The sequence below is a fragment of the Arsenicicoccus sp. UBA6765 genome, from assembly GCF_002453335.1.
GTDB classification, from domain to species: Bacteria; Actinomycetota; Actinomycetes; order Actinomycetales; family Dermatophilaceae; genus Arsenicicoccus; species Arsenicicoccus bolidensis.
On record NZ_DKGR01000056.1, the window covers coordinates 1 to 50,181 of the forward strand.

The window sequence follows — 50,181 nt, forward strand, 5'->3', positions numbered from 1 at the left end:
TCCAGCCTCCCTGAAGAGGTCAAGACCCTCCACCAAACCCGGGGCGGTTCAAGGAGCTGGGCGCGGCGCACCAGCGTCGCTCGACGCTCGGGCGTGGTCAGGGTGGTCCAGGTGCTCACCAGGTGACCTCCTTGCAGCCGGTGTGGGTGTCGGGTTCGACCTGCAAGGTGGCGTGCTCGACCCCGAACTGGGTGCGCATGACCGTGCGGGCGCTGTCCAGGACCGAGTGCGCGTCCGCGCCCTCACCAGTCATCAGGTGGGCGGTGGCCACGTTCATGCCGGAGGTCAGGGTCCACACGTGCAGGTCGTGCACGTTGCTGACACCAGGGACCGCCGACAGGGCGGCCTCGACGTCATCGGGTGCCATGTCCGCGGGGGCGTGCTGCCCCAGCACGGTCAGGACCTCACGGCCGAGCATGACCGCGCGCACGGCGACGAAGAGGGCGATGGCCAGGGCGATTCCGGTGTCCCACCACGCGTTCCCGGTCACGCTCACCATGACGCCGGCGACGATGACGCCCACGGATCCGAGGGTGTCGGCGACGACCTCGAGGTAGGCGCCCTTGACGTTGAGGCTGTCACTGGCACCGCCGCGCAGCAGCAACAGGGCGATGACGTTGATGACCAGACCGATCGCGCCGACGATCAGCATCGTCCCGGAGGCGACCTCCGCCGTGTCGCCGATGCGTCCGATGGCCTCGATCGCGATGTAGGCCGAGACCCCGAGCATGAGCAGCACCGCCAGCCCGGAGGCGAACACCTCGGCCCGGTAGGACCCGAACGTGCGTCGGCCGGTGCTGTCCGGGCGGGTCGCGATCCGGGTTGCGACCAGCGCCGCACCAAGGGCGACGACGTCGGCGGCCATGTGCCCCGCGTCGGAGAGCAACGCCAGCGACCCCGAGACCAGGCCGGCGCCGAGCTCGACGACGAAGTACCCGGCGACCAGGACGAACGCCAGCTGGAGCCGCCACCGGTGCGCACCACTGGCGCTGCCGTGGCTGTGCCCGCCACTCACTGGGCCACCTCCGCCACAGTCGTCGCTGCTGCAGCGACGGTGCCGGCGTCGTGAGCGATGTGTTCCCGGGTCAGGTCCAGCAGCATCCGCACATGCGCATCGGCCAGCCGGTAGAACACCAGCCGCCCCTGGCGCCGACCCGTCACCACCCCGGACGCACGCAGCATCCGCAGCGACTGCGACACCGTCGCCTCCTGAGTGCCCGTCGAGGCAGCCAAGTCGCACACGCACAGCTCACCCGCCTCGAGCAAAGCGAACAGCAGCCGCGCCCGGGTCGGGTCCCCGAGCAGCTTGAACATCGCCGCCGCCCGAGCAAGGTCATCCGCCGGGAGGGTGGCGTCCAGCACGAGCTGAACCTTGTCCGGGTGCACGCACTGCACCGAACAACCATCCAAACCAATCACACTGTCAACTGAGCGCATGCTCAGATATTAGCCCACAGTCGCCTCGGCCTGCGCTCCCCGGGCGCGTGGGGCTTTGCGCCGAGGACTTCCCCCGCCGCCGCTGTGTGTAACATCGGCGCATGACGATGACAGCGGGTTTGACCGATAGAACTGTGGCCGCGTGCCTTTTTGCGGGTCTGGGCGATCCGACGAGGCTGGCGATCCTGCAGCTGCTGGCCGAGGGTGAGTACCGGGTGGCGGATCTGACGGGCCGGCTGGGGTTGGCCCAGTCGACGGTGTCGGGGCATCTGGCGTGTCTGCGCGACTGCGGCCTGGTGGAGAGCCGCCCGGTGGGTCGGGCGTCGGTGTACCGGCTCTCCCACGCCGAGGAGGTGCTGGCCGTGTTCGCGGCTGCGGAGCAACTGCTGGCGCTGACCGGCGAGTCGGTGGCGCTGTGTCCGACGTTCGGGACCGCGCAGAGTGAGGGTGTCGCATGAGCGTCCCCGGCGAAGGTGCCGCTGAGGTGTCGCTGTCCGAGCCGGAGACGATGGAGCTGACGCGTCGGGGTCTGCGACTGGCGCAGTTCACGGTGGCGTACAACGTGGTCGAGGGTGTAGTCGCCGTGACCGTCGGGCTGATGGCCGGCCTGGTGTCGTTGGTGGGGTTCGGCCTGGACAGCGGGATCGAGTCAGCCGCCTCGGTCCTGGTCGGCCTGCGGTTGGCCGCTCGGCTTCGTCACGGCGTGGCCGACGAGGACAAGGAGCGGCGGGCCCTGAAGGCGGTGGCGGTCACGTTCTTCGTGCTCGCCGCCTACGTCATCATCGAGGGAGTGCGCAGCCTCCTGGGCGGGGAAGCCCCCGAGAGCTCCCGGGTCGGGATCGGGCTGCTCATCGCCTCGCTGATCGTAATGCCGTGGCTCGCGCGCCGCAAGCGTCTGGTCGGTGAGGCACTGGGCGGGGACAAGCTGATACTGGCCGACGCCGCCGAGACCCGCATCTGTGTCCTGTTGAGCGTGTCGACACTGCTCGGGCTGGGACTGTTCGAGCTCACCGGCGCGGCCTGGCTCGACCCGGTGGCAGGGTTCGTCATCGCCGCCTTCGCGATCCACGAGGGACGCGAGGCCTGGGAGGGCGAGCTCGTCGAAGATGATGACGACGATGACTGATCGGCTCGATCCCGCCCTTTGGGAAGGGGCGCCATGCCCCGCCCGCTGACGCACGCCGGCGTCGCCTTCGCCGCGGCTGTCCTTGCATTGGGTGCCTGCTCCTCGGATCCCAACTCCATCGCCGAGCAGGCCAAACGAGGCGACCAGAAGGGATACATCGCCGGGAACGGTGCGATCGAACAGATCCCCGCCGACCAACGGCTCAAGCCCATCACCCTCGAGGGCACGACCTTGCAGGGGCAGCAATGGTCGAGTGCGTCGGCCCGGGGCAAGGACGTCGTCGTCATCAACCTGTGGGGGTCATGGTGCCCACCATGCATCACCGAGATCCCCGACCTGGAGAAAGTGTGGAACGAGGTCCAGACCGCCAAGAAGCCCGTCCAGTTCATGGGCATCGACTTCCGCGAGTCCCCCCAGCGTGGGTCAGCGTTCGTGGCGACGCAGAAGATGACGTACCCGAGCCTGTCGGATGAGTCGGGTGTCCTCATCTTGGCGTTCGGGCGGCAGGCCCCGACGAGCCCACCCTCGACCCTCGTCCTCGACCGGGAGGGCCGAGTCGCTGCTCGTGTCAGCGGCGTCGTCACCGCGGCGACGCTGCGTGGCCTGATCGACGACGTGCTGGGCTCCTGACCGTGACCGACACCATTGCCTCCGGCGCCCTGCCGCTTGCCGTCCTCGTGGCCGCCCTGGCAGGGCTGGTCTCGTTCGCATCCCCCTGTGTGCTGCCTCTCGTACCAGGCTTCCTCGGCTACGTCATCGGGCTGAGTGACACCGCCCTGCAGGACCGTTCACGCGGTCGAATGGTCGCCGGGGCTGTCCTGTTCGTCCTGGGTTTCACCGCCGTGTTCGTCCTCGGGTCGATCTTCATCGCCACCCTCGGCCGCTCCCTCATCGAGCACCGAGTGCTCCTGATGCGCATCGGTGGAGCGCTCGTCATCCTCATGGGTCTGGTCTTCCTCGGTGTGGGCGCCCGGGCAGGCTCACAACGCCAGATCGGGCCCCGATGGCGGCCACCCACTGGGCTGCTCGGGGCCCCTGTCCTCGGTGCGGTCTTCGGCCTCGGCTGGGCACCCTGCACCGACCCGACGCTAGCCGCCGTCCTTACCCTGTCGGCCTCGACCACGAACCCGAGTACTGGCCGCGCGGTCACCCTGGCTGCGGCCTACGCTGTCGGCTTGGGTCTGCCGTTCATCCTGGCAGCGGCAGGGATCGAACGGTTCGGGCGTGTGTCCGGTTGGGTCCGTGACCGCCACCGGCTGATCCAGGCCCTCGGCGGCGGGATGCTCATCATCGTCGGACTCCTGCTCCTGACCGGCGTGTGGGAAGACCTCACGCGCTGGCTGCAAGCAGACCTGGTATCAGGCTTCACCGTTCCCATCTGAAGACCTCGGCGACGCCCGTGAGCCGTCGCGGGTCAGGAGATGGGTCGCGGCACCTCGTGCAGGATCCTCGCGTTGGCCTTGCGGGCGGCCGCGAGCTCGTCCCGGGCGTCGCGCAGGTCGCTGGTGAGCGTGCCGATCTGAGCGGTCAGGGCCTGGTTGTCCGCCAAGCCGAGGTCACGTTCGGTTACGAGGGCGGTCACCCGGTCGACCAGCTCTTGGCGGGAGCCCTCGCCGAGGTGGTCGGCCAAGGAGTCCTGCACCCGGGCGCGGAGCTGGTCACGCTCACGGCGCAGGTCGCGGATCTCCTCACGGGCGAGCAGCAGGTCGGCGCGCAGCCCTTCCGTCGAAGGCGTGTGCCGGGTGGTGCGGCGGTCGGGGAGACCGGTGGCCTGCTGGAGGGTGGTGGCCTCCTCGATCGCGCCCCGGACGTCGGGGCTGTTGCGGACGAACCAGTCCGAGACGACCGCTCGTTTGGCCACGGACGCGAACGTCACCCGGTCACCGTTGGCGACCATCTGCTTGACCAGGCGTAAGGTTCGCGCCCGCTTCTTCGCCGCGTTGAGTCGTCTGGCTTCGAGCAGGCGACGAGTCCTGGCGTCACGATCCATCGGTGCGCCCTTTCAGGTGCTCGATCGGGATGAACGCGACAGCCCTGGCCTTGCGCAGCGCCTGGCTGGCCAGCTCCAGCTCCTCGCGTGCCTGCGGTGTGAGCTGCTCCAGCTGGTCGCGCAGCTTGTTCCTCACCGTGGTGAACGCGTCGATCTGTTCGGTCAGGTTGGCGGTCACCCATGGGGCCGCTCCGGTGGTGACCGACAGCTCCCGGTCGGCGGAGAGCTCGACGAGGTGTTCCTCGATCGCGGGCAGGAAGGAGGCGTCCGGACGGTAGAAGCTGCACCCTGCGCATTGGAACCGGATGGGGCAGTGCTTTCCACCGGCTTTGACGTTGCTGGGTTCGGTGCAGTTGCCGAACGGCACTGCGACACTGGCCAACTCGTACGCCGAGGGCTGCGAGAAGGCGGCCGGGTTGCCGTCACGGTCGATGGCCGTGCCAGCCAGCAGCCGAACGGCTTCCTTCTTGCGTTTAAGGCTGACCTGGTAATAGCCCATCGTCGTTTCGACGCTGACGTGGTCCATGAGCTCGCGCAGGACATCGACCGGGGTTCCGGCGTCGGCATGCCGTTGCGCGTAGGCGTGCCGCAGCCCGTAGGGCTGGACCTGGACCTTCGGAAGGGTGCGCTCGGCACCGTGCTCGTCGAGGCCGCCGACAAGGAGCGGGGGCAGGTTGTCCACCCAGCGGCGGAAGATCCTGCCGTAGGTCAGCTTCTTGACATGCCCGGCGCGTGGCCTGTTTCGTGCTCCTTGGCTGGGAAAGAGGTACGTGCTGCAGTCGGCTGGGATGGGCAGGGACGCGCGCCGCCGCAACCACTGTTCAATCACCGCGGCCGTGTCCCGGTGGATCGGGAGCCGTCGCCGGAGTCGGCCCGCTTTGTGGTTGTCGTAAATCAGGATCGGCTGGTCCTCGTCCCAGACGAGGCAGTCCAGCGGCAGGCTCACGACCTCGTTGTTGCGTCGGCCAGTGTCCCGTTGCACCTGGTACACGGTCTGGTACATGGCGGCGTAGTCGTCCGGGCTCCAGCCTCCGCCGGCGTACTGCGATTCAGTGCCCAACCGTGCGAGGTGGCGATCCAGCTGGCTGATGACGTGCTGCGGTAGCGCCTCACCGACCTCCTCGTGGTCGATACGCCGCCGGTCGGCCCGTCGAGCCCAATGAATTGTGCTCGCGTTGAGGGTGAAGGCGTCCGGGACCTCGTCCATCAGGCCCGAAGCGCGGGCGTAGTCCATGAGGCGGCGCAGCCAGTACACCAAAGCCTGAAGGTGCGTGATTGAGTAGGGCTCACCTGTGGGTTTCCGTTGGCTCAGCAGGGCATCAACGACCTTGGTCATATCGGCAAGGGAGAGTTGCGTGGGATTGCCGCGATGATCCTGCGCGGCCAGCACCTCCGCGGTGACCCTCGTGGCGTGGATGGTTCTCCTGATCGAGGCCACATCGGGCCGGACATCGCGCGCCCAGGACTTCACGACCTCCCGGAGCCAGACCAGCCTGATGGGCGTGAAGTCGAGCTCGCCGAAATGGGCGATGTACGTCCGATCCGGCGCCGAACGCAGTCCAACCAACGATGGATCCCACACGTCGCCCAGAGTCGGATCCTCCCCGGAGTACGCCACCCACAGCCGCCTGACCGGTCCGATAAGGCCCCGCAGGACGCTGACGACCTGGCCCTTTGACGTGCCGTCGGCCAGCGCGTCGAAGTCCAGGTCAAGGAGCGAAACCGCGTCGGGGGAGGTCGCCGTGATCCGGTTCAACCCGCGGTTCACGGCGTACAGGTTGAGGGCCAACCCCTGTCGGTCGCGGTCCTGCAGGGCGTACAGCACCTCATCCGACATTGGTGAGGGGAGGCCGCCAAGCCTGATCGTCTTGGCGGATGTTCCCTTGCCTGAATCGCTGCGGCGCGTCGCGGGGTCATAGATCGCGTCGAACTCGGCGTCCGTCAGCCCACGTACATCCTTGGCTTTCCGACAACTGGGACACCTGGGTGGGTAGCTGGGCGTCATGTTTCCGCACCCTCGAGTGCTGCATCGATACGTGCGGGTGAGGGTGTTATCCGGGTCACCCGTGAGGACCCTGGTCGTCGGATCCCATTCGCCCGGACGCCAATCTGGCTCCAGCTGCACAACCACCCATTCCGCCCACGGTTGCTCCGGCTCCATGCCGACACGAGTGGCGCCACGGCCCTGGCTCATCGGTCAACCACCGGGTGCGCCTGATCAACGGCCCGCCTCATCGCGGCCTGGCTGGGATGCGAGTACACCGCCAACGACGACGCACTTGCATGGCCCAGCAGGTGCTGGACGACATCAGGGGGCACCCCCGCCTCAAGCCAATCCGTCGCCACGGTGTGACGGAACATGTGGGCTGTGGCCCTGAACCCGGCAGCGTCCCCTCGCCGGCGCAGGATCTGTCGCAGGTTGGAGTACCCCATCGGTGCCCCCGTGTGAGGACCGAACAGATTGACCATTACCGCATCACTGGCATCCCGCTCACCCAGGACCTCGAAGCGCTCAGCCCGATAGTCACGAAAGGCTTCCGTGACAACGGAAGTCACCGGGACCACCCTCGAACCCGTCTTGCTCCGCGCCTCATTCAACGACGCCGTCGACGACGACGACGACGGGACATGAACATGCGCGCCCGGGACCCGGCAACCCAAGGACATGGAGTCAGGCAAGAAGTGCAGGTGCTCAGACCGCATCCCGAGCAACTCCCCGATCCTGAGCCCCGTGTGGCGCATGAGCTGGACCGCGAAGCGATCGCGCGCCGAAGCGCATCCACGAAGCAGGTGCTCCTGCTGCTCCCCGGTCAGTGTCGCCGGCGGCAGTTTGGCACTTCGGCTCTTCAGGATGCGACCGCGAACGGTCCGGAACTGACCGCGCTCACCGACGTTGAACGCTGTCGGCACATACCGAAGGAACCGACGCTCGCTGAGCGTCGCTGCCACCGAGGGTGAAGCCATCCCGCTGGCGGCCGCGAACCGCAGGAACTCGCACAGACCCGTCAAGGTCAGGTCGACTGTCCGGCCGGATCGCGGGCCACCAGACGGTGTCGGCAGAGACTCCAGGAAAGTCTTGAAGCGCGCCAGGTCCGGCAGGCTCGTCGACGCCCAGTCATGCCCCGTCCGCTCGCACCAGTTGAGATACGCGGCAACCGCCCGACAGTAGGCCCGCACCGTGTTGGGAGAGCGGCTCCGGCCCCGTAGGAACAACACAAACTGCAGCGCTGCCGAATGGGGCCGCAACGACTCCGAGTCGATGACCAACCACGACCGATCAACAGACTCTCGTGATCCAGCTCGCTCGACACGGAACGGCACACCACGACGGTAGGGCTCCGTGCCACGACAGTGCGGGATATCGACGAGTCACAACAAGCATGTCGGAGGCCAGCAACCGTCGCTCGGGGGTTGTCTGGTGTGCGGATAAAGCCGCCACGCGCAGCTCCCGCACACCCTGATGGAGGTCCCCATGGACACCCGCACCCTCCTCGCCCTCGCACCCCTCGCGGCGCTCGCCCTCGGGCTCGTCGCGTGGTGCCTGGTCGACATCGCCCGCAGCCGGCGCACGCGACGCCTGCCGCGCTGGGCCTGGGCCCTGCTCTGCCTCGCGTCCTTCCCCGCCGGCGTCGTCGCCTACCTGCTCCTCGGCCGGGAGCCGCGCTCATGAGCCTCGCCGTCCGCACCGAGCGTCTCGGCATCGACTTCGGCGGCGGCGTCGGGCTGCACGACGTCGACCTGCGCGTCCCCGAGGGCGGCGTCCACGCCCTGATCGGCCCCAACGGCGCCGGCAAGACGACGTTGTTCAGCCTGCTCACCGGCCTCGCGCGGGCCAGCACCGGGACCATCACGACCAGCGGCCGGATCGCCTACTGCCCCGACACCCCCGAGCACGAACCCTGGCTCACCGCAACCGAGGTCGTCGCCCAGTCCCGCAGCCTGGCCCGAGGCCCCGGTGGTCCGGCCCAGGACCGCGAGGTCCTCGACCGGTGCGGTCTCGGGAGCGCGGCCGGCCGTCGCGTCGGTGCCTTCTCCCGCGGTATGACGCAGCGCCTCGGCCTGGCCGCCACCATCGCCACCGGGGCCGCCATCCTCGTCCTCGACGAACCGACCTCGGCCCTCGACCCGTTCGGGCAGGCCGACGTCCTGGACCTGGTCCGCGACCTCGGCCGCGACCGGACGGTCCTGGTCTCGAGCCACTCCCTGGCCGCCGTGGAGCAGGTGGCCGACACGGTCGCGATCCTGCACGAGGGGCGGCTGCGGTGGCAGGGGACGCTGGTGGACCTGCTCGGGTCACGGCTGCGGCCCGCCTGGCGCGTGCGCACCACGTCGACGGCGGCGGCCGAGCGACTCCGCCAGGCCCTGGCCGGCTCACCGGGCGTCACCGCCGTCGCACCCGACGGCACCGTGGGCGTCGCGGTGACCTACGCCGACGTGGACACCGGGCTGCTCGCCCTGCCCCAGGCGCTGGCCGCGTCAGGGGTGCCGATCGTGTCGAGCGTCATGCAGGCGAGCGACCTGGACGGCGCCTTCGTCTCCCTCCTCGCGGACCTGGACCCGGATCTCGATCCGGGTCTCGACGACCGTCACGCCGGAGGGGCCCGATGAGCGCCTGGCGGGTCGAGTGGCTGAGGCTGGTGCGCACGCCGCGGCTTGCGGCGCTGCTCCTGGTCTTCACCTTCCTCGGCCTTGCCCAACCCGTCTTCGTGCGCTACGGCCCGCAGATCGTCGAGCGGCTGGGCGCCGGCGGCGGCGCCGGGATCCAGCTGCCGCCGCCGAGCGTCGAGCAGGCCCTGACCGCCTACCTCGGGCAGGCGGGCGGTCTCGGGATGCTCGTGGCGGTCGGCATCACGGTCGCGGCCTGCGCGGTCGACGCCAGCTACTCCCTGGCCGTCTACTACCGCACGCGATCCAGCCTCGTGTCCCAGCTGGTCCCGCGCCTCGTCACGGCCTGGGCCGCGGCGGTGGCGGCGTTCACGCTGGGGCTCGGCGCGGCGGCATGCGAGACCGTCGTGCTCATCGACCCGATCGGCCCGGCCACCCTGGCCCGGTGCTGGGCCGCGGGGGCGGCCTTCCTCACGCTCGCCTGCGCGGGAGCCCTCCTGGCGGCGGTGCTGAGCCGCAGCGTGCTGGCCGGGTTCGCCTGCGTGGCAGGGACGTTCATGGTCCTGGTGCCGCTGCTCGGGGCGGTGCCGACGCTGCGCCCCTGGATGCCCACGCCGGCCCCCACAGGCCTGCTCGACGCCCTGCCCTGGCGTCCCGTCCTGGTCGCCGTCGCGCTGGCGGTGGCGCTCGTGGCCGCAGCGCTGCTCGCCGCCCGGGACAAGCCGCTCCCCCGGCACTGACCCGCGGGCCGGGGTCAGGCCAGGGCGGCGGTCGTCAGCTCGGACAGGCGGGACCGCTGCCGGCCGTCGGCGTCGAAGTTGTCCTCGGACAACCACTGCTCGTATGCCGGCCGCAGCCGCCGCCACTCGGCGTCCGTCATGGCGTACCACGCGGTGTCGCGGTTGCGGCCCTTGTAGACGACGGCGTGCCGGAAGGTGCCCTCGTAGGTGAAACCGTAGCGCACGGCGGCCCGGCGGGAGGACTCGTTGAGGTCGTCGCACTTCCACTCGAGGCGGCGGTAGCCGAGCTCGTCGATCGCGTGCCGCGCCATGAGGTAGATCGACTCGGTGCCGCCGCGGTGGTGCTGCATCTCGGGCGAGTAGACGATCGAGCCGATCTCGATCGACCCGTTGACCGGGCTGACGTTCCAGTACGACGCGGTCCCGACCACGCGGCCGGTCTCGTTGCCGATGATGGCGAGAGGGACGGTCGTGGGGTTGCGCATCTGCTTCTGGACGTAGACGCCGAGCTCGGTGCTCGTGCGGAACGGACCGGCGGACATGTAGGTCCACAGCGGCTCGTTGCCCTCGCCGCAGGTCAGCTCGAACATGCTGGGCACGTGGTCCAGGGTGAGGTCCACCAGGGTCACCTCGTGGCCCTCGAGGCGCACGTCGCGGGGCAGGACGCGCGGGTGCCAGCCCCACACGTCGTCACCGATGGGCTGGCCGAACTCGTTGCTACGCACGGACTTTCCTCACTGCTGCTCGATCTTGCGGGCCCCGCCGACCCGGCTGACGTCAAAGACGCCGTCGACCTTGCGGATAGCCCGCATGACGTGGTCGAGGTGCGCGGGGTCGCCCATCTCGAAGGTGAACCGGAAGGTCGCCACCCGGTTGGTCGTGGTCGACGAGCTGGACGACATGAGGTTGACGTGCAGGTCGGCGATGACGCGGGTGACGTCCGAGAGCAGGCGGGACCGGTCGAGGCCGTCCACCTGGATCTGCACGAGGAAGACCGACGAGGCCGTGGGCGCCCACTGCACGTCGATGAGCCGCTCCGGCTCGGACAGCAGCTCGGCGGCGTTGGTGCAGTCCCGCAGGTGCACCGAGACGCCGTGCCCGCGCGTGACGAAGCCGATGATGTCGTCGCCGGGCACCGGGGTGCAGCACTTGGCCAGCTTGACCCACACGTCGTCCGTGCCGACCACGACGACGCCCGGGTCGGTCGCGCGCACGCGGCGGGTCCGGCGGGACGGGGACACCGTCTCGGCGGCGTCCTCGGTCAGCCCCTCCTCGCCGCCGGCCTGCGCGAGCATCTTGGACACGACGTGCTGCGCCGAGATCGTGCCGCCACCGACCGCGGCATATAGCCCGCTGATGTCCTGGTAGTGCAGCTCGCGCGCCAGGGCGGTCAGCGACTCGGCCGAGGTGAGGCGCTGGACGGGCAGACCCTGCTTGCGCATCTGCTTGGCGATCGCGTCCTTGCCGGACTCGATGGCCTCCTCGCGACGCTCCTTGGAGAACCACGCGCGGATCTTGTTGCGCGCCCGAGCGCTCTTGACGAAGTTGAGCCAGTCGTGGCTCGGGCCGGCGTCCGGCGCCTTGGACGTCAGGACCTCGACGACGTCGCCGTTCTCCAGCCGCGACTCGAGCGGGACGAGGCGACCGTTGACCCGGCCGCCGATGCAGTGGTGACCGACCTCGGTGTGCACGGCATACGCGAAGTCCACGGGCGTGGCCCCCGCGGGCAGGCCGATGACCTCGCCCTTGGGGGTGAAGACGAAGACCTCCTGCGTGTTGATCTCGAAGCGCAGCGAGTCCAGGAACTCCCCCGGGTCGCTGGTCTCCTGCTGCCAGTCGACCAGGGAGCGCAGCCAGGACATGTCGGTCTGGCCGTCGTCGGTGGGGGCCGCGGTGCCGGGGCCGTCCTCCTTGTACTTCCAGTGCGCGGCGACGCCGTACTCCGCCCGCCGGTGCATGGTGTGCGTGCGGATCTGGATCTCGACGGGGTTCCCGCCCGGGCCGATGACCGTCGTGTGCAGCGACTGGTACATGTTGAACTTCGGCGTCGCGATGTAGTCCTTGAACCGCCCCGGCACCGGCGTCCAGCGCGCGTGCATCGCGCCCAGCGCGGCGTAGCAGTCGCGGACCGACTCCACGAGCACCCGGACCCCGACGAGGTCGAAGATCTCGTCGAACTCCTTCCCCCGCACGATCATCTTCTGGTAGACGGAGTAGTAGTGCTTGGGGCGACCGGTCACCGTCGCCTTGATCCGCGCCTGCGCCAGGTCGTGCAGCACCAGCTCGCGCACCCCGGCGAGGTACTCCTCGCGGGCGGGGGCGCGACCCGCGACGAGGTTCTCGATCTCGTCGTAGACCTTGGGGTAGAGCGTCGCGAAGGACAGGTCCTCGAGCTCCCACTTGATGGTGTTCATGCCCAGCCGGTGCGCGAGGGGGGCATAGATCTCGAGGGTCTCGCGCGCCTTGCGCTGGGCGGAGCTCGCCGAGACATAGCGCCAGGTCCGTGCGTTGTGCAGCCGGTCGGCCAGCTTGATCACGAGGACCCGTATGTCGCGGGCCATCGCGACCACCATCTTGCGGACGGTCTCCGCCTGGGCGGCGTCGCCGTAGTGGACCTTGTCGAGCTTGGTGACCCCGTCCACGAGGCGCGCGATCTCGTCGCCGAACTCGCGGCGCAGCTCGTCGAGGGAGTAGTCGGTGTCCTCGACGGTGTCGTGCAGCAGCGAGGCCGCGATGGTCGAGGGCGGCATGCCGAGGTCCGCGAGGATCGTGGAGACGGCGAGGGGGTGGGTGATGTAGGGGTCGCCGCTCTTGCGGAGCTGTCCCCGGTGGCAGCGCTCGGCCACGACGTAGGCGCGCTCGATGACGCTGGTGTCGGCCTTGGGGTGGGTCAGCTTGAGAGAGCGCAGGATCGGCTCGAGGACCGGGTTGGCGGACGTCCGCCCGCCGAAGCGCGCGAACCGCGCCCGCATCCGTGCCGAGCTCGGCAGCGGCACGGTGGGCTCGGACACCGCGGCGCTGGCCGCCGCTCCCGCAGGTGAGGGACCCAGCTCCGAGACGTTGGGGTCCGGCTCGGTGCGCAGGGCCGTGGCCTCGGCGTCGGGGCGAGACACCGGCAGGTCCGACCGGCTCCGCGCGTCCTGGTCCGTCATCCCGCCATCCTAGGCCGCGCTCAGCCCCGCACGAGCGAGGAGACCACGCGATCCACCAGCTGAGACCGGCCGCCGAGGGCGTCGATCTCCAGGACGAACTCGCAGGCGGCGACGGTCGCGCCGCACTGCTCGACCAGGCGACAGGTCGCCGCGGCCGTACCGCCGGTGGCGAGGACGTCGTCGAGGACGAGCACCCGCTGCCCCGCGTGCAGGGCGTCCTGGTGCATCTCGAGGGTCGCCGCGCCGTACTCGAGGGTGTAGTCCTCGGTGACGGTGGCGCCCGGCAGCTTGCCCGCCTTGCGGACGGGCACGAAGCCGACCCCCAGGGCGTAGGCCACGGCGGCGCCGAGGATGAACCCCCGCGCCTCCATCCCCACGACGACATCCACGTCACCGCGATGGCGGCGCGCCACGTCGTCGACGACCTGGACCAGGGCGGCGCCGTCGGCCAGCAGCGGCGTGAAGTCCTTGAACAGCACGCCGGGCTGCGGGAAGTCGGGGATGTCCCGCATCAGGGACGCGACCAGGTCGGCCACGCGCTGCTGCTCCGGGTCGGGGTGCGGGCTGGTCGGCATACGGCCGGTGCCTATCGCTTGGACCGCGGCGCACGCCGCGGCTGGTTGCGGGGACCGTCCTGCGTGACGCTCGGGTGCAGGGGCCGGCGACCCCCGTCGGCCGATGGGTGGGTCGGGCGGCGGGTCGCGGTCGCGGTGCCGGCCCGGGTGGCCGAGGTCGCGCCACCGGCCGCACCCGTGGCGACGTCGTCGGGGCTGGTCGCCGGCGTCAGGTCGGAGTCCAGCATGGAGCTGTGGGTGTCGTGCTTGCCGAGGTCGGACAGCAGGGTGCCGGAGAAGTTGGCGCCGCCCCGCGCCTCCTGGTAGCGGTGGGCGCGCTTGGCCTGCTCCTTCATGCCCGGCTCCCGCTCGCGCAGCATGGCCAGCACCGGGGTCGCGATGAAGACCGAGGAGTAGGCGCCGACCAGGATGCCGACGAGCAGCACCAGGGACAGGTCGAGCAGCACGCCCGGACCGATGACCAGCAGACCGACGATGAGCACGACGGTGACGGGGATGACCGACATCATCGAGGTGTTGATCGACCGCACCAGGGTCTGGTTGACGGCGAGGTTGGCCGCCTGGCTGAAGGTCTGGCGACCCGTGTGACCGGCCGCGCGGACGTTCTCCTTGACCTTGTCGAAGACCACGACGGTGTCGTAGAGCGAGTAGGCGAGGACGGTGAGGAAGCCGATCGTCGTCGCCGGGGTGATCTCGAAGCCCAGGAGGGTGTAGAGGCCGACGGTGATGACCATGTCGTGCAGCATCGCGATGAGCGCGGCCGCCGCCATCTTCCACGTGCGGAAGTAGAACGCGAGGACCACGGCGACGATCGCGAAGAAGATGAGCAGGGCGCGCAGGGCCTGCTGGCTCACCGACTGGCCCCACGACGGGCCGACGAAGGTGCTCGACACCTTGTCCTTGCCCACCTGGAACTCCTGGCCCAGGGCGTTGCTCACGGCCTGGGTCGGGGCGTCGGCGAGCTTCTCGGTCTGCACGCGGATTGAGCTGTCGCCGATCTTGGTGACCGTGACGTTGCCGGCCTGCTCCCCCGCCTTGGACGCCGCGTCCTGCACGGTGTCCTGGGCGCGGTTCTCGAAGCCCGAGATGTTGCGGATGTCGGAGACGCGGAACTCCGAGCCGCCACGGAACTCCAGGCCGAGGTTGAGGCCGCTGAAGGCCAGGGAGCCGATGCAGACGGCCAGCAGCAGGCCGGACAGCAGGAACCACACCTTGCGGCGACCGACGTAGTCGAGCCCGCGGCGACCGGTGTAGAGGTCGTTACCGAAATCAGCGACCTTGCTCACAGCACGGCCCCGCCTTCCTTGGTGTAGCTGCCCTCACGCTGCTTGGTGGCGGCGCGCTCGGTCTCCAGCGCCTCGAGCTCGGCGTCGGGGTCGCGGAACCGGCCGCGACCGACGTAGCGCGCCGGCTTGGCACCGAGGGCGTCCGGGTCGAAGCCCGAGAGCTTGTGCCCCTGGCCGAAGAACGTGGTGCGGGACAGCAGCGCCAGCATCGGGTGGGTGAAGAAGAAGACGATGATGACGTCGATGATCGTGGTCAGGCCGAGCGTGTAGGCGAAGCCGCGGACGTTGCTGGAGGCCAGCAGGTAGAGCACGACGGCGGCGATCAGGTTGACGGCGTCGGAGATGATCACGGTGCCCTTGGCCCGCTGCCACCCCGCCTCGACGGCCGCCGGGATCGAGCGACCCTCACGGATCTCGTCCCGCACGCGTTCGAAGTAGACGATGAACGAGTCGGCCGTCATACCGATCGACAGGATCAGGCCGGTGACGCCGGCCATGGACAGCCGGAAGTTCTGCGACCAGCCGAGCAGCGTGATGCACAGGTAGGTCAGCGCGGCGGCCGCGAGCAGCGAGGCCACGGTCACCAGGCCGAGAGCGCGGTACTGGATCAGCGCGTAGATCATGACCAGCACGAAGCCGATGGCGCCCGCGAGCAGACCCTTGCTGAGCTGGTCGGCGCCGAGCGTCGGGCTGACGGTGTCCTGCGTCTCGACGCGGAAGGACATCGGCAGGGCACCGAACTTGAGCTGGTTGGCGAGCATCTGCGCGGAGTCGGCGGTGAAGTTGCCGCTGATCGCCGCCCGGCCGTCCGGGATGACGCTCGAGAAGTAGGGCGCGGAGACGACCCGGCCGTCGAGCACCGTCGCGAGCTGGTTGCGCGGCTGCTGTAGGCCGAGCATGGACTGGCTGACGACCCGGTAGAGGTCACGGGACTCGGGCTTCATCTCGAGGTTGACCTGGTAGCCGGGCATCGGCTGACCCTGCTGGTTGGTCATGTTGCCCGAGGAGGCGTCCGCGAGCTGGTCACCGCTGATGACCGCCGGACCGAGGAGGTACTTGGCCCCGCCGTCGAGGTCGCACGCGGCGATCGGCAGGTCCTGGTCCTCCTTGGTCGGGTCCGGCCGGTCCGTGCTCGCGCAGTCGAGGGCCTGGATCTTCTCCATCGAGGAAGGGGCCTGCAGCCACGCCCCGTTGGTCGCGTAGGCGATGAGCTTCTCCGGGTCCGCCCGGTCGGCCGGGGTGATGCGGGTGAGGCCGGGGGCGCCCTCCTCGAGCACCGGCTGGCGCAGGAGATCGGGCTTCGGAGTCGGGGACGGGGAGGGGGACGCCGCGGGCCGCGAACCGGCGCGCGCGTCCGCCGTCGCGGCGTCGGCCTTCAACGCCTCGGGCGCGACGGCGTTCGCCGTGCGCGTCGCCGTAGGCGTGGGCGTCGCCGTGGGACGAGCCTTCCCGCCCGGCGCGACGCTCTGCCTACCCGAGGGACTCGCCCCCGGCGTCGGCGCGCCCGTGGGAGCGCTCGTGCCGGTCGGCGCAGGGGTCGGCTCGGGCTGCGCGGGCAGCATCGCGAGGACGGGGCGGAATCGCATCTGGGAGGACTGCCGCAGCGACTCCTCCTGCTCCTTCGTCATCTCACCGGGGACGCTGACGACGACGTTGGAGCCGAGGGTCGCGACCTCGGCCTCGGCGACGCCCTGGGAGTCGACGCGGGCGCGCATGATGTCGACCGCCTGGGAGAGCTGCTGCTCGTTGACCTCGACACCCTCGCCCACCTGGGGGGCGAGGATCATCTGCGTGCCTCCCTCCAGGTCGAGGCCGAGCTTGGGCGTGGCCTGCGCGGTGCCCCAGGTGTTGACGCCGGCGAGCAGGGCGGCCAAGCCGAGCAGGAGCGTGGCGAACCAGACCAGGGTCCGGCGCGCTCCCCTGGTGCGAGGGTTGCGGGCCATCAGTCGGTGCCCTCGGAGAGGGTCGTCGTGGTGCCGGCGGCGGGAGCCTCACCCATGAGGGCACGCTCGTCGATGGTGATGACCACGCCCTGGGCCACCTCGACCTGCGCGACGCCGCCACCCCGGGACACGAGGGTCCCGATGATGCCGGAGGCGGTGACGATCCGCTGCCCGGGCTGGAGCGACCCGGCGCGGGACGCGGCCTCGCGCTGGCGTCGGCGCGTGGTCCACCAGAGCCACCCCAGCATGAGCAGGGGGAGCAGGAAGATGAGGTAGGACAGAGCCCCTTGGTCGTTCTGCGCCGCAGCGGCGACGAACGGGGTGGCAGAGATCATCGACACGTTCTCTCGATCGGATGGTCTGCCAAGATCGTCGGGCCCTGGGATGACGCAGAGTGAAGACCTTGACACGTGGTGCAACGAGGAGGATTCCTCTCGGCAGTGTACGGGTCGGGTCTGTCCCCACCCAATCACCACGCGCTCAGGAGAACCGGCCCTCCCCGTCGAGGGGGAGCTGCGGAGCCCCGGCTCCGGGGGCGTCCATCGGCGCGGTGAGGCCGAGGTGCTGCCACGCCAGCGCCGTGGCCGCTCGCCCGCGCGGCGTGCGGACCATGAAGCCCTCGCGCACGAGATAGGGCTCAGCGACGGTCTCGACCGTGTCCGGCTCCTCCCCCACGGCGACGGCGAGCGTCGACAGGCCCACGGGGCCGCCGCCGAAGCGGGTGCACAGCAGCTCCAGCACCCCGCGGTCCAGCCGGTCCAGCCCCCGCACGTCGACGTCGAAGAGGGCGAGTGCCTCGTGCGCGGCCTCCAGGTCCACCACGCCGCGGCCATGCACCTGCGACCAGTCGCGGACGCGGCGCAGCAGCCGGTTGGCGATGCGGGGTGTGCCGCGGGACCGTCCCGCGATCTCGGCGATGCCGTCGTCGAGCGCCTCGACGCCGAGGAGCCGGGCCGAGCGCACGAGGATCGCGGCGAGGTCGTCGGAGGAGTAGAAGTCGAGGTGACCGGTGAACCCGAACCGGTCGCGCAGCGGCGCCGGCAGCAGTCCGGCGCGCGTCGTGGCCCCGACGACGGTGAACGGCGGCAGCTCGAGCGGGATCGCGGTCGCGCCCGGCCCCTTGCCCACGATGACGTCGACCCGGAAGTCCTCCATCGCGAGATAGAGCATCTCCTCCGCCGGGCGGGCCATGCGGTGGATCTCGTCGAGGAAGAGCACCTCGCCCTCAGCCAGGCTGGACAGGATCGCCGCGAGGTCACCGGCGTGCTGGATGGCGGGTCCGCTGGTGACCCGGATGGGCCGCTCCAGCTCGGCCGCGACGATCATCGCCAGCGTCGTCTTGCCGAGCCCGGGCGGACCCGACAGCAGGATGTGGTCCGGCACCGCGTCCCGGCGTCGCGCGGCCTCGAGCACCAGGGACAGCTGGTCGCGCACGCGCGGCTGCCCGGGGAAGTCCGCCAGCCGCTTCGGCCTCAGTGCCGCCTCGACCCGCTGCTCGTCGTCGACCCCACGGGCGTCGACCACCCGCGCCGTCGCGTCATAGCTGCCGTCGTCGGCCCGACCGGCGAACTCGTCGTCCGCCCCTCGCTCCCACACCTCGGGCACGGGTCAGCGCCCCAGCTCGCGCAGGGCGGCGCGCAGCATCGCGGAGGTCGAGGCCATGCTGGCCGCGTCGCCGGCTGACGCCACCCGCCCGACGGCGTCCTCGGCCTGCTTGACGCTCCAGCCGAGCCCGACCAGCGCCTCGACGACCTGCGGCTGGGTCCCGCCCGCGGCCGGCGCGGCACCCGCGCCCGGGGTGGCGCCCGGGAGGACGCCGACCTTGTCGCGGAGCTCGAGCACGATGCGCTCGGCGCCCTTCTTGCCGATGCCGGGCACCTTGGTCAGGGTCGCGATGTCACCCGACCCGATGGCCGCGCGCGTGACGTCGGGGGCGTGCACCGACAGCATCGCGAGCGCCAGCCGCGGCCCCACCCCGCTGACGGTCTGCACCTGCTCGAAGAGCGCCCGCTCGTCGTCGTCGCCGAAGCCGTACAACGTCAGCGAGTCCTCCCGCACCACGAGGGTCGTCGACAGGCGGGCCTGCTGCCCCACGCGCAGCCCGGCGGCCGTGGCGGGAGTCGTGTGCACCAGCATGCCGACGCCCCCGACCTCGACCACGACGTGGTCGAGGTGGGCGGTCAGCACCGTGCCGGAGACGGACGCGATCATGAGTTCTCCTGTGGTCCAGTCGTCTTCGTCGTATGCCGCAGCACCGCATCCCGGCTCACCGCAGACCCAGGCGTCGTCGGCATCGTCGCACTCCCGAGGGCCGCGAGCGTCGGTGCCGCCCCGAGGGTAGCCCTCACGACGACGTCCCGCGCCGCACCGCCTGGCGACGGGCCGCCGCCACCGCGGGGTGGGCCGAGCCGCCACCCTGCGCACGATGCTCCGCCACGGCCTGCTGCCAACGGTTGGGGGCGGCCTGCTGCCGGCGCCGCGCGGCATCGAGCGCCTCGGCCGTGCGGTTGTCGGTCACGGCGCAGGCGAGCCGTGACGCCGCCCCGCCCCGCCATACGTGGCAGATGGCGAGGGCCAGGGCGTCCGCGGCGTCCGCGGGGGTGGGCCGCTCGTCCAGGCCCAGGACCCGCATGACCATGCTCGTGACCTGGGCCTTGTCCGCCCGCCCGTTGCCCGTCACCGCGGCCTTGACCTCGGACGGCGTGTGCAGGGCCAGCGGCAGCCCGCGGCGGGCGGCCGCGAGCATCGGGATCGCGCTCGCCTGGGCCGTCCCCATGATCGTGGACACGTCCCCACGGGCGAACATGCGCTCCACCGCGATCGCGTCCGGGTCGTGGTGGTGCAGCCAGTCCTCCAGCTCGGTCTGGATGGTCAGCAGTCGTTGGTGCAGCGGCTCGCTGCTCGGGGTGCGGATCACGCCGACCGCCACCAGCCGCAGGGGACGGCCGGGGACTCCCTCCACCACGCCGACACCGCAGCGGGTGAGACCGGGGTCGACGCCGAGCACCCGCATGTCGTTTCCCTCTCGCCGGACGTGTCGCGCGACAGTGTCCACGTTGCGCACCGACAGTCTCCACCGTGCGCACCGTCAGGCTACGCGGGACACACCGACAGACCGAACACACGTTCGCCAGAGCGCCTCCGCGCGCTCCACGACCATCCCCCGTCTCGCCCACCACCCCCCGTGTCGCCCACCATCCCCCGTCTCGCGCTGCAGCCCCAGACCGACGCCGCACGGCAAGACCGCCACCACAACCCCTGACGGGAACGCTCCAGACGAACGCGAGCGGGGCCGGGCACGACCCTCGTCGTCCCCAGCCCCGCTCGCTCGTGTCCTCGCGCCGTCGTCAGTCCTCTGAATCAAGCTCGGCTGCGACCTCGTCGCTCACGTCCCCGTTCGTCCAGACGTTCTGCACGTCGTCGCTGTCCTCGAGCGCGTCGACGACCTTGAGCATCTTGCGGGCGCCGTCGGCGTCCAGCTCGACCTTGAGGTTGGGCACGAAGCTCGCTTCGGCCGATTCGTAGTCCAGGCCCGCCTGCTGGATCGCGGTGCGCACGGCCACGAAGTCGCCTGCCTCCGAGATGATCTCGAAGGTCTCGTCGTCGTCGTTGACCTCCTCCGCGCCGGCGTCGAGGACGATCTCCAGGAGGTCGTCCTCGGTCAGCTCGCGGTCCTTCTGCTGCTTGGTGAGCGTCACGACGCCCTTGCGCGAGAAGTTGTAGGCGACCGAGCCCGGGTCGGCGAGGTTGCCGCCGTTGCGGGTCAGCGCCACGCGCACCTCGGTGGCGGCGCGGTTGCGGTTGTCGGTGAGGCACTCGATCAGCACGGCGACACCGTTGGGGGCGTAGCCCTCGTACATGATCGTCTGCCAGTCCGCGCCGCCGGAGTCAGCACCGGAGCCGCGCTTCAGCGCACGGTCGATGTTGTCGTTGGGGACGGAGTTCTTCTTGGCCTTCTGGACCGCGTCGTACAGCGTGGGGTTGCCGGCCGGGTCGGCGCCGCCCTGCCTGCAGGCGACCTCGATGTTCTTGATCAGCTTGGCGAACAGCTTGCCGCGCTTGGCGTCGATCGCCGCCTTCTTGTGCTTGGTGGTGGCCCATTTGGAGTGGCCGCTCATACGTAAGCTCCTCGTGATGTCCGGCGTGGCAACTGGCCCAGTCTACGCGCCACGCACGAGGTCCACGAAGTACTCGTGCACCCGCAGGTCCCCGGTGACCTCGGGGTGGAAGCTCGTGACCAGCAGGGAGCCCTGCCGCGCCATCACGACCTTGCCCGCCGCCGCCCCCTCGGCGGACTCCGGCACCCTGGCCAGCACCTCGACGTCCGCGCCGACGTCCTCCACCCACGGGGCCCGGATGAACACCGCGCGCAGCGGCTCGGCCACCCCGTCGCGGATCGCCGGCACCGACAGGTCGGCCTCGAACGAGTCCACCTGGCGACCGAACGCGTTGCGCCGCACCGTGATGTCCATCCCGCCCAGGGTCTGCTGGTCGGCCGTCGCGTCGGTCACGCGGTCGGCGAGCATGATCATGCCCGCGCAGGACCCGTAGGCCGGCATACCGGCGGTGATCCGGTCCCGCAGCGGACCCTGCAGCCCGAACGCTCGCACCAGCTTGTCCATCACCGTGGACTCACCACCGGGTATGACGATCCCGTCCAGCTCGTCGAGCTCGTGCGGCCGGCGGACGGTGATGGCCTGGACGCGCAGGCACTCCAGCGCGTGGACGTGCTCGCGCACGTCGCCCTGGACGGCGAGGACTCCGATGCGGGTGGGGGCTGTCACCCGCCTCACGATAGTGCTCGGGCCGTATGCCGCTGAACCGCCCGCTCGCGCTACCGGTCCGCACCGACCGACGGGCCGCGCGGGTGGGTGCTCGCCACGAGCAGGTCGCCGAGCTGGGTGCGGGCGTAGAGCACCTCGCGGCCCCGTCGACGAGCCGCCACGAGCCCCGCCCGGGCCATGACCTGCAGGTGCTGGCTCATGGTGGGCGGGGTGACGTCGAGGTGGCACGCCAGCTGCGACGTCGTCATCGGCAGGTCGAGGAGCACCACCGCGCCGGCGCGCGTGCGACCGACGAGGTCCGCGAGCGCGGTGCCCGTCGCGTCGGGCGCCTCGCGCCACAGGGTGCCGACCCCGCGCGGTCCGTAGCTCGCCGTCGGGGAGTGCCCCGGCATGTCGAGGAACAGCAGCCCGGGGAAGGCGAACGCGCACGGCACGAGCACGAGCCCGCCGCCGGACGTGGTCGGCCCGGGCTGGCAGGCACGTTCGACGACCAGCTGCTCCCCCTCCATGCGCAGTCGGGGGTGCAGCGTCCCGAGCACCTGGTGCAGGCCTCCGCTCGCGATCTGCTCGAGGCGCCAGGCGATGTCGGACTCCCCCAGGCCGCGGAGCCGCTCCCAGACCGGGGCTACCGCCACCTCGAAGTACGCCTCGAGGTCGTCCGCCGCGCGACCGCGCACGGAGGCCGGGTCCCGCAGCCCCGCGACCAGGGCCTCGCGAGACGAGGGGGTGGGGCTCTCGGAGAGCAGGATCCGCAGGTCCTGCTCGACGACCTCCGTCGCGGCCTCGCGGACGTCGGTCAGCGCCTCCGTCATCGAGCCCTCGCGCCCGTGCGGGGTCGGCGTGACGAAGTCCGCGAGGTGCCCGGCACCGGGCACCAGCGCCAGGAGCAGGCCGAGGTCGAGGCCTGCGTCCAGCACCCGGTCACGGGCGACCTGCGCCCAGGGGTCGTGGAGGGTGCTGCCCTGGCCCTGGAGCACCTTCAGCGACGCCACCGCCTCCCACACCGGCGACACCGCGAAGCGCAGCCGCCCGAGCTCGGCCGGCCCGACCGTGCGCACGCCGGTGGGGTTCTCGCTGCGCAACCGGGTGGCGCGGGTGGCCGTGGGGCTCGTCATACGGCCAGGCTAGCCCCCGACGATGTGGCCACCACCGAATCCTGGCCCGACCAGGTCCTGCGGGCCCACGCTCGACCCATGACCACCCGCGACACGATCCCCTCGACGGGCAGCAGCAGCCGTCTGCGGACCGACGGGCCGTTCGGCCTGCCGCGCACCTACTGGGCGATCTGGACCGCCGTCCTCGTCAACCGCCTGGCGACCTTCGTCCAGCCCTTCCTGGTCCTCTTCCTCGTCCACGAGAAAGGGCTCTCGCTCGCGCAGGCCGGACTGGTCGCGGCCTTCCTCGGCGTGGGCGCGATCGTGTCGAGCCTGGTCGGCGGGTGGCTGGGCGACCGGCTGGAGCGGCGGTCGGCGATCGTCCTCGGCCAGTCGCTCGCGGCGCTAGCGCTCCTCGGGCTGGCGGCCGCGCCGACCACCCCTCTGGTCGTGGCGGGCGCCCTGGCCGTCGGGCTGTGCTCGGACCTGGCCCGCCCGGCGCAGAACGCCCTCGTCGCGGACGTCGTCGCGCCCGAGCAGCGCGTCCGCGCCTACTCCCTCGTCTTCTGGGCGCTCAACCTGGGCTTCTCGGTCGCGACGCTCACGGCCGGGGTCCTCAGCCGGTTCGGCTACGGCTGGCTGTTCGTCGTGGACGCGGCGGCCACGCTGCTGTCCGCCCTGCTCGTGGTGGTGCTCGTGCCTCGTATGCCGCGCGCCCGCCGCCCCTACGGACCCGCCACGCGCGGGGTGGTGGCCTCGATGGTCCGCGACCCGCGCGCCGTGACCCTCGTGCTCGCCGCCACGGCCTACGCGACGGTCTACCAGCAGGCCTACTCGACGCTGCCGCTCGTCATGGGGCGCGACGGCCTGTCGGCGGCGGCCTACGGCGCGATCGTGGCGGTCAACGGGGTGGTGATCGTGCTGCTGCAGCCGTTCGCGGCGGGTCGGATCGAGCGGTGGCGACCCGAGCTCGTCTATGCCACGGCCCTGGTCGTCGTGGGGGCTGGTTTCGGGCTCACCGTCGTGGCCGGGTCCGTCGCGACCCACCTGGTCGCGGTGATCGTGTGGAGCGTGGGCGAGGTGGGCGCCGCCGCGGTGATCGGCGCGATGTTCGCGGCGCTGGCGCCCCCGCACCAGCGCTCGGGCTACCTGGCGTCCTTCTCCCTGACCTTCTCGGTCGGGATGGCGGTGGGCCCGGCGCTCGGCACGTGGGTGCTGTCACGCCTGGGCGAGCCCGTCCTGTGGCTGGGATCGCTCGCGCTGCTCGTGGCCGCGGCGCTCGCCGTGAGCAGGCTCCACGCTCCGAGCGCTGACGTGCCACCCCCGCCCGCGTGCGCCGAGCGGGGGTGACGACGCTCAGCTCACCAGCCGCGCTCGGCCAGACGGTGCGGCTGCGGGATCTCGTCGACGTTGATGCCGACCATGGCCTCGCCGAGTCCGCGCGAGACCTTGGCGAGGGTGTCGGGGTCGTCGTAGAAGGTGGTGGCCTTGACGATGGCCTCCGCGCGCTGGGCCGGGTTGCCGGACTTGAAGATGCCGGAGCCGACGAAGACGCCCTCGGCGCCGAGCTGCATCATCATGGCGGCGTCGGCGGGGGTGGCGATGCCGCCGGCGGTGAAGAGCACGACGGGCAGCTTGCCGCTCTGGGCGACCTCGCGCACGAGCTCGAACGGCGCCTGCAGCTCCTTGGCGGCGACGTAGAGCTCGTCGGCCGCCATCGTCTGCAGGCGGCTGATCTCGCCGCGGATCTTGCGCATGTGGGTGGTGGCGTTGGAGACGTCGCCGGTGCCGGCCTCGCCCTTGGAGCGGATCATGGCCGCACCCTCGGTGATGCGGCGCAGGGCCTCGCCGAGGTTGGTCGCGCCGCAGACGAACGGCACGGTGAACGCCCACTTGTCGATGTGGTTGCTGTAGTCCGCGGGGGTGAGCACCTCGGACTCGTCGACGTAGTCCACGCCGAGGGCCTGCAGCACCTGGGCCTCGACGAAGTGGCCGATCCGGGCCTTGGCCATGACCGGGATGGAGACGGCCTCGATGATGCCGTCGATCATGTCGGGGTCGCTCATGCGGGACACGCCACCCTGGGCGCGGATGTCCGCGGGGACCCGCTCGAGGGCCATGACGGCGACGGCGCCGGCGTCCTCGGCGATCTTGGCCTGCTCCGGCGTGACCACGTCCATGATCACGCCGCCCTTGAGCATCTCGGCCATGCCGCGCTTGACGCGGGTGGTGCCGGTGCCGGTGCCGGCGCTGGGGACGGAAGGGGTGGTCGCGGGGCTGGACTCGGTGATGCTCATCGCGTTGGCGCTGCCTTAGCTCGAGGACTGCTGTGTCGACTTCGGTGTCGGCGTCATCGTAGGTCCATCCGCGCGACGCGCCCGCATCGCCCGGATCACTCGAGGGCGGAGGGCAGGCGGTCGTCGAACTCCACCGTGTGCGGCAGCTCGGCGTGCCCGGCCAGGCGGAAGGTGCGGACGAGGCGCTTGCGCCGCACCCGCTGCACGTCGACGACGGCGTCGTTGTGGAAGCGCCGGGCGAGCTGGACGCGGGTGCAGGAGCTGCGCAGCCGCTGCAGCAGGACGCGGCCGCCGTGGTCGCCGTCGCGCCGCAGCGCGTCGACCGTCTCGGGCGGCAGGGCGAGGTCGAGCGCCTGGGTCAGGTCGGTCTCGGCCTCGATCCGCGCCTCGACCGGCTCGTCCTCGAGCTCCAGCGTCTCGGCCGCCGCCGCGGCGAGGAACAGCGAGGTCGCCGGGTCCAGCAGACCCGACCCCGCCAGCTCCTGCACGGCCTCGGCGCGTCGCACCAGCTGGGCGTCGACGGCGACGAGCGCGCCCTCGACGCGGGCGTGCAGCCGGTCCAGGCGGGCGGCGGTGTAGGTCAGCCGCCACGCGAGCAGCAGGAGGACCAGGCCGACGAGGACGACGGTGAGCGGGATGTCGGGGACGTGCATCAGCGTCGCGCGCCCCGGCCGAGGGCGTCGCCGATCCCCTGGGTGAGGCTGCGTCCCATGCCCTCGAGGCGGCGGGAGACGGCCCCTCGCTGCTTCTCGGGCGCCCCGAGCAGGACGGTCTCGTAGACCGCGAGCACCTGCTCGGCCACCACGGACCAGTCGAACTGCCAGGCGCGCTCCTGCCCCACGCGGGACAGCTCGGCGCGCCGGTCGGGGTCGGCGAGCAGCGCCACCGCACGCTCGGCCAGCGCCGCGCTCGACTCGTTGGCGAAGGTCGCGCCGGCACGCCCCCCGTCCAGCACGCGCACGAACGCCGGGAGGTCGGACGCCAGCACGGGCGCCCCCGCCCCCATGGCCTCCACCAGGATGATGCCGAAGCTCTCGCCACCGGTGTTGGGCGCGACGTAGACGTCGGCCGAGCGGAACAGCGACGCCTTGTCCTCGTCGGAGACGGCCCCGAGCAGCTCGACGTGGCACCCGTCGGGCACCGCGGCGCGCACGGCGTCCTGGTCGCCCGGGCCGGCGACGAGCAGCCGGACCCCGGGCACCTCGCGGGTGATCGCGGGCAGCGCCTCCAGCAGCAGGGGCAGCCCCTTGCGCGGCTCCTGCAGCCGGCCGAGGAAGGCGATGGTCGGCCGCTCCGGCGTGCCCTGCCACTCGGGGCGGACGGGCGCGGCGGCGAACCGGTCGACGTAGACGCCGTTGGGGATGACGACCGCGTCGCCGCCGTAGTGCGTGGTCACCGTGCGGCGGGCGTCCTCGGAGACGGCGACGCGGCCCAGGATCTTCTCCAGCGACGGGCGGAAGGCGGGGTAGACCGTCTGCATCGCCCGCGAGCGCACCTGGGAGGAGTGGAAGGTCGCGACGATCGGGCACTCCGCCTGCCAGAGGGCGAGGGTGCCGATCGACGGGGTGATCGGCTCGTGGATGTGCACGACGTCGAAGGCGCCGTCCTCGAGCCAGCGCGCCACCCGCGACGCCGTGACCGGTCCGAAGTTGAGCCGCGCCACGGAGCCGTTGTACTTCACGGGGACGGCCCGCCCGGCGCTCACGACGTACGGCGGCAGCGCGGTGTCCTCGTCGGCCGGCGCCAGCACCGACACCTCGTGGCCCGCGCGCAGCAGCCACTCGGCGAGGTCGCGCACGTGGAACTGCACCCCCCCGGCGACGTCGAAGGAGTACGGGCAGACGATCCCGATGCGCAGCGGGGTCACCGGACGTCCTCGGCAAAGACCCGCTGCATCATGTGCCAGTCGGCCGTATGCCGGACGACCGCCGCCTCGAGCGCCGCCGCACAGCTCTGGGTCATGGCCGCGGCCTTGTCCCTCGTGCGACCCGTCTCGGGCACGGGCACCTGCTCGTGGAAGGTCACGACGACGTCGTAGCCGCTGCCGGTCCCGCCGGGTCCGTGCCGCCACTCGTAGTGCACGGACACGGGGTGCAGCGGCGCCCCGGTCGCGACGGCGAGGGCGGCCGGGCCGGGCGCCATCCGGGCCTCGCGGCCGCAGAAGGTCACGGTGACGCCCTGGTCGGTCAGGTCGCGGTCGGCGAGGAGCGGCACGAAGCCGCCGGCCCGCAGGGCGCGGACCAGCTCCGGCATCGCCGGCGGACCGCCGGTCAGGGGCAGGATCCGCATGCCGAGCCGCTCGCGGAAGGCGACGAAGGCCTCGTAGACCTCCTCGGGCCGCAGCCGCTCGGCCACGGTCGTGACCGGCGCCAGCTCGTGCGTGGACCAGGCGCCGGCGAGGTCCCAGTTGCCGAGGTGGCCAAGGAACATCACGGCCCCGCGGCCCTCGCGCAGCGAGTCGCGCACGCCCTGGTCGCCGACGACGCGCACGGTCTCGTGCAGCACCTGCTGGGTGAGGTCGGGCAGCCGGAACGCGTCGCACCAGTAGCGCAGGTAGGACCGCATCCCCTCGCGGACGACCGCCTCGAGCTCGGCGGGCGACAGCTCGGGCCGCACCCGGGCGTAGTTGGAGCGCAGCCGCTGCACCGAGCGCCCGTCGCGGCGGTGGGTGACGTCGGCGGCGCGGTCGAAGGCGGCGTAGGCGACGCGCGCGGGCAGCAGGCGGACGACGCGCCAGCCGGCGCGGAACGCCCAGACGGTGGCCCGGTCGGCGAGGCGGTTCGGCATACGGCCTCAGCCTCGGGACAGGGCCTGCGTGCGCACGACCAGGATCCGCTGGAGCACGGTGATCGCCGACAGCACGGCGAGGATCCACAGGGCCAGCGCCACCATGGGCTCCCACAGGCCGATGCCGGTCACGAAGGTGGCCACCAGGATCAGCACGAGCCGGTCGGCGCGCTCGGCCACCCCGACGCTCGCCGTCATGCCGAGCCCCTCGGCCCGGGCGCGGACGTAGGACACCAGCATCCCGAGCACCAGCACCGCGAGCGCGACGCAGGTCAGCACGCGATCGCCCCGCCACGCGTAGTAGAGGACGAGTCCGCCGAAGATCGAGGCGTCGCCGATCCGGTCCAGGCTCGAGTCGAGGAAGGCGCCGAAGCTGGAGGTGCGACCGCTGTGCCTGGCCATGACGCCGTCGATCGTGTCGGAGAAGACGAACACCGCGATCAGGAGCGTGCCGGCGAGGAACTCGCCGCGGGGGAAGAACCACAGCGCGCTGGCCGCCACCCCGAGGGTGCCGACGATGGTCACGGCGTCGGGCGAGACGCCGAGGCGCAGCAGGACCTTGGCGACGGGCGTGAAGATCCGGGTGGCCAGAGCACGAAATCGGTTCAGCATGGTGCCCCCACCCTAGCCATAGGGGGACCCCGCTTGTCGGCACCGCTCGCCGGGAGTTGAGTATGGACTCACCCGCCCTGCACGGCAGGGCGGACGATCCGCCAACGACGAAGTCAGGTGAGATGACATGGCCGCTAACAACAGCCAGGGTCAAGGAGCCGCCGGCTCCCCCGCCCCAGTCCGCCCCGAGGACATCAGGAATGTCGTCCTCGTGGGGCCGTCCGGATCGGGAAAGAGCACCTTGTTCGACCACCTGATAGCGGCCCGCGTGCCGGGGCGGCGCGCCAAGGAGTCCACCAAGGGCGAGGACACCCGCTCGGTCGGGCTGGACGCGGCCTCCTTCGACGTCGACGGGACGACCATCAACCTGCTCGACACCCCGGGCTACCCCGACTTCGTGGGTGACCTGCGGGCCGGGCTGCGCGCGGCCGACGCGGCGCTGTTCGTCGTCTCCGCGGTGGACGGGGTCGACGCGGCCACCGGGATGCTGTGGCACGAGTGCGAGGCGGTCGGTATGCCGCGCGCCATCGTCGTGACCAAGCTCGAGGCAGGGCGCGGGTCCTTCGAGGACACCGTGGACTCGTGCCGGCGGGTCTTCGGCGACGCGCAGCCGCTCTACCTGCCCGTCCAGGCCCACGACGGCACGATCACCGGGACGCTGGCCCTGCTCAGCCGCCGCCACTACGACTCCTCCGGCGGCGACGTCCGCATCAGCGACGCGACGGCCGAGCAGCGCGAGGTCATCGACGAGGTCCGCGGCGACCTGGTCGAGGCGATCATCACCGAGTCCGACGACGACACCCTGCTGGACCGCTACCTCGAGGGCGAGGACGTCTCCTTCGACACGATCCGGGCGGACCTGATGATGGCGGTGGCCGCGGGCACGTTCTTCCCCGCCATCCCGATCAGCGCGCTGACGGGCGCGGGGGTGCCGGAGCTGCTGGAGATCTTCACCGACGCCTTCCCGGACCCCACGCGGCACCCGCTGCCGATGGTGACCTCGCTGGACGGCCAGCCGATCGAGCCCCTCGTCGGGGACCCGGACGGGCCGCTGGTGGCCGAGGTCGTCAAGACCTCGACGGACCCCTATGTCGGACGCGTGTCGCTCGTCCGCGTGTTCAACGGCACCCTGCGCGCCGAGGACGTGGTGCACGTGGCGGGCCACCTGTCGGCCTTCGTCGGCAAGGAGGTCGAGGGCCACCCGGACCACGACTCCGACGAGCGCGTCGGCCAGCTGGCGACGCCGCTCGGCGGCACCGAGCACGCGCCCAAGTCGTCCGGGTTCGCCGTGGCCGGGGACCTGGCGATCGTGGCCAGGCTCGCGCACGCCGAGACCGGGGACACGCTCTCGGCCAAGGATTCCCCCTGCGTCGTCGAGCCGTGGCTGCTGCCCGACCCGCTGCTGCCGGTGGCCATCCACCCGGTGTCCAAGGCCGACGAGGACAAGCTCGCCAGCGCCCTGCAGCGCGTCGTCGCCGAGGACGTGACGATGCGTCTGGACCACGACGCCGAGACCCACCAGACGGTGCTGTGGACGATGGGGCAGGCGCACGTGGACGTGCTGCTCGGCCGGCTCCAGGAGCGCTACCAGGTCAGCGTCGAGGCGGAGCCGCTGCGGGTGGCGCTGCGCGAGACGTTCGTCGCCCCGGCCCGGGCCCAGGGCCGGCACGTCAAGCAGTCCGGCGGGCACGGCCAGTTCGCCGTCTGCCACGTCGAGATCGAGCCGCTCGAGCGCGGCGCGGGCTTCGAGTTCGTCGACAAGGTGGTGGGTGGGTCGGTGCCCCGGCAGTTCATCCCCTCGGTCGAGAAGGGCGTCCGGGCGCAGATGGCCAAGGGCACCCTGGCGGGATACCCGATGGTCGACATCCGGGTGACCCTCACCGACGGCAAGGCGCACTCGGTGGACTCCTCGGACATGGCCTTCCAGACCGCCGGGGCGCTGGCGCTCAAGGAGGCCACGAGCTCGGCCACGGTCACGCTGCTCGAGCCGGTGGACTCCGTCGACGTCGACGTGGCGGACGACTACGTCGGGCCCGTCATGAGCGACCTGTCCACGCGTCGCGGGCGGGTCGTCGGCACCGAGCCCGGCGACGAGGGACGCACCGTCGTGCACGCCGAGGTGCCGGCCCTCGAGCTGACGCGCTACGCCATCGACCTGCGGTCCGTCGCGCACGGGACGGGCACCTTCCGCCGCGACCGGCTGCGCTACGACCCGCTCCCGCAGCAGCTGGCGGCCAAGGTCGTCACCGCCTGAACGCCGCAGCGGGCGCGTCGCCCGACCCCGGGCTGGGCGCCGACCGTGGCGGATGACAGACTCTGCGACATGGACCTCTTCGTCATCCGCCACGGTCAGTCCGAGAACAACAAGCTGTATGCCGAGACCGGCAGCCGCGCAGGTCGCACCCCCGACTCCGAGCTGTCCGAGCTCGGCCACGAGCAGGCCAGGCGCCTCGCCGAGGCGGTGTCCCAGGACCGCAGCCACCTCGACGTGGAGGTCCTCTACACCGCCCTCACGCACCGGTGCCTGCAGACCGTCGCGCCGCTCGCCGACGCCCTCGGGGTGGAGCCGATCGGCCGCACCGACCTGGGCGAGGTGGGTGGCCTCTACGCCGCGCACCCGGCCACCAACGTGCGTCGCCCCTACCCCGGCCTCAGCACGCAGGAGATGCACGACATCGCCCCGTCCCTCACGCTGCCGGACGACGTCGAGCAGGGCTCGGAGTGGGACGGCGGCTTCGAGGAGGAGCACGCCGAGGCGCAGCGCCGAGCGGCCACCGTGCTGGCCGACCTGGCGTCCCACCACGGGGACCGCGCCACGATCGGCATCCTCACCCACCAGCACTTCGGCCAGCTCCTGATCGGTGCCGCGGCCGGCATCGGCGAGGCCGGCCGCAGGTTCGAGCTGTCCAACTCCTCGGTGACCGCGCTGCGGCACGAGGACGGCGAGTGGCGCGTGCTCTGGGTCAACCGGGTCCGCCACCTCGACAGCGACCAGATCAACGCCTGAGGGTCTCCCAGACCCGCCCAGGGGGCGCCACGATCGGCGAGGACACGCCGATCGTGGCGCCCTCTCGTGTTGGGTGAGCCGGTCGGGGCGGGCTACCCTGGACGCTGAAAGGGAGTAGTCCCCAACAGTCGAGTCGACACATTGGCCCTCGGGCCCGGCTCGGCAGGCCACGACCGTGTGGCGGACGAGACTTTCGACCAGCACCCCGTCGACGGACGTGCCTGGCCGAGGTCCGTCCACGACGCGGGTCCGGCAGGCCTGAGAGGACCCCCTCATGTACGCCTTCCTCCTGAGCACCGCGGTGATCTTCGTCGCCGAGCTCGGCGACAAGAGCCAGCTCATGGCCATGACCTTCGCCGCCCGCTACCGCGCCCGCGACGTCCTCCTGGGCATCACCGCCGCCACCGCGCTCGTGCACCTCGCCTCCGTCGGGATCGGCTACGCCATCGGGGACGTCTTCGCCGACGCCCAGGGCGTCATCCAGGTCGTGGCGGGCGTCGCCTTCCTGGCGTTCGCCGCGTGGACGCTCCGCGGCGACGAGCTCACCGACGACGAGGCCGCCAAGGCCCGCAACAGCCGGGGCATGGCGCTGGTGGCCGTCGGCACGGCGTTCTTCCTCGCCGAGCTGGGCGACAAGACCATGCTCGCGACCATCACCCTCGCCACCCAGGAGGGGTGGTTCGGCACGTGGGTCGGCTCGACGCTCGGGATGGTCGCGGCGGACGCCCTGGCCATCGGCGTCGGCGCCCTCCTCGGCCGCAAGCTGCCCGAGCGCACCATCAAGATCGGCGCCGCCGTGCTGTTCCTGGCCTTCGGCGTGCTGCTGATCGTCAGCGGCGTGCGCGCGCTCTGACGAGCGTCTCCGCGGGACGGACCGCCGGCCGCAGGAACCGGTGGCCGTGGCGCAGCAGCTCCGGCCACACCTCGCACCCCCGGCTGACCTCGCCGTCCCGGCCGATCCAGACCAGCGCCCCGCGGCAGTCGTCCGGTGTCAGGCCCCACCGCTCCAGGGGCAGCCGACGCCAGGGCCGCAGCTCGAACCGGTCGCGCGACACGACGTGCCACAGCGCCCTGGCCTGCACCCGGCCCAGCGCGCTCGTGTCGTCGTAGACCAGCACGGGAAGCGGTTCCGCAGACGTGACGGGCAGGTCCGGCATACGGCTCACTCCCCCGGCCAGGCCGCCACGATCTGCTGCCGGGTGTCCTCGAGCAGGACCGGCAGGGCCTTGGTCTGCCCGACGATCGGCAGGAAGTTCATGTCGCCGCCCCACCGCGGCACCACGTGCTGGTGCAGGTGCGCGGCGACGCCCGCCCCGGCGACGGCGCCCTGGTTCATCCCGAGGTTGAAGCCCATGGGGCTGCTGGCGGCCTCCAGCGCGCGGATCGCCTGCTTGGTCAGCCGGGTGAACTCCTCGGTCTCCTCGTCGGTGAGGTCGAGATAGAGCGGCACGTGGCGGTAGGGGCACACGAGCAGGTGTCCGGGGTTGTACGGGAAGAGGTTCATGACCACGAAGCAGTGCTCGCCGCGGTGCACGATGAGCCCCTCGGCGTCATCCTTGTCGGGCGCCGCGCAGAACGGGCACCCTTGTCCCGCATCGGTGCTCGGGCGATCCGCCTGGATGTAGGCCATGCGGTGCGGCGTCCACAGACGCTCGAACCCGTCGTCCACACCGGCGAGCTGGCCGGCGTCCTCGATGCTGCGCGGGCCCTGGAGGTCTGTCACCCCTCGATCCTAGACTCGACCCTATGACGACGACACCAGACCCCACGCCCGCCACCCCTTCCGGCAACGACGCCTCGGGCCACGACTTCTCGGGCACCGACCCCTGGGCCGCGCTCGACGCCCCGCCCGCCCCCAACGCCTCTGGCTGGGTCCGTCAGCAGCTCGAGGACATCCACGCCGCCGGCACCACCGAGGCCGCCAGCGTCGAGGGCATGCGCGTCGTCGTCCTGACGATGCTCGGCAAGTCCTCCCGCAAGGTTCGCGAGGTGCCGCTGATGCGGGTCGAGCACGACGGCGTCTACGCCGCGGTCGGCAGCAAGGGTGGCTCCCCGGAGCACCCTCAGTGGGTCCACAACCTGACCGCGCATCCCCACCTGCTCCTGCAGGACGGCACCACCGTCACCCGGCGGGTCGCCCGGCTCGCCACCGAGGCGGAGCACGCCGAGTGGTGGCCCCGCTGCGTCGAGGCCTTCCCGCCCTACGCCGACTACCAGACCAAGACCGACCGCCAGATCCCGGTCTTCCTCCTCGAGCAGGCGTGATGCGGCTGGCATGCTGACGCCATGAGCAAGCACCGCGCCGAACGCCTCGCCCGGATCCGCGCCAAGCTCGAGTCGGCCATGGCCGAGCACACCTGCCTCGAGCTCGACATGCCGGACGAGGCCGTCACGGGATACTGCGTGGGGGTCGGGCGGCGGTGGTGCCTCGTCCAGACCTCGGCGCCGTGGCCCGACGGCTACGTCGCCGCCCGGATCGCCGACCTGGAGCGGATCCGCCACCACCAGTACCCCGCCATCCACCAGCTCGCCTTCGAGCACGAGGGCGCCTGGCCTCCCAGCGGCCTGGACAGCCTCGACCTCGACACCACCGAGGCGCTCGTCTCAGACCTCGCCGAGCGCTACCCGCTCCTCGGGCTCGAGCTGCGCGACTCCGACGACCAGCTGTTCGTCGGGGCCCCGGTCCTCGTGGCGCAGGGCACCTTGATGCTGCTGGAGCTCACCCCCTCGCCGACGTGGGAGACCCTGTCCACGTGGCGGCTGGGCGACCTGGCCCGCATCACGGTGGGCGGCCGCTACCAGGACCTCCTCGACCTCGCGGCGCCCGAGCGCCCGGCAGATCCGTCCCCCTTCGCCGGCTGATCCCCTCCCGCCGACTGGTCCGCGCGCCGGTCCCCCGACGCGAGTGCGCGGCGAGGCCGGTGGCGTGGCCGCCGGGCCATCGTTCAGGCTCCGACGGTGACAACGTGGTCGGCGACAGCGGCGCTTCAGACGGCTCGCGGCTGCAACCCGGCCCGGACGTACTGGTAGGCCTGCTCGAGCAGGGCGTGCGGGCTGTGCTGTTCGGTTGCCGCCCAGGCTTGGAGGGCGATCCAGCCGGCGTCCACGAGGCACCGGGCGGCGATCCTGTCGCGCAGGTCGTCCCGCACATCACCTCGCCTGCTCCTGAGGAAGGCGAGGATCAGTTCCTCCGTGGAATGCTGGGCGTAGGTCAGCAGGTCGATCGATGACGCGGTGATGATCTGCACCTGTATCCGGAGCAGATCGAACTCATCCTCTCCGTACGCGAGCGCGTCCGGCATCACGTCGCAGATCGCCGCGATCGCGTCGCCTGCAGCGGCCTTGCGCAGGAGTGACCGGACCCGTTCCGCGTCGTCCTCGGACCGGTCCCAGACGATGTGGGCCTTGGTCGGGAAGTAGCGGACCAGCGTGCTGCGACCGATTCCGGCGGCCGCAGCGACCTCGCTCATCGTGACGTTGTCATACCCGTGCTCCGCGAACAGCCGCAGCCCCGTCGTGGCGACGAACCGCGGGTCGGCCGCCATGGGGCGACCGGTGGCCCGCGTCGGCTCCTCCTCAGGCATCCCCCCATCGTGCCAGAAGGTCGCCACCCCTTGTGGTACTCGTGCCCAAAACCTATCGTGGGTTCCGCCTGCTGCCGGCGGGCGCTCGCTGTCGAGCGTTTCTCTCGGTGAGCTTCGAAGCATGTGTGAGGAGCACGACGATGACGTCGACCACCACGTTGACCACGGCCCACGAGACCCGACTACTGATCGCAGGCACGTTGCGCGACGCCGCCGACGGTGGGACCTTCGAGGTCGTCAATCCCGCCACCGGCGACGTCGTGGGCGTCGTCGCCGACGCCACGTCCGCTGATATGGACGAGGCGATCGCGGCGGCCAGGACCTCGTTCGACTCCTCCTGCTGGGCGCAGGACCGGGCCCTGCGGCAGAGGTGCCTCAGGCAGCTTCACGAGGCGATCGTCGCCGAGAAGGAGGAGCTCCGGCAGGAGCTGGTCGTCGAGGTCGGCGCCCCCCTGTCGACGACCTACATGGCGCAGCTCGACTGGCCGCTGGCGGATGGGCTGCTCTGGCCTGCCCGGATGATCGACGAGTTCGCGTGGGAGCGGCGCCTGGCCGATGGTGAGGCAGGCGGGCTCACCTCCGAGCGGTGGGTGCTCAAAGAGCCCGTGGGGGTGGTTGCGGCGATCATCCCGTGGAACTTCCCCTTTGAGATCCTGATCAACAAGCTCGGGCCTGCACTGGCGACCGGCAACACCGTCGTCGTCAAGGCCGCAGCCGAGACGCCGTGGAACGCCACCCGCATCGGACGGCTGATCGCGGAGAAGACCGACATCCCAGCCGGAGTCGTGAACGTGATCACCACCCGCGACCGATCCGTCGCCCAGGAGCTGGTCACGGATCCACGAGTCGACATGATCTCCTTCACCGGTTCCACGGCCACGGGGCAGCTGATGCTGCAGCTGTCCGCTCCAACCTTCAAGCGGACGCTGATGGAGCTCGGCGGCAAGAGCGCCGGCATCATCCTCGACGACGCTGACCTGGCTGCGGCGCTTCCTGCGGCGGCGGCGGCGTGCCTGCACGCCGGTCAGGGCTGCGCCCTTCCGACCCGGCTGCTGGTTCAGCGTGGGGTCTACGAGCAGGCCGTCGCCGCGCTGGAGCAGGTCTACGCACACCTGCCGTTCGGCGACCCGGCAGACCCCGAGACCTTCTCGGGACCGATCATCACCGCCAAGCAGCGTGACCACATCCTCGAGATGATCGAGGCGGGCAAGCGCGACGGAGCCCGCCTCCTCGTCGGCGGTGGGATTCCGGTGTCGCAGTCCCGCGGGTTCTTCATCGAGCCGACGCTCTTCGTCGATGTCGACAACGCCTCCACCATCGCTCAGCAGGAGATCTTCGGACCCGTCCTCGCCGTGACTCCGTTCGACACCGACGAGGACGCGATCCGCCTCGCCAACGACAGCGTCTACGGGCTCTCCGGCAACGTCTTCACGGCCTCACCCGAGCGAGCCCTGAAGGTCGCCCGCGGCATCCGCACCGGCTCGTTCAGCATCGACGGCGGCCAGTTCTACGGCGCCGACTCCCCCTACGGCGGCTACAAGCACAGTGGCCTCGGCCGGCAGGGCGGCCTCGAGGGCTTCGAGACCTATCTCGAGACAAAAGCCGTCGCCTCCTCGATCCCGCTCCCCCTCGCCTGACACCGCACCCTCCCCCACCCCCAGCACAAGAGAAGGAGAAGCCCTCATGAAGGACTACCTGAACTACACGGGCAAGGTCTGCGTCGTCACTGGCGCAGCGTCCGGGATGGGCAAGGCCACCGCCGAGATCCTCGTCGACCTCGGCGCGGAGGTGCACGGCCTCGACCATGTCGTCGTCGACCTCCCCGGCATGACCACGTCGCTGCAGGTCAACCTCGGCAACAAGGACGAGATCGACACCGTCATGGCCCAGCTGCCTGACACCTTCGACGCCTTCTTCGGCATCGCGGGGGTCTCCGGCGACCGGCATGACTTCAACGAGACGATGGCCGTCAACTTCACGGCGAACAAGTACATCACGGAGGCCTACCTCACGGACCGGATGCGCGAAGGGGGAGCCATCGCCTTCGTCACCTCGATGGGCGGCATCAACTGGGAGAAGCACCGCGACGAGATCGCCGGGCTCACCAGGGCGAAGGGGTGGGACGCCACCACCGCCGCCGTCCACGCCCTGGGTCTGGACGAGGCGCCGGGTCAGCTCGCCTACCCGATCTCCAAGCGCGCCACCAACCTGTACGTCGCTCAGGTCGCCGGGGAGTTCGCCGCAAAGCATGTCCGCGTCAACGCGATCATGCCGGCCAGCACCAGCACCGGACTCACCGACGACTTCGCCAGGAGTGTCGGAGGGATGGACAACCTCATCGGCCACGCCGGCTTCGCGGGCCGGCTCGCGGAGTCCCGCGAGATGGCGGAGCCACTGATCTTCGTCAATTCCCCGATGGCGTCCTTCATCTCCGGTGTGGTCCTGCCCATCGACTACGGCGGCCGCACCAGGGAGCTGACTGGCATGAACGAGGACCCGCTGGACGTCGACCTCGTGCCGACGACTGCTTCCGCCGGCGACTGACCACCCCACCGGCCTGTGGTGGTCAGCGTCTTGGGTCTTGGCGCTGACCACCACGCCCACCCGCACCCTCACCTGGATTCCTCGAGCACCAGGACCACTCCGACCAGGTCGACGTCTGCGAGGAGGACGTCAGCGCACCCACTGCGGGAACACGTGCTGCAGCCCGGCGACCACCATCCCCATCAGGCGCGTCATGATCACGCGCAGCGTCTACGACATGTGGTGCCCGATGGCGGGGGCGAACCACAGGACCAGCAGCAGCGCCAGCACGACGACCACGACGGCGGCGGCGACAGCGACATACCCTCTCGCTCCGTCCGCGGATCGGGTCAGCACGATCAGCGTCGTGATGGTGCCCGGGCCGACCATCGTCGGGAAGGCCCTGGGAGAGGACGACACGTCGGACGTGGACGCGTGCTCCGACTGGTGCTGCTGCTCGCTCGGTGTCCCGGAGTGCGCGATGCTCCCCGGCCCGCCGAGCATGCCCAGCGCGATCGTCAGCAGGACGATGCCCCCGGCGATCCGGAAGTCGTCCACCTCGACGCCGAAGAACCCCAGGATCGCCTTGCCCGCCACCATGACGACCAGCGACATCACCAGGCTGTACGCCGCCACGCGGATCGCCGTCCTGCGTTGCCGCGCAGCGTCCTACCCGGCGGTGAACCAGGCCAGATGATCTCAGAAGAGCGTGGCGGGGACCCTCAGCACCGACTCGAAGATCCCGTCGTGAGCGGGGCGCCCACCGAGGCGGCGGGAGATGCCGGCGGCGGCCGGGCCGAGCTCGGTGAGGTCGCCGCGCAGGTGCGTCAGCCCCTCGGCCGAGGACCACGCGAACACCTCGCGGGCCAGCTGACCGCCGATCCCGCACCGGCGGAAGGTCGGCGTGACGAACATCGTGTGCACCTGGCCCCACCGCGAGCGCCGCGGCCCGCCGAGGACGGGGAGCTGCTCGACGAGGGTGACGCCAGCGATGCCGAGGGGACGCTTCTCGATCTCGGCGAGCCAGTAGGCGTGGGAACCGCTGCTGCGCAGCCAGGCGTCGGCGAACCGGTCGATGAACTCGGGGTCGGGCGAGGCGCCGCGCTCCCTGCCCAGCTGCAGCATCATCGCGGCGACGGCGAACGCGTCGTGCGGGCGGGCACGGCGGATGTGGGCGGGGGCGCTCATGGCCACAGTGAACCACCGGTCGAGGGTCTCGGCACCTCCTCGTGACCAAACCGTCACTCCCGGAGACGACGGTCCGTATGCCGGGACGCCACTTCCTCGCCCCACGAGACCACTCCTAGAGTCGCCGCAGGTCATGAGCGTCAGCAGCACGGCCCCGGCCAGCTGACCGGCAACCCTCCCACGCGGCGGGGTGCCCCGGGTGAGGACCTGGCCCCGGCGTCACCCGACACGGCGGCAAGCGCGAGCAAGGAGGGTACGACCCATGAGCGACTGGGCATTCGAGACCAAGCAGATCCACGCCGGGCAGAACCCGGACTCCGAGACGGGCGCGCGGGCGCTGCCGATCTACCAGACCACCTCGTTCGTCTTCGACGACGCGCAGGTCGCGGCAGACCGGTTCGCGCTGACGGACCTGGGCCCGATCTACACCCGCCTCGGCAATCCGACCAACAACGTCATCGAGGAGCGCATCGCGGCGCTCGAGGGCGGTGTCGGCGCGCTCCTGCTGGGGTCGGGCATGGCCGCGACGACCTTCGCGATCCTCAACGTCGCGCAGGCGGGCGACCACGTGGTGGCCTCCCCCGCGCTGTATGGCGGCACCTACAACCTGCTGCGCTACACGCTGCCGAGGCTGGGCATCACGACGACCTTCGTCAGCGACCAGGCCGACCTGGACGAGTGGCGCGCCGCGGTCCGCCCGGAGACCAAGCTCTTCTTCGGCGAGACGATCTCCAACCCCGACCAGAAGGTCCTCGACATCGCGGGGATCGCCGAGGTCGCCCACGACGCGGGCGTGCCGCTGTTCGTCGACAACACCGTCGCGACGCCATACCTCATCCGCCCGATCGAGCACGGCGCGGACGTGGTCATCCACTCGGCCACGAAGTTCCTCGGCGGTCACGGCACCTCGATCGTCGGGGCGCTCGTCGACGCCGGCACCTTCGACTACGCCCAGGACCCCGAGCGTTTCCCGCAGCTCAACACCCCGTCCGAGAGCTACCACGGGCTCGTCTTCGCCCGCGACCTCGGGGTGGGCTCGGCGCTCGGCGCCAACCTGGCGTTCATCCTCAAGGCCCGCGTCGAGCTGCTGCGCGACCTCGGCTCGGCGTGCTCGCCGTTCAACGCCTTCCTCGTGGGGCTCGGCATCGAGACGCTGTCGCTGCGCATCGAGCGGCACCTGGCCAACACCCGCCGCGTCGTCGAGCACCTGCAGGGCCACCCGCAGGTCGAGCGGGTCTACTACGCGTCGCTCGACGGCAGCCCGGAGAAGGAGCGCGCGGACCGCTACTGCCCCCTGGGGTCCGGTTCGGTGTTCTCGTTCGACATCGCCGGTGGGGTCGAGGCGGGGCGGGCGTTCGTGGACGCCCTCGAGCTGCACAGCCACGTCGCCAACATCGGTGACGTCCGCTCGCTCGTCATCCACCCGGCCTCGACGACGCACTCGCAGGGGTCGGACGAGGACCGCCTCGGCGCCGGCGTCACGCCCGGCCTGGTGCGCCTGTCGGTGGGCCTGGAGCACATCGACGACATCCTGGCGGACCTCGACCGGGGCCTCGAGGCAGCAGCTGCGGCCGGCGCGCAGGCCTGAGCACGCGCGAGGCGCCCACCCCACATCGGGGTGGGCGCCTCGTCATACCTGGCGCGGCTCGCGAGACAGGGCCGTCAGGCGCGGGTGGCCCCGACCGACTCGCGGTCGCCGACGGGACGACGACCGTCACGAGAGCCCCGGCCGCGACCGAGCAGCCCGTCGAGGCTGATCCGGCCGGCCCCGGCACCGATCAGCGCGAGCGACGCGGCCGCGATCACGGCGACCAGCTCCCAGCCACCGTCGGTGACGAAGACGCCGCCGTCACGGTGCGCGAACCAGAAGGCGCCCGCCATGTTGAGGACGACGAGCAGGGCGACCAGCGGGGTGGCCAGCCCGACGAGGATGAGGGCGCCACCGACGAGCTCGACCAGCGCGGCGAACCACGCGGCCAGCTCGGAGGCGGGGATGCCCATCTTGCCGAAACCGGCAGCGACGCCGTCGATCCCGTTCGTGCCGAGCTTCTGCCAGCCGTGGGCCATCAGGACCACGCCGAGCACGACGCGGGTCAGCAGCAGCGCGAGGTCGCGCAGCGCGGCGGGCGGGTGCAGGAGGGAGCGCATGAGAGTCCTTCGATCGGATACCTGAACGGACCAAAACATAACGCATGGTTACTTGAAAGATCAACCAATGGCATCCAGCGCCCCCGGCACGGCAGCATGAGCGGATGCAGACCACGATCCTCGAGCCGCGCCACCTGGACCAGGCCCGCGCGATCTACCTCGCCGCGTTCCCCCCTGACGAGCGGCTGCCGGTGGCGGACGTCCTCGAGCATCGCCTCCTCGATCGCAAGGTCCTCGTCGCGCGCGAGGACGACGACGACGACACGGTGCTGGCGATCGCGGTGCTCGTCCCCCACCACGAGCTCGGAGCCGACCTGCTGGAGTACCTCGCGGTCGACCCCCGGCGACGGTCGGGTGGCGTCGGCGGCGCCCTGCTCGAGGACGTCGTGCGGGCCGCCGGCGACCGCGACGTCCTGGCCGAGCTCGAGCCGCCCGACTCGTCACCGGACGCGGCGCGGCGGGCCGACTTCTACCGCCGTCACGCCTTCGCGCCGGCCCCGTGGCAGGGCGACTACGTGATGCCCGGGCCCCGCGGCGCCGTCCCCCTGCAGCTGTGGCACCGGTCGGGGCGCCCCTCCCCCGCCGACCCGCGCGCCTTCATGGAGCGGTTCTACACCCGGACGTATGGCGCCCGCGCCGACGCGCACCTGGCCACCCTCCTCGCCGCGGTCAGGCAGGGCTGAGCAGCGCGAGAGGCGCCGAACCCGTGCTGGGGTGGGCGCCTCTCGGCATACGAGATCCGTCGTGGCTCAGGCAGTCTCAGCCGTCTCTGCAGCCTCGGGCGACCCGATGGGTGCGGTCATGACCTGCTCGCGGGACTCGATGGACCGGACGATCTCCTCGATCGCCTGCTCCACGGGGATCCCGTTGCGCTTCGACCCGTCGCGGTAGCGGAAGGACACGGCCCCCGCCTCGACGTCCTCGCCACCCGCGATGAGCACGAACGGCACCTTGGACTTGGAGGCGTTGCGGATCTTCTTGGGGAAGCGGTCGTCGCTGTGGTCGACCTCGACGCGCACCCCACGCCGGCGCAGCTGGCGCGCGACGTCCTCGAGGTAGTCGGCGAAGTCCTCGGCCACCGGGATCCCCGTGACCTGCACCGGCGACAGCCACACCGGGAAGGCGCCGGCGTAGTGCTCGACCAGCACGCCCATGAACCGCTCGATCGACCCGAACTTGGCCGAGTGGATCATGACCGGCTGCTTGCGGGTGCCGTCGGCCGCCTGGTACTCCAGCCCGAAGCGCTCCGGCTGGTTGAAGTCGTACTGGATCGTCGACATCTGCCAGGTGCGGCCGATGGCGTCGCGCGCCTGCACCGACACCTTGGGGCCGTAGTAGGCGGCGCCGCCCGGGTCGGGCACGAGCTCCAGCCCGGACGCGAGGCAGACGTCCTCGAGGACCTTGGTCGCGACCTCCCACTGCTCGTCGGAGCCGATGAACTTGTCCCGCTTGGGCCCCTCGGTCTCGCGCGTCGACAGCTCGAGGTAGAAGTCGGTCAGCCCGAAGTCGCGCAGCAGACCGAGCACGAAGTCGAGCAGGTGCTTGATCTCGGCCGGCGCCTGCTCCTCGGTGACGTAGGAGTGCGAGTCGTCCTGGGCGAAGCCGCGCACGCGCGTCAGCCCGTGGATGACCCCCGACTTCTCGTAGCGGTAGACCGAGCCGAACTCGAAGAGCCGGAGCGGGAGCTCGCGGTAGGAGCGCCCGCGGGAGCGGTAGATGAGGTTGTGCATCGGGCAGTTCATCGCCTTGAGGCGGTAGTCCTGGCCCGGCTTGGTCACCTCGCCCGCGTCGTCGCGCTCCTCGTCGACGTGCAGCGGCGGGAACATCGTGTCCGCGTAGTACGGCAGGTGCCCGGAGGTGTGGAACAGGCCGTCCTTGGCGATGTGCGGCGTGCCGACGTACTCGAAGCCCTCCTCGATGTGCCGGCGGCGGACGTAGTCCTCCATCTCCCGCTTGATGATGCCGCCCTTGGGGTGGAACACCGGCAGGCCGGAGCCGATCTCGTCGGGGAAGGAGAACAGGTCGAGCTCGACGCCGAGCTTGCGGTGGTCGCGCTTCTCGGCCTCGGCGAGCCGCTCCAGGTAGGCGCGCAGCTCGTCCTTGGTCGGCCACGCCGTGCCGTAGAGCCGCTGCAGCTGCTCGTTGGCCTGGTTGCCGCGCCAGTAGGCCGCGGCCGAGCGCATGAGCTTGAAGCCGTTGGCGATGATCTTGGTGCTCGGCAGGTGCGGGCCGCGGCACAGGTCGCCCCAGGCGACCGTCCCGTCCCGGCGCACGTTGTCATAGATCGTGAGCTCGCCCGCGCCGACCTCGACACCGGCGCCGGCGTCCTCGTCGTCGTGCGTCATCGAGCCCTTGAGGCCGACCAGCTCGCACTTGAACGGCTCGCCCGCGAGCTCCTCCAGCGCCTCGGTCTCGCTGACCACGCGCCGCGAGAAGGTCTGCCCCTCGTTGACGATCTTCTGCATGACCTTCTCGAGCTGCTTGAGGTCATCGGGGGTGAACGGCTCGTCCACCTGGAAGTCGTAGTAGAAGCCGTCGCGGACCGGCGGGCCGATGCCCAGCTTGGCGGCGGGGTTGACCTGCTGCACCGCCTGGGCCATGACGTGCGCGCAGGAGTGCCGCAGCACGTCCAGGCCGTCGTCGCTGGCGATGTCGACACCCTCGACGACGTCGCCCTCGCGCAGCTCGGTCGCCAGGTCCTTGAGCTCCCCGCCGATGCGCGCGACCACGATCCGGCGGTCGTCGGCGAACAGATCGGCGGCAGTCGTGCCCGCCGCCACCGTTCGCTCGTCTCCAGCGATGTGCACGGTGATGTCGGCTGACACAGGTGTCTCCAGTTCGTTCTCGTATGACGTCCCGCTGCCTCGCGGGGCCGCCGCCACCCCTGCGGTGACGTGCTGCCTAGGCTATCGGGCGGGGCAACTCGGTTCGGTCAGCATGACCTCCCTCCGAGTGGTCAGAAGGACGCGCAGCAGCGCACGACGCGCGCCTGGTCCCCCACCAGCAGGTCGCCGCCCGTGACGGTCTCGGCATACAGGCCCTCGCAGGAGCTCGGCTTGCGACCGAGGCGCACCACCACGTCACCGATCCGCAGCTCCTGGCCCTCGAGGGCGGCCAGCTCGTCGTCGCCCATGTCCAGGACGAGGTTGGCCCGCAGGTCGCCGGCGGCCTGCGCGGTGGTGGCGACGAGCAGCGGACGCCGCTTGGCGCGGTCGCCGACGAGGCCGGAATCGGTGAGCACGGCCTGCCGCAGGGGACGGCCCGGCTCACCCTTGACGGGATACACGGCGATGTCGGTGAGGGGCCACACGGGCGTGACGCTGGATGCCATGGGTCAAGCGTGCACCCCCGGGACCGACCAGGGCCAATCCGCTCACCAGCCGGATCCGGCCCGGCATCGACAGCGCAAGACTCATGCCCCGGCAACGCACGAGGGACCGGATGCCCATGGCGTCCGGTCCCTCGTGATGCTGGTGGACCTCCGTAGAGAGTTTGAGAACCCCTGCCCACACCTGAAAACCCTCTCTTTGCGCAGGTCACGGGGCTTCTACACCCACGACCAGCGCTCCTCCAAGCCTACCGTTTCCGACTCCAGGGGGCGAATGGTGCGATCACTTGGGATGGCTCAAACCCTGCTGCGTCCCGAGCAGGTCGACGATCTGGTGGCGCAGTACCGCGAGGGCGCGACGCTCGTCGAGCTGGCATCCCTCTTCGGAGTGAACCGCCGCACGGTCGCCGCGCACCTCACCCGTCGGGAAGTCGCCATCCGCCGTGGACGGTTCGACCCTTCCCGCATCCACGAAGCAGCCGACCTCTACCTCAGCGGGTTGACGCTGGTAGAGGTCGGCGTGAGGGTTGGGGCGGGGCCTCAGGCAGTCCGCCGCGCACTGGTTGGCTGTTGCGTCCACATCCGGGCGGGCGGTGGACGCGCAGCCAGATCGCCCACTGCTCCCTGACTCGTGATGGGTGAGGACCTATGAGTGGTGCTAGCACGTAGGGCCTCATCGCGGCCCAGCAGCGACTACGTGGTTCCGCGTTGCCCCGCGTGCCCCTTTGGGCAGCTGCAGCACCGCCCCGTAGCATGGGACCAGTTGACATGCGGACTGCGTTCGCGAGCGAAGGCAAGCGATCGGAGGTGACGCGGATGCAACATATGGCCGGGAAGTTGGTTGTCGGCCCGGTGTCATCCGATGCGTCCCCTGTTGTCCCAAGCATAGTGGTCTGTCGCTCACTCGATGATCTGGACGCTGCCAACCTGCGCAATGTGCTGGCGGTCTGCCCTGAACAAGTAGGCCGTGATTGCCACATCGAAGTGATTTGTAAGATCAAAGGCATCCCAGTTGCCTCTCCAACCGCCCTCCGGCAAGAGGGCCAACTGTGGCGACTGGAGTTACCTGAGCAGGAGCCGTGGGTCCTCGATGTCGACGCCACGGGGCAGACCACTCCGACGTTCCAGGTGTCAATCTTCGATTCGTACGATGCGAGTCGAATCGACGGTAGATCAGTGGGCTCGGCCTTTATTCGGATGGAGCACGTTCTAACAGCACTCGTCTCCAAACTGGACCCAGCTATCTCCGTGAGCGAGCAACTGGAGCGCGTTGCTCGCCCGTACCTGAAGGAAGTGATCGATGCACTTCCCGACGGCGTGGATTTGGTTGTTCGAGGTCTTGATGTCCGGACTGGTGATGCCCTAGCTCGTCTGATGAGAACGCCCAGGGAGGAAAACCCCGACCTCGGGGAACATGGTGTCCGCCGCCTGATTGCGGACACTAGACTCGCACAGGCAGAACGGTCCATGGTCCGAACACTGGGCCCGCAGGTCCGCTACGCTCTACCATTTGTCACGCGCTCGGAGGATCTAGACCAATATTTTGCACTCAATCCGCTCGACGAGGCCGAGCCCGCACCGATTCTGTTCCTTGAGTCTCCAGCCGCGATCGCGGAGGTGACCGCTTTTTCCGGGTTCGACCTTGCCATCGGACTGAAGGATATTGCGCAGTTCTTCTTTGCAGCAGACAGGTCGAACGCGAGAGTCGCGCATGCGATCGAGTATCGTAACCCGGGATTGGTCCGCGCGGTGTGCGACGCTGTGCGGACAGCGGCGCGCATGGGATCGTCTGTTTCGCTCTATCAAGACCGGGATTCATCAGCCGCTTATGAGCGCGGACTCCGAGGAGTGAGGTGGACGCGTTCTGTCCCGGCGAGCGTTCATCGCGAGTTGGTGTTCCCCCAATGAGCATGGTAGATCAACAGTGGATAGGTAATCATGCTGACCTATTGGCGATTGACGGCATCGACGGTTCGGGAAAGTCAACCGTCGCCCGAGGTGTCGCCGCCGCCCTCACTGCCCGCGGTATCCGCGCGAACATGGCGGATCGATCTGGGGCAACTGCCCAGGCCAGTGTTGCGGCTATGACGGCGGTGATCAAGCGTTCAGACGGGCGACTCGAACGCCTCGACCCCCGTGCGGAGGCGCTCCTACGCGGCGCACGCGCTTGGCAGCGTCTCGCAGCCCGCGAGCCTGGCGGCGTTCTCATTCTCGACCGCTGGCTCATCTCGGACCTTGGACGTCTTGGCGAAGACGCCTACAGGTCGCACCGTCCGGCGTTCGAAGAGATCGTCCAAGCAGCCTCAGATGGACCAACGATCCTGCTTGAGGCCCCCTTCGAGTTGACTTGGTCGAGGGTCTCCGCTCGACCATGGCATGAACTCAGCCCCAAGGAGCAGCTTGGTGTCGAAGAAAACAAGAACATCTATGAGGAGATCGCGGTCGGCTCCAAGCGCTTCGTTGAGTGTGGTGGCGAAATCCAGCGCATAGATGCCACACAACCGGTGGAACAGGTCATCGCCAATGCCATGGCCGTTCTTTGCCAGCGCGGCGGCTGCCACTCTGCCGGCCTCGCGGAGACCCTGGAAGGAGGTATCCCACATGGTTCAGATCAAGCTACGCACTCTAATCATTGATGACGACGCCGAGATGCTAGGGCGACTCCAGGAACGGCTACGAGGTATGCATGCGACAACGGGGAGGCGAACCGTCAAGCCGGAGATCGACTCTCTATTGGTCTCAGTTGAGTTCAAAGACAACCAGTACGCTTTCACCGAGCAGACACTCCAGTCACTCCTCGATAAGTGCTCGAAGCGATACGACTACATCATCCTTGACTACGCCTACGCGAGTCCCGAGCGGCAAGTTATTCAATGGAACGAAGGGGAAGCCCCACCGGAGAAGCACCTTTCGAATGATCACTTGCTGACAGTGACGCAGCTTAAGGATCAGCTAATGGATTACGACGCGACTCGCGGCGGATCAAACAAGAATCGTATTGAACGCTTCTTCAATCAGCGAGTCCGGATCATGTTGCGCAGTTTCCAGCATAATCGCAAGAACGACATTCTAGGGCCTTATTCCTCTCGGGTGGAAGCAACCAAGGGCGTCTTCCCTCGCAATAGTGGCGTAGACGAACTTGATGGCTTCTCACTCATTTACGGCTCCGAGCCGGAGCTCAGAGATGCGTTCTATCACAAAGCGGAAGACGGTCGGCGCCTCTACCGGTTCGCCGCAACTGCGCTGATGGTTCGCTTCTATCAAGCCGCGCTTGAGCACCACTTGGCAACGAAGGCAAACCGGCTCGTGCTATTACGCGGTGCGTTCTCGATCAGCGCCTTTGTCGTACTGGTTGCTGCCTTGAGCTCGGTTGTGCAATCGCTCGTAGGCCCTCTAGTCGCCGAAATTGCCGCAGGTCGGTGGGTGTCGGCAATCGCGCTGGCGCTTGTGACTGTTCTTGGCGTCTTTGGCGGCTCGCTGGGCGTCGCATGGCTTGCTGAACGCGGTGCTCGACGGCTGATTTCGGAACCAGACTCCGATTCCCGTTGACAGACTCCGCTTGGTTGCGCCCGGGGCGGGGCCTCAAGCGGTTAGGCAGGCGCTCGCTTCGCTCGGCGTCGTGATCCGGCCGGGTCGGGGCGGTCGTTCGCGAATCACGGCATCCGCTGCGGTCGGCGGTTGTGCCTAGGAACGAAGGACCGGCACACGAGTGTCTGCTTCGGCGACCGCTTCGCGGCGCTGGTCACGACGGTTCGCGGTCTCGCGCAGGCGCGCACGGATGAGCAGAGCAACGCTCACGGGTCCCATGATGATGAACTTGAGCGCGTTCCAGCATGCCCACAGCACGATGAGGTGGAGCCAGCCTGGGCCGCCGTCGGCCGCGGCGCCAGAGCAGATGCTGGCCATCAGGAGGTACGGAAGCGCGATCAGCATCGCGGGTATCCCCCACTTGAGTCCGCGGCGGGTGCGGATGGCAGTGAGCAGCCGGTTGCTCGGCATGTAGCGGTGCAGGTAGTCGCGAGTGTGAACGCTGAGCGTCCAGATAAGGCGGAACATGACGGGCCTCTCGTCACACGTGTTACTCCGTCGAGGAGACAGAACGTGTGTGAGTGCCCGAAGGCCGTCCCGGAGGACCCGCAATATGAGGAGAACCTGCCTCACCATCCACTGTACGCCGGGGTCGGCGTACACGGAACCCTCCTCGGGCTCCCGCGTCGCCGCGCGCACCTCTCTGTAGGAGTGAGAGGACCTGACGATGACGAACCTGAGCCACGTAGTCCAGGATGAGCGCGCAGCACGGATGGTGCTGTCGATGATCGTCGAACCAGACGACGCCGTGACAGGCCGTCTCCTGGGCGACCTGGGAGCGCTTGAGGTGCTTCGACTCGCCGAGCGTGATGACGCCGTGACAGGCCTCAGCACCGTTGACGCTCAGGTCTGGCGCGCCCAGTTCGAGCGCTCAGACGCTCAGACACTTGAGCAGAGCATCGTCGCAGCCGAGCGCGCCGGTATCGGCACACTGATCCCCGGCGACAAGGAGTGGCCCTCTGCGCTCGACGATCTTGGTGACCGGCGACCATACGTCCTGTGGACTCGCGGCACGACATCGTTTCTCGCGCGACCGCTCAGGGATCTCGTCACGATCACCGGCGCGAGGGCCGCAACCTCATACGGCGAGCATGTGGCGGCGGAGCTGGCGTCCGACCTCGCCAACGCTGGGCGGATCGTCGTGGCCGGCGGCGCGTACGGCATCGAAGTAGCCGCCCACCGAGCGGCGCTGGCATCCGGTGGCAACACAGTCGCAGTCATGGCGAACGGCGTTGATCGCCCCTACCCGATGGGCCACCGTGAACTACTTGAGCGAGTGGCAGACCTCGGCCTCATGGTCAGTGAAGTGCCACCAGGTGCAGTACCGACACGCCACCGCTTCCTCGCTCGGGCACGGCTGATGGCCGCATTCTCCGCAGCGACGGTCGTGGTTGAGGCCAGCGTTCGCTCTGGATCAATGACCGTCGCCCGGCGCGCGCACGAGCTCGGCCGCGCAGTCGGTGCTGTTCCTGGTCCGGTGACCAGCGCAACAAGTGTCGGCCCGCATCAGCTCATCTCCGAGGGGGTCGCCCGCGTCGTTGCCCATGCCGACGAGATCGAGCTGCTCCACCAACCAGACCACACGAGACCGCGCAACGAGCCCTTGAAGCACTCGCCCACACCCCGAGTCCCATCCGGCCCCGTCGGTTATCAGGCCTGGCGCGGGATGTAGCCCCAACGCAGCGCTGACGCGTCGCCCAACACGGCGATTGCGGCGTTCCCGAAGAGCTTCCGTGAAGGATTGCAGACGCGCGAATAGGCTCGCGTCATGGACCCGAACCACATCCACATCGACGAGCGCCTCGTCGATACTGGGTGTGTCTATTGCGGTTGTCTGCTTGTTGATGCCATCGACCTGGACCGCCTTCGCGCGGAAGGCCCGGCGGGGAGTCTCGACGAGGCAGTGTCCAGGCAGCGCACACGTGACCATGTTCCGTCCCGCGCCTTCCTGGATCGACCATTCCCGCCGAACCTTCCGGTCGTTGAGTGTTGTCGCAGGTGCAACACCGGGTTCTCACTGGACGAGCAGTACCTTGCCTGCCTTCTTGAGTGCGTCGTATGTGGCGGGGTCGAGCCGGAGTTCTTCGAGCGCGAGCGGGTGGCTCGAATGCTCCAAGATTCGGCCACGCTGAGAGAGCGTCTGGCCAGCGCTAGGAGGAGGATAGAGCCCCGTTGAGTGGTGGGCTTTGAGGTGATGCTCGTTGCCTACCGGTCGCTCTTTTCGAGGGCGACGGTCTCAGTATCGCGGGTTGGGTAGAGCTTGGCCATGGAGCCTTCGGAGAGGTAGCGGCGGGCATCGGCCTGCCATTCGTCGGGGGGGTCGGCCCGGGCGGCGCCGGTGAGGGGGGGGACGGCGGGGTCGTTTGGGGAGAAGGCCACGACGCGGG

Annotated in this window: 53 protein-coding genes, 2 pseudogenes and 1 riboswitch; of the genes and pseudogenes, 23 read left to right on the forward strand and 32 right to left on the reverse strand. The window is 70.2% G+C overall.

All coding sequences use genetic code 11. The features are described 5' to 3' along the window. Window positions 1-115: 115 nt before the first annotated feature. The gene (locus B4K29_RS14720; protein WP_029212542.1) at window positions 116-1,015 is read right to left on the reverse strand and encodes a cation diffusion facilitator family transporter; all 900 of its coding nucleotides are present in this window, start codon (window positions 1,013-1,015) and stop codon (window positions 116-118) included. Then, entirely contained in the window at window positions 1,012-1,437 is a 426-nt protein-coding gene (locus B4K29_RS14725; RefSeq protein ID WP_051274187.1) for an ArsR/SmtB family transcription factor, read from the reverse strand. Before B4K29_RS14725 ends, B4K29_RS14720 begins: the two co-directional genes overlap by 4 nt. A gap of 101 nt (window positions 1,438-1,538) precedes the next feature. On the opposite strand from B4K29_RS14725, the gene B4K29_RS14730 reads away from it, so the two are divergent. From B4K29_RS14730 to B4K29_RS14745, 4 genes are read left to right on the forward strand one after another with little or no spacing between them, the layout of a single operon-like run. Next, window positions 1,539-1,895: an ArsR/SmtB family transcription factor gene (locus B4K29_RS14730; protein ID WP_029212544.1), complete on the forward strand. Its 357-nt coding sequence runs from the start codon at window positions 1,539-1,541 to the stop codon at window positions 1,893-1,895. After that, complete coding sequence (locus tag B4K29_RS14735) at window positions 1,892-2,563, forward strand: cation diffusion facilitator family transporter (protein ID WP_029212545.1); 672 nt, start codon at window positions 1,892-1,894, stop codon at window positions 2,561-2,563. Before B4K29_RS14730 ends, B4K29_RS14735 begins: the two co-directional genes overlap by 4 nt. 33 nt (window positions 2,564-2,596) lie before the next feature. Next, window positions 2,597-3,193, forward strand: coding sequence for a TlpA family protein disulfide reductase (locus tag B4K29_RS14740; RefSeq protein WP_029212546.1), 597 nt, complete (start codon window positions 2,597-2,599; stop codon window positions 3,191-3,193). 2 nt (window positions 3,194-3,195) lie between these two features. Then, window positions 3,196-3,945: a cytochrome c biogenesis CcdA family protein gene (locus tag B4K29_RS14745; protein ID WP_286967937.1), complete on the forward strand. Its 750-nt coding sequence runs from the start codon at window positions 3,196-3,198 to the stop codon at window positions 3,943-3,945. Window positions 3,946-3,977: 32 nt separating this feature from the next. On the opposite strand, the gene B4K29_RS14750 is transcribed toward B4K29_RS14745, so the two are convergent. From B4K29_RS14750 to B4K29_RS14760, 3 genes are all read right to left on the reverse strand, one after another. After that, window positions 3,978-4,553 (reverse strand): DUF6262 family protein, encoded by a 576-nt coding sequence (locus B4K29_RS14750; RefSeq protein ID WP_029212548.1) that lies wholly within the window; start codon window positions 4,551-4,553, stop codon window positions 3,978-3,980. Next, window positions 4,543-6,558 (reverse strand): tyrosine-type recombinase/integrase, encoded by a 2,016-nt coding sequence (locus B4K29_RS14755; RefSeq protein ID WP_286967938.1) that lies wholly within the window; start codon window positions 6,556-6,558, stop codon window positions 4,543-4,545. Before B4K29_RS14755 ends, B4K29_RS14750 begins: the two co-directional genes overlap by 11 nt. Before the next feature lie 185 nt (window positions 6,559-6,743). Further along, window positions 6,744-7,874 (reverse strand): tyrosine-type recombinase/integrase, encoded by a 1,131-nt coding sequence (locus tag B4K29_RS14760; protein ID WP_084412956.1) that lies wholly within the window; start codon window positions 7,872-7,874, stop codon window positions 6,744-6,746. 151 nt (window positions 7,875-8,025) lie between these two features. On the opposite strand from B4K29_RS14760, the gene B4K29_RS14765 reads away from it, so the two are divergent. The 3 genes from B4K29_RS14765 to B4K29_RS14775 are packed head-to-tail and all read left to right on the forward strand — an operon-like array spanning window position 8,026 to window position 9,898. Beyond that, window positions 8,026-8,223: a PLDc N-terminal domain-containing protein gene (locus tag B4K29_RS14765; RefSeq protein WP_286967941.1), complete on the forward strand. Its 198-nt coding sequence runs from the start codon at window positions 8,026-8,028 to the stop codon at window positions 8,221-8,223. Continuing rightward, window positions 8,220-9,161: an ABC transporter ATP-binding protein gene (locus tag B4K29_RS14770; protein ID WP_286959561.1), complete on the forward strand. Its 942-nt coding sequence runs from the start codon at window positions 8,220-8,222 to the stop codon at window positions 9,159-9,161. The genes B4K29_RS14765 and B4K29_RS14770 overlap by 4 nt, the downstream gene beginning before the upstream one ends. After that, complete coding sequence (locus tag B4K29_RS14775; protein WP_286967943.1) at window positions 9,158-9,898, forward strand: hypothetical protein; 741 nt, start codon at window positions 9,158-9,160, stop codon at window positions 9,896-9,898. The genes B4K29_RS14770 and B4K29_RS14775 overlap by 4 nt, the downstream gene beginning before the upstream one ends. Before the next feature lie 14 nt (window positions 9,899-9,912). Here B4K29_RS14775 and B4K29_RS14780 read toward each other — a convergent pair whose 3' ends face one another. The 12 genes from B4K29_RS14780 to B4K29_RS14835 all read right to left on the reverse strand — a co-directional run bounded on the left by B4K29_RS14780 (window position 9,913) and on the right by B4K29_RS14835 (window position 22,753). Then, window positions 9,913-10,623, reverse strand: a complete 711-nt coding sequence (locus B4K29_RS14780) for a GNAT family N-acetyltransferase (protein WP_286967944.1) — start codon at window positions 10,621-10,623, stop codon at window positions 9,913-9,915. A gap of 9 nt (window positions 10,624-10,632) precedes the next feature. Further along, window positions 10,633-13,050 (reverse strand): RelA/SpoT family protein, encoded by a 2,418-nt coding sequence (locus B4K29_RS14785; protein WP_376783736.1) that lies wholly within the window; start codon window positions 13,048-13,050, stop codon window positions 10,633-10,635. A 20-nt stretch (window positions 13,051-13,070) separates the two neighbouring features. Beyond that, window positions 13,071-13,625 carry an adenine phosphoribosyltransferase gene (locus B4K29_RS14790; protein ID WP_286967945.1) on the reverse strand — a complete coding sequence of 185 codons (555 nt, stop codon included), beginning with the start codon at window positions 13,623-13,625 and terminating at the stop codon, window positions 13,071-13,073. Window positions 13,626-13,636: 11 nt separating this feature from the next. Next, window positions 13,637-14,911, reverse strand: coding sequence for a protein translocase subunit SecF (secF, locus tag B4K29_RS14795; RefSeq protein WP_239266444.1), 1,275 nt, complete (start codon window positions 14,909-14,911; stop codon window positions 13,637-13,639). Continuing rightward, window positions 14,908-16,854 (reverse strand): protein translocase subunit SecD, encoded by a 1,947-nt coding sequence (gene secD / locus B4K29_RS14800; protein WP_286967946.1) that lies wholly within the window; start codon window positions 16,852-16,854, stop codon window positions 14,908-14,910. Before secD ends, secF begins: the two co-directional genes overlap by 4 nt. Continuing rightward, entirely contained in the window at window positions 16,854-17,189 is a 336-nt protein-coding gene (locus B4K29_RS14805; protein ID WP_050993340.1) for a preprotein translocase subunit YajC, read from the reverse strand. The genes secD and B4K29_RS14805 overlap by 1 nt, the downstream gene beginning before the upstream one ends. Before the next feature lie 145 nt (window positions 17,190-17,334). Continuing rightward, window positions 17,335-18,459, reverse strand: a complete 1,125-nt coding sequence (gene ruvB, locus B4K29_RS14810; protein WP_239266696.1) for a Holliday junction branch migration DNA helicase RuvB — start codon at window positions 18,457-18,459, stop codon at window positions 17,335-17,337. 3 nt (window positions 18,460-18,462) lie between these two features. Then, on the reverse strand, window positions 18,463-19,065 hold the full coding sequence (ruvA, locus tag B4K29_RS14815) for a Holliday junction branch migration protein RuvA (protein ID WP_019287591.1): 603 nt from the start codon (window positions 19,063-19,065) through the stop codon (window positions 18,463-18,465). A 133-nt stretch (window positions 19,066-19,198) separates the two neighbouring features. After that, window positions 19,199-19,867 (reverse strand): crossover junction endodeoxyribonuclease RuvC, encoded by a 669-nt coding sequence (ruvC, locus tag B4K29_RS14820; RefSeq protein ID WP_286967949.1) that lies wholly within the window; start codon window positions 19,865-19,867, stop codon window positions 19,199-19,201. Between the two features lie 334 nt (window positions 19,868-20,201). Next, complete coding sequence (locus tag B4K29_RS14825; protein WP_019287593.1) at window positions 20,202-20,972, reverse strand: YebC/PmpR family DNA-binding transcriptional regulator; 771 nt, start codon at window positions 20,970-20,972, stop codon at window positions 20,202-20,204. Window positions 20,973-21,014: 42 nt separating this feature from the next. Further along, window positions 21,015-21,638, reverse strand: a complete 624-nt coding sequence (pdxT, locus tag B4K29_RS14830) for a pyridoxal 5'-phosphate synthase glutaminase subunit PdxT (RefSeq protein WP_029212345.1) — start codon at window positions 21,636-21,638, stop codon at window positions 21,015-21,017. A 50-nt stretch (window positions 21,639-21,688) separates the two neighbouring features. Continuing rightward, window positions 21,689-22,753, reverse strand: coding sequence for a DUF5937 family protein (locus B4K29_RS14835; RefSeq protein ID WP_286967952.1), 1,065 nt, complete (start codon window positions 22,751-22,753; stop codon window positions 21,689-21,691). A gap of 78 nt (window positions 22,754-22,831) precedes the next feature. Between B4K29_RS14835 and B4K29_RS14840 the strand changes: the two genes are divergently transcribed. Continuing rightward, the gene (locus tag B4K29_RS14840; protein ID WP_029212343.1) at window positions 22,832-24,082 is read left to right on the forward strand and encodes an MFS transporter; all 1,251 of its coding nucleotides are present in this window, start codon (window positions 22,832-22,834) and stop codon (window positions 24,080-24,082) included. An 11-nt stretch (window positions 24,083-24,093) separates the two neighbouring features. Here B4K29_RS14840 and pdxS read toward each other — a convergent pair whose 3' ends face one another. The 5 genes from pdxS to pgsA all read right to left on the reverse strand — a co-directional run bounded on the left by pdxS (window position 24,094) and on the right by pgsA (window position 28,428). Next, window positions 24,094-25,029, reverse strand: coding sequence for a pyridoxal 5'-phosphate synthase lyase subunit PdxS (gene pdxS, locus B4K29_RS14845; RefSeq protein ID WP_029212342.1), 936 nt, complete (start codon window positions 25,027-25,029; stop codon window positions 24,094-24,096). A gap of 95 nt (window positions 25,030-25,124) precedes the next feature. Beyond that, a complete protein-coding gene (locus B4K29_RS14850; RefSeq protein WP_029212341.1) occupies window positions 25,125-25,682 on the reverse strand; it encodes a hypothetical protein in 558 nt (185 codons plus the stop codon). Further along, window positions 25,682-26,887 (reverse strand): glycosyltransferase family 4 protein, encoded by a 1,206-nt coding sequence (locus tag B4K29_RS14855; RefSeq protein WP_239266321.1) that lies wholly within the window; start codon window positions 26,885-26,887, stop codon window positions 25,682-25,684. The genes B4K29_RS14850 and B4K29_RS14855 overlap by 1 nt, the downstream gene beginning before the upstream one ends. Window positions 26,888-26,892: 5 nt before the next feature. Then, window positions 26,893-27,816 (reverse strand): phosphatidylinositol mannoside acyltransferase, encoded by a 924-nt coding sequence (locus B4K29_RS14860; protein ID WP_286967953.1) that lies wholly within the window; start codon window positions 27,814-27,816, stop codon window positions 26,893-26,895. A gap of 6 nt (window positions 27,817-27,822) precedes the next feature. After that, the gene (pgsA, locus tag B4K29_RS14865; protein WP_019287602.1) at window positions 27,823-28,428 is read right to left on the reverse strand and encodes a phosphatidylinositol phosphate synthase; all 606 of its coding nucleotides are present in this window, start codon (window positions 28,426-28,428) and stop codon (window positions 27,823-27,825) included. Between the two features lie 127 nt (window positions 28,429-28,555). On the opposite strand from pgsA, the gene B4K29_RS14870 reads away from it, so the two are divergent. The 3 genes from B4K29_RS14870 to B4K29_RS14880 all read left to right on the forward strand — a co-directional run bounded on the left by B4K29_RS14870 (window position 28,556) and on the right by B4K29_RS14880 (window position 32,288). Next, window positions 28,556-30,682 carry an elongation factor G-like protein EF-G2 gene (locus B4K29_RS14870; protein ID WP_286967955.1) on the forward strand — a complete coding sequence of 709 codons (2,127 nt, stop codon included), beginning with the start codon at window positions 28,556-28,558 and terminating at the stop codon, window positions 30,680-30,682. Window positions 30,683-30,751: 69 nt separating this feature from the next. Continuing rightward, complete coding sequence (locus B4K29_RS14875; RefSeq protein WP_286958647.1) at window positions 30,752-31,435, forward strand: histidine phosphatase family protein; 684 nt, start codon at window positions 30,752-30,754, stop codon at window positions 31,433-31,435. Window positions 31,436-31,709: 274 nt separating this feature from the next. Continuing rightward, window positions 31,710-32,288, forward strand: a complete 579-nt coding sequence (locus B4K29_RS14880) for a TMEM165/GDT1 family protein (protein ID WP_239266313.1) — start codon at window positions 31,710-31,712, stop codon at window positions 32,286-32,288. On the opposite strand, the gene B4K29_RS14885 is transcribed toward B4K29_RS14880, so the two are convergent. Both B4K29_RS14885 and B4K29_RS14890 read right to left on the reverse strand, forming a co-directional pair. Continuing rightward, entirely contained in the window at window positions 32,266-32,592 is a 327-nt protein-coding gene (locus B4K29_RS14885; RefSeq protein ID WP_286958651.1) for a hypothetical protein, read from the reverse strand. The genes B4K29_RS14880 and B4K29_RS14885 overlap by 23 nt on opposite strands. Window positions 32,593-32,597: 5 nt before the next feature. Then, a complete protein-coding gene (locus B4K29_RS14890) occupies window positions 32,598-33,158 on the reverse strand; it encodes an HIT family protein (RefSeq protein ID WP_286958657.1) in 561 nt (186 codons plus the stop codon). Between the two features lie 23 nt (window positions 33,159-33,181). On the opposite strand from B4K29_RS14890, the gene B4K29_RS14895 reads away from it, so the two are divergent. Next, a complete protein-coding gene (locus B4K29_RS14895) occupies window positions 33,182-33,700 on the forward strand; it encodes a nitroreductase family deazaflavin-dependent oxidoreductase (protein WP_286958661.1) in 519 nt (172 codons plus the stop codon). A 21-nt stretch (window positions 33,701-33,721) separates the two neighbouring features. Next, on the forward strand, window positions 33,722-34,297 hold the full coding sequence (locus B4K29_RS14900; protein WP_286967958.1) for a hypothetical protein: 576 nt from the start codon (window positions 33,722-33,724) through the stop codon (window positions 34,295-34,297). Window positions 34,298-34,422: 125 nt separating this feature from the next. Here B4K29_RS14900 and B4K29_RS14905 read toward each other — a convergent pair whose 3' ends face one another. Continuing rightward, the gene (locus B4K29_RS14905; RefSeq protein WP_286967960.1) at window positions 34,423-34,980 is read right to left on the reverse strand and encodes a TetR/AcrR family transcriptional regulator; all 558 of its coding nucleotides are present in this window, start codon (window positions 34,978-34,980) and stop codon (window positions 34,423-34,425) included. A 179-nt stretch (window positions 34,981-35,159) separates the two neighbouring features. On the opposite strand from B4K29_RS14905, the gene B4K29_RS14910 reads away from it, so the two are divergent. After that, on the forward strand, window positions 35,160-36,656 hold the full coding sequence (locus B4K29_RS14910; RefSeq protein WP_286958670.1) for an aldehyde dehydrogenase family protein: 1,497 nt from the start codon (window positions 35,160-35,162) through the stop codon (window positions 36,654-36,656). Between the two features lie 46 nt (window positions 36,657-36,702). Then, entirely contained in the window at window positions 36,703-37,563 is an 861-nt protein-coding gene (locus B4K29_RS14915; protein ID WP_286958672.1) for an SDR family oxidoreductase, read from the forward strand. Window positions 37,564-37,773: 210 nt separating this feature from the next. Here B4K29_RS14915 and B4K29_RS14920 read toward each other — a convergent pair. Next, window positions 37,774-38,196 (reverse strand): annotated as a pseudogene (locus B4K29_RS14920) (MarC family protein); the annotation flags it as partial. Window positions 38,197-38,241: 45 nt separating this feature from the next. Next, window positions 38,242-38,730, reverse strand: a complete 489-nt coding sequence (locus B4K29_RS14925) for a GNAT family N-acetyltransferase (protein ID WP_156911470.1) — start codon at window positions 38,728-38,730, stop codon at window positions 38,242-38,244. A 129-nt stretch (window positions 38,731-38,859) separates the two neighbouring features. Beyond that, window positions 38,860-38,977, forward strand: a riboswitch (SAM riboswitch). Between the two features lie 15 nt (window positions 38,978-38,992). Here B4K29_RS14925 and B4K29_RS14930 point away from each other — a divergent pair. Then, window positions 38,993-40,318, forward strand: a complete 1,326-nt coding sequence (locus B4K29_RS14930) for a bifunctional o-acetylhomoserine/o-acetylserine sulfhydrylase (protein WP_286959584.1) — start codon at window positions 38,993-38,995, stop codon at window positions 40,316-40,318. A gap of 74 nt (window positions 40,319-40,392) precedes the next feature. Here the strand turns inward: B4K29_RS14930 and B4K29_RS14935 are convergent, their stop codons facing one another. Then, window positions 40,393-40,878 (reverse strand): DoxX family protein, encoded by a 486-nt coding sequence (locus tag B4K29_RS14935; protein ID WP_239263604.1) that lies wholly within the window; start codon window positions 40,876-40,878, stop codon window positions 40,393-40,395. Between the two features lie 104 nt (window positions 40,879-40,982). Between B4K29_RS14935 and B4K29_RS14940 the strand changes: the two genes are divergently transcribed. Then, window positions 40,983-41,561 carry a GNAT family N-acetyltransferase gene (locus tag B4K29_RS14940; RefSeq protein ID WP_286958681.1) on the forward strand — a complete coding sequence of 193 codons (579 nt, stop codon included), beginning with the start codon at window positions 40,983-40,985 and terminating at the stop codon, window positions 41,559-41,561. A gap of 66 nt (window positions 41,562-41,627) precedes the next feature. Here B4K29_RS14940 and thrS read toward each other — a convergent pair whose 3' ends face one another. Then, on the reverse strand, window positions 41,628-43,703 hold the full coding sequence (gene thrS, locus B4K29_RS14945) for a threonine--tRNA ligase (RefSeq protein WP_286967962.1): 2,076 nt from the start codon (window positions 43,701-43,703) through the stop codon (window positions 41,628-41,630). A gap of 131 nt (window positions 43,704-43,834) precedes the next feature. Further along, window positions 43,835-44,209 carry a hypothetical protein gene (locus B4K29_RS14950; protein ID WP_239263595.1) on the reverse strand — a complete coding sequence of 125 codons (375 nt, stop codon included), beginning with the start codon at window positions 44,207-44,209 and terminating at the stop codon, window positions 43,835-43,837. A 289-nt stretch (window positions 44,210-44,498) separates the two neighbouring features. On the opposite strand from B4K29_RS14950, the gene B4K29_RS14955 reads away from it, so the two are divergent. The 4 genes from B4K29_RS14955 (at window position 44,499) to B4K29_RS14970 (ending at window position 47,755) form a co-directional block, all read left to right on the forward strand. Beyond that, complete coding sequence (locus B4K29_RS14955; protein ID WP_286967963.1) at window positions 44,499-44,834, forward strand: hypothetical protein; 336 nt, start codon at window positions 44,499-44,501, stop codon at window positions 44,832-44,834. Window positions 44,835-44,974: 140 nt separating this feature from the next. Continuing rightward, window positions 44,975-46,114, forward strand: coding sequence for a putative PEP-binding protein (locus B4K29_RS14960; protein WP_286967965.1), 1,140 nt, complete (start codon window positions 44,975-44,977; stop codon window positions 46,112-46,114). After that, entirely contained in the window at window positions 46,111-46,842 is a 732-nt protein-coding gene (locus B4K29_RS14965; RefSeq protein WP_286967967.1) for a hypothetical protein, read from the forward strand. The genes B4K29_RS14960 and B4K29_RS14965 overlap by 4 nt, the downstream gene beginning before the upstream one ends. Continuing rightward, window positions 46,808-47,755, forward strand: coding sequence for a hypothetical protein (locus B4K29_RS14970; protein ID WP_286967969.1), 948 nt, complete (start codon window positions 46,808-46,810; stop codon window positions 47,753-47,755). The genes B4K29_RS14965 and B4K29_RS14970 overlap by 35 nt, the downstream gene beginning before the upstream one ends. A gap of 135 nt (window positions 47,756-47,890) precedes the next feature. Here the strand turns inward: B4K29_RS14970 and B4K29_RS14975 are convergent, their stop codons facing one another. After that, window positions 47,891-48,262 carry a sulfate permease gene (locus B4K29_RS14975; protein ID WP_286967970.1) on the reverse strand — a complete coding sequence of 124 codons (372 nt, stop codon included), beginning with the start codon at window positions 48,260-48,262 and terminating at the stop codon, window positions 47,891-47,893. A gap of 199 nt (window positions 48,263-48,461) precedes the next feature. Here B4K29_RS14975 and dprA point away from each other — a divergent pair, with 199 nt between their 5' ends. Then, the gene (gene dprA, locus B4K29_RS14980) at window positions 48,462-49,466 is read left to right on the forward strand and encodes a DNA-processing protein DprA (RefSeq protein WP_286967971.1); all 1,005 of its coding nucleotides are present in this window, start codon (window positions 48,462-48,464) and stop codon (window positions 49,464-49,466) included. 96 nt (window positions 49,467-49,562) lie between these two features. Further along, the gene (locus B4K29_RS14985; protein ID WP_286967973.1) at window positions 49,563-49,970 is read left to right on the forward strand and encodes a hypothetical protein; all 408 of its coding nucleotides are present in this window, start codon (window positions 49,563-49,565) and stop codon (window positions 49,968-49,970) included. A gap of 29 nt (window positions 49,971-49,999) precedes the next feature. Here B4K29_RS14985 and B4K29_RS14990 read toward each other — a convergent pair. Next, window positions 50,000-50,181 (reverse strand): annotated as a pseudogene (locus tag B4K29_RS14990) (IS256 family transposase); the annotation flags it as partial.

Bases quoted from the DNA above. Each gene is read 5' to 3' on its own strand.
- B4K29_RS14725 (WP_051274187.1), bottom strand. From the start codon at position 1,437: ATGCGCTCAGTTGACAGTGTGATTGGTTTGGATGGTTGTTCGGTGCAG.
- B4K29_RS14730 (WP_029212544.1), top strand. From the start codon at position 1,539: ATGACGATGACAGCGGGTTTGACCGATAGAACTGTGGCCGCGTGCCTT.
- B4K29_RS14735 (WP_029212545.1), top strand. From the start codon at position 1,892: ATGAGCGTCCCCGGCGAAGGTGCCGCTGAGGTGTCGCTGTCCGAGCCG.
- B4K29_RS14740 (WP_029212546.1), top strand. From the start codon at position 2,597: ATGCCCCGCCCGCTGACGCACGCCGGCGTCGCCTTCGCCGCGGCTGTC.
- B4K29_RS14750 (WP_029212548.1), bottom strand. From the start codon at position 4,553: ATGGATCGTGACGCCAGGACTCGTCGCCTGCTCGAAGCCAGACGACTC.
- B4K29_RS14755 (WP_286967938.1), bottom strand. From the start codon at position 6,558: ATGACGCCCAGCTACCCACCCAGGTGTCCCAGTTGTCGGAAAGCCAAG.
- B4K29_RS14765 (WP_286967941.1), top strand. From the start codon at position 8,026: ATGGACACCCGCACCCTCCTCGCCCTCGCACCCCTCGCGGCGCTCGCC.
- B4K29_RS14770 (WP_286959561.1), top strand. From the start codon at position 8,220: ATGAGCCTCGCCGTCCGCACCGAGCGTCTCGGCATCGACTTCGGCGGC.
- B4K29_RS14775 (WP_286967943.1), top strand. From the start codon at position 9,158: ATGAGCGCCTGGCGGGTCGAGTGGCTGAGGCTGGTGCGCACGCCGCGG.
- B4K29_RS14785 (WP_376783736.1), bottom strand. From the start codon at position 13,050: ATGACGGACCAGGACGCGCGGAGCCGGTCGGACCTGCCGGTGTCTCGC.
- B4K29_RS14790 (WP_286967945.1), bottom strand. From the start codon at position 13,625: ATGCCGACCAGCCCGCACCCCGACCCGGAGCAGCAGCGCGTGGCCGAC.
- secD (WP_286967946.1), bottom strand. From the start codon at position 16,854: ATGGCCCGCAACCCTCGCACCAGGGGAGCGCGCCGGACCCTGGTCTGG.
- B4K29_RS14805 (WP_050993340.1), bottom strand. From the start codon at position 17,189: ATGATCTCTGCCACCCCGTTCGTCGCCGCTGCGGCGCAGAACGACCAA.
- ruvA (WP_019287591.1), bottom strand. From the start codon at position 19,065: ATGATCGCGTCCGTCTCCGGCACGGTGCTGACCGCCCACCTCGACCAC.
- ruvC (WP_286967949.1), bottom strand. From the start codon at position 19,867: ATGCGGGTGCTCGGCGTCGACCCCGGTCTCACCCGCTGCGGTGTCGGC.
- B4K29_RS14825 (WP_019287593.1), bottom strand. From the start codon at position 20,972: ATGAGCGGCCACTCCAAATGGGCCACCACCAAGCACAAGAAGGCGGCG.
- B4K29_RS14835 (WP_286967952.1), bottom strand. From the start codon at position 22,753: ATGACGAGCCCCACGGCCACCCGCGCCACCCGGTTGCGCAGCGAGAAC.
- B4K29_RS14840 (WP_029212343.1), top strand. From the start codon at position 22,832: ATGACCACCCGCGACACGATCCCCTCGACGGGCAGCAGCAGCCGTCTG.
- pdxS (WP_029212342.1), bottom strand. From the start codon at position 25,029: ATGAGCATCACCGAGTCCAGCCCCGCGACCACCCCTTCCGTCCCCAGC.
- B4K29_RS14850 (WP_029212341.1), bottom strand. From the start codon at position 25,682: ATGCACGTCCCCGACATCCCGCTCACCGTCGTCCTCGTCGGCCTGGTC.
- B4K29_RS14860 (WP_286967953.1), bottom strand. From the start codon at position 27,816: ATGCCGAACCGCCTCGCCGACCGGGCCACCGTCTGGGCGTTCCGCGCC.
- pgsA (WP_019287602.1), bottom strand. From the start codon at position 28,428: ATGCTGAACCGATTTCGTGCTCTGGCCACCCGGATCTTCACGCCCGTC.
- B4K29_RS14870 (WP_286967955.1), top strand. From the start codon at position 28,556: ATGGCCGCTAACAACAGCCAGGGTCAAGGAGCCGCCGGCTCCCCCGCC.
- B4K29_RS14875 (WP_286958647.1), top strand. From the start codon at position 30,752: ATGGACCTCTTCGTCATCCGCCACGGTCAGTCCGAGAACAACAAGCTG.
- B4K29_RS14880 (WP_239266313.1), top strand. From the start codon at position 31,710: ATGTACGCCTTCCTCCTGAGCACCGCGGTGATCTTCGTCGCCGAGCTC.
- B4K29_RS14885 (WP_286958651.1), bottom strand. From the start codon at position 32,592: ATGCCGGACCTGCCCGTCACGTCTGCGGAACCGCTTCCCGTGCTGGTC.
- B4K29_RS14895 (WP_286958661.1), top strand. From the start codon at position 33,182: ATGACGACGACACCAGACCCCACGCCCGCCACCCCTTCCGGCAACGAC.
- B4K29_RS14900 (WP_286967958.1), top strand. From the start codon at position 33,722: ATGAGCAAGCACCGCGCCGAACGCCTCGCCCGGATCCGCGCCAAGCTC.
- B4K29_RS14905 (WP_286967960.1), bottom strand. From the start codon at position 34,980: ATGGCGGCCGACCCGCGGTTCGTCGCCACGACGGGGCTGCGGCTGTTC.
- B4K29_RS14910 (WP_286958670.1), top strand. From the start codon at position 35,160: ATGACGTCGACCACCACGTTGACCACGGCCCACGAGACCCGACTACTG.
- B4K29_RS14915 (WP_286958672.1), top strand. From the start codon at position 36,703: ATGAAGGACTACCTGAACTACACGGGCAAGGTCTGCGTCGTCACTGGC.
- B4K29_RS14925 (WP_156911470.1), bottom strand. From the start codon at position 38,730: ATGAGCGCCCCCGCCCACATCCGCCGTGCCCGCCCGCACGACGCGTTC.
- B4K29_RS14930 (WP_286959584.1), top strand. From the start codon at position 38,993: ATGAGCGACTGGGCATTCGAGACCAAGCAGATCCACGCCGGGCAGAAC.
- B4K29_RS14935 (WP_239263604.1), bottom strand. From the start codon at position 40,878: ATGCGCTCCCTCCTGCACCCGCCCGCCGCGCTGCGCGACCTCGCGCTG.
- B4K29_RS14940 (WP_286958681.1), top strand. From the start codon at position 40,983: ATGCAGACCACGATCCTCGAGCCGCGCCACCTGGACCAGGCCCGCGCG.
- B4K29_RS14950 (WP_239263595.1), bottom strand. From the start codon at position 44,209: ATGGCATCCAGCGTCACGCCCGTGTGGCCCCTCACCGACATCGCCGTG.
- B4K29_RS14955 (WP_286967963.1), top strand. From the start codon at position 44,499: ATGGCTCAAACCCTGCTGCGTCCCGAGCAGGTCGACGATCTGGTGGCG.
- B4K29_RS14960 (WP_286967965.1), top strand. From the start codon at position 44,975: ATGCGGACTGCGTTCGCGAGCGAAGGCAAGCGATCGGAGGTGACGCGG.
- B4K29_RS14965 (WP_286967967.1), top strand. From the start codon at position 46,111: ATGAGCATGGTAGATCAACAGTGGATAGGTAATCATGCTGACCTATTG.
- B4K29_RS14970 (WP_286967969.1), top strand. From the start codon at position 46,808: ATGGTTCAGATCAAGCTACGCACTCTAATCATTGATGACGACGCCGAG.
- B4K29_RS14975 (WP_286967970.1), bottom strand. From the start codon at position 48,262: ATGTTCCGCCTTATCTGGACGCTCAGCGTTCACACTCGCGACTACCTG.
- dprA (WP_286967971.1), top strand. From the start codon at position 48,462: ATGACGAACCTGAGCCACGTAGTCCAGGATGAGCGCGCAGCACGGATG.
- B4K29_RS14985 (WP_286967973.1), top strand. From the start codon at position 49,563: ATGGACCCGAACCACATCCACATCGACGAGCGCCTCGTCGATACTGGG.